This window comes from Blautia sp. AF34-10, assembly GCF_003477865.1.
Classification (GTDB): domain Bacteria; phylum Bacillota; class Clostridia; order Lachnospirales; family Lachnospiraceae; genus Fusicatenibacter; species Fusicatenibacter saccharivorans.
In genome coordinates this window covers 115,343-170,921 of sequence record NZ_QUED01000005.1, presented here as the reverse complement: position 1 = coordinate 170,921, position 55,579 = coordinate 115,343, and the positions used below count along the sequence as shown (strand labels likewise).

Below are 55,579 nucleotides of genomic sequence, written 5' to 3'. Positions count from 1 at the left end.
GCGGATTCGATGAAAGCTTTCGCGGCAGTCGTCAAGGTCTCGTACAAGCACGGACTTTGACTCGTTGCTCGCGAAAAAAAATACTGTGCGGACCCTGAGGAGGAAGTCCCCCAGGAATCCTGCACAGCATTTTCGTGCTTAAACTCAGGCTTTGTTTGCAGAACCGAACAGTTCGATTTTCTCTCTTACAGTAGCTTTGATAGCTTCTGCGCCAGGAGCAAGCAGTTTACGAGGATCGAATCCTTTACCCTGCTGATCTTTTCCCTCTTCGATGTATTTACGTGTAGCTGCTGCGAATGCAAGCTGGCACTCTGTATTTACATTGATTTTGGAAACGCCAAGGTCAATGGCTTTCTTGATCATGTCATCCGGGATACCTGTACCACCGTGAAGAACGAGCGGCATAGTTCCTGTCAGCTCCTGTACAGCTGCCAGAGTCTCAAAGCTCAGTCCCTGCCAGTTAGCCGGGTATACACCGTGGATATTGCCGATACCTGCTGCAAGCATATCTACACCGAGGTCTGCAATCATCTTGCACTCGTTTGGATCAGCGCATTCGCCCATACCTACAACACCATCTTCTTCTCCACCGATAGAACCAACTTCTGCTTCCAGAGACATTCCTTTCTCTTTGCAAACAGCTACCAGTTCTTTTGTTTTTGCAACGTTCTCTTCGATCGGATAATGAGATCCGTCAAACATGATGGATGAGAAACCTGCTTCGATGCATTTGTAGCATCCTTCGTAGGTTCCGTGGTCCAGATGCAGAGCAACCGGAACAGTGATGTTCAGTTCTTCGATCATAGCTTTTACCATAGCAGCTACAGTTTTGAAACCTGTCATGTATTTTCCTGCACCCTCAGATACACCAAGGATAACTGGAGAATTCATCTCCTGTGCGGTAAGAAGGATGGATTTTGTCCACTCCAGGTTGTTGATGTTAAACTGACCAACTGCATAGTGGCCAGCTTTTGCTTTGTCCAACATTTCTTTTGCTGATACTAACATAGCTCAAATGACCTCCTGTGTCTGTAATTGTGCCGTGTACCGTTTTCAGGCTTACGGCATGCTTGTTACTTTCATAACTGGTTTTATTATACAATATCTTTCTGCAAATGCCAAATGGTTTTCGTAGCGAAATCCATTTTTTTGCACTTTTTTGTGAAAAACTTATCAAAAAGCCGTGCCTACTTATTGTTCAGAACCAGTTCCATGGCATGTTTGCGCGCTTCGATGCAGACATAGCCGTGATCTCCGCCGTATTCGCCGTCCAGAGTCCAGGAAATCTCCTGGTTGGACTCGATGATGATGCGGTCGGTCTTGAACGAATCGATGAGGTCTGTGTGATCCTCCTGCATCAGCAGGGACGCAATGATCTCATTCAGTTCCAGCGGGTTTTTCGGGCGTTTGATCAGGGTTACCTCGAAGAGTCCGTCATCCAGGCGTACATCCTGTCCCGGCAGGTTTTTGAAGCCGCCGACGGACTTGGCATTCGTCACCATACCGTAGATATACTCTCCCTCAAAGGTTTCCCCGTTTGCCTCGACTTTAATCCAGTACGTCGGCACATTCCAGATCCGTTTGGATCCCTCCAGCAGGTATGCCAGATGGCCGAGAATGTTTTTCATGTGCTGGTCTGTCTCATAGGAAACATCCGTGAAAAGGCCGAATGCAGCGATGTAGACAAAGCTGTCGTTGTTGAACGCTCCCACATCACAGGAATACAGGTTTCCCTCGATGATATCCTTTGCCGCCTGTACCATATCTTTCGAAATAGAAAGACTGTTTGCAAAGTCATTGGTGCTTCCGGCCGGAATATAACCGATCGGAACGCGCTGATCCACTTCCATCAGACCGCTGACAACTTCATCCAGTGTTCCGTCGCCCCCGCTGCAGACAACGAGATCCACCTGCGGCGCAAGCTCCTTTGTCTTTTCGAAACCATCTCCGACTGCCTGCGTCGGGTGGACAATGACCTCATACCCGCCTTTTACAAAAACATCGATAATTTCAAACAGTTTACTTTTAATCTGTGCTTTTCCGGAAAACGGATTAAAAATAAACAACATTTTTTTCTTGCCTTCCATGCAAATGCTCTCCTTTGTATCCCATTTTAGCTGTTCTGTATTCTGTATTGTACCTTATTCGCAAAGCAGATGCAACCCCGTACATTGCCACAATTTCGCAATTGTGTCATATAAAATATGATATACAACAAAACAGGAGCCACCTATTAAGAGGCAGCCCCTGCGGATTTCAAAACTATTTACAGATTAAACCAGCTCGATTACAACTTCCATAGCTGCATCACCTTTACGCGGTCCGATCTTGATGATACGGGTATATCCGCCGTTACGGTCTGCATATTTCGGAGCGATCTCATCGAACATTTTCTGTGGCATATCGATGGACTTGGTGTTTTTCTTGCGTCCTGCTGCTTCGGTCGGAACCTCTGTTACAGGATAGAAGAAGCTTGCCATCTGACGTCTAGCGTGAAGTCTGGACGGAAGATCTTTTTTGATCTCTTTCTGAACTTCATCGTATACGGTAACTTTTTTGCCGTCTTTTACTTCTTTCACACGTTTGCCATCAGCATCTTTACGAGCTACTTTAGCAGTAACGGTAACGGTCTCAAAGTTATCTTTCTCTTTTACAGCCAGTGCGATCATGCTTTCAGCGATCTTGCGGATCTCTTTCGCTTTGGTCTCAGTGGTAACGATTTTTCCGTGATACAGAAGGTTGGTTACCTGGTTTCTTAATAATGCTTTTCTCTGGTCAGATGTTCTGCCAAGTTTTCTATATTTTGCCATTTTAAATTTTCCTCCATTTGTGGAACCCACAAGTCATGCTGCCTCGGACTTACTGACAGGGGGTTTTCGTCTACAAATCAAACGGAAAGATAAATCGCTGTGATTTATTCTCCGTCCCCAGGACTCAGTGACAGTCCCAGTTCTTTCAGCTTTGCAAGTACCTCTTCCAGAGACTTGCGGCCCAGGTTACGAACCTTCATCATGTCTTCGGAAGTTTTGTTGCACAGCTCTTCTACGGTATTGATACCGGCACGTTTCAAGCAGTTATAGGAACGCACGGAAAGCTCAAGCTCGTCGATGTTCATCTCCAGAACTTTCTCTTTCTCATTGTCCTCTTTCTCGATCATAACTTCTGCTGTCTTCGCATTCTCAGACAGATCGATGAAGAGTTTCAGATGCTCGCTTAAAACCTTAGCTGCCAGGCTGACTGCCTCGTCCGGATCCAGTGTTCCTCTGGTGTAAACATCCAGTGTCAGTTTATCGTAATCGGTAATCTGACCTACACGGGTGTTCTCCACTTTGAGGTTTACACGCTCAACCGGTGTATAGATAGCATCCACAGCGAGAACGCCGATCGGCATGTCATCGCTCTTGCCTTTGTCAGCACTGATATAACCGCGGCCTTTTGTGATCGTCAGCTCCATGTACAGCTTGCTGTCCGGGCCGCCGTTCAGGGTTGCGATTACCTGATCCGGATTCATGATCTCAATATCCTGATCTACCTGAATATCGGATGCTCTTACAACTCCCTCGCCCTCGAACTCAATATAAGCAACTTTTGCTTCGTTGGTTACGCTGTTATTGCGGATTGCAAGGCTCTTCAGGTTCATGATGATTTCTGTAACGTCTTCTTTTACTCCAGGGATGGAGCTGAATTCATGAAGAACGCCCTCGATTTTAACCTGGCTTACTGCTGCTCCAGGGAGGGAAGAAAGCATAATTCTGCGAAGAGAATTACCTAATGTGATACCGTAGCCTCTTTCCAGAGGTTCAACCACAAATCTGCCGTACTTCTTGTCATCAGAAATCTCAGTAATTTCAATTTTCGGTTTGTTAAAATCAAACACTCGAAAGCCCCTCCTTTTAAATTGGTTGGCTCATTACTCATGGGAATAAAGCCTTCCGCGTATGGCGATTCTTTATTTAGAATACAGCTCGACGATCTGCACTTCGTCAACCGGAACATCGATCATTTCGCGGGTAGGACGCTCTTTTACAACACCTTTGAGTGCCTCAAGATCAGCCTCGATCCATTCTGGAGTCAGACGGCCGCCTGTAACCTCTACGATGTCTTTATATCTCTGAGAGGATTTTTTACCCTCTTTGATTTCGATGGTATCACCAGCGCTTACAAGGTAAGACGGGATATTTACCTGTTTGCCGTTAACCAGAACGTGTTTGTGGTCAACGATCTGACGTGCTTCTTTTCTGGTTCTAGCCATTCCCATACGGAACAGAACGTTGTCCAGACGGAGCTCAAGAAGGATCATCAGGTTCTCACCAGTCTGTCCTTCCATTCTGTCAGCCTTTTTGTAATAGTTAACAAAAGGTTTCTCCAGAACGCCGTAGATGAATTTTGCTTTCTGTTTTTCTCTTAACTGAAGACCATACTCAGACATTTTTCTGTTTGCTCTTTTCAGCTGTCTTGTGGACTTCTTATCAATTCCAAGATATACAGGATCCATTCCGAGGGATCTGCATCTTTTCAGGACTGGTACTCTATTTACTGCCATGTTCTTAACCTCCTAATCAGACTCTTCTACGTTTTGGTGGGCGGCATCCGTTGTGCGGAACCGGTGTTACGTCGCGGATGCTTGTAACTTCAAGACCGCATGCCTGAAGGGCACGGATTGCAGCTTCACGACCTGATCCTGGTCCTTTTACCATAACGTCAACAGTCTTTAAGCCATGAACCAGCGCTGCTTTGGTAGCAGTTTCTGCAGCCATCTGAGCTGCGTATGGAGTAGATTTTCTTGAACCTCTAAATCCCAGACCGCCGGCACTTGCCCATGAAAGAGCGTTTCCTTCTGCATCAGTCAGTGTTACGATTGTATTATTGAAGGAAGACTGGATATGTGCCTGTCCGTGTTCAACGTTTTTTCTGACACGACGTTTTGTCGTTTTCTTTGTCACTTTTGCCATTTTAAAACTAACCTACACTTTCTTAATCTTATATTGGACTACTGGTTAAATTATTTCTTCTTATTTGCAACAGTTCTCTTAGGACCTTTGCGGGTTCTTGCGTTGGTCTTTGTTTTCTGACCACGAACCGGAAGGCCTTTACGATGACGGATACCTCTGTAGCATCCGATCTCCTGCAGACGTTTGATGTTCATAGCGATTTCTCTACGAAGATCTCCCTCTACAACCTGAGTCTCATCGATAACTGCGCTGAGTCTCTTTACTTCATCGTCTGTCAAATCTCTGCAGCGTGTATCTGGATTTACTCCAGCCTCTTTTAAGATACGATCTGCACTTGTTCTACCGATTCCGTAGATATAGGTCAGACCAATCTCAACACGTTTGTCTCTTGGTAAGTCTACACCAGCTATACGAGCCATGTACTTTGTCCTCCATTTTTCTAAAACATTAATATTTTCCTAATTGGGATACAGGTATGCGTGTATCCAGCCGTGTTCGCACGACCTTTCTCCTTCTGCCACCTGACAGATCGGAGTATTAAGCAATATTATAAGGGATGTCTGCGCTCCGCGCGTCCACCCGCCGGAGGTGTCCTGGCTGCAACTTGCCAGGTGTCTCACTTTATAATATTAACAGCAGAACAACGCATTCACGCGCGTCCTCGCTGCAGCCGCACTTAAAATCTGCACAATTACGATCAAGCCTAATGACGGATTAGCCCTGGCGCTGTTTGTGCTTTGGATTCTCACAAATGATTCTGATGCTACCTTTTCTTTTGATAACTTTGCATTTCTCGCAGATCGGTTTTACAGAAGATCTAACCTTCATGATGAATCCTCCTTTCTTTGCTCCTTAGCGCCCCGTGTAGGGGAATTTTCTGTTGTAAACTTTTGGAATGCGTTTTCTTTTTGTGGGTTAGAAAAAAGTCCACGCGCAAAAGTTCGTTTTATAGTATAGCATTTTGTTCCCGGAAATGCAAGAAATTTTTTACATATTTTTTCATTTTTTTTTGCTCTTTTTCTGTGCATTTTTTCATCTCTCCCACTGGTAAGAAAAAAACAGGCGGGACAGATTTCTCTTCTCTGTCCCGCCTGTTTTTTACAGGTAACATCTTTTTTTGCATCATGATCCTGAGTTCAGCGGTTTGTATTTGCTTGCGCATACGGATTCTGATTTTACTACATTTCCGCTTGCATCTTTATAATCACGATACGTTACATTACTCATCTCATCGATCTGCTCTACCCTTGGCTCAATGGTATAGTCGTTTTCTTTTGTTCCGAGAATTTTTACGGTCAGTGTATCACTGCTGTCCATATTCATCACAATTTTCACCGGATACTTATGATTATTTTCAAATTTGAAATCCGGTGAATCCCAGAATACGGTTGCATCCATTCCTGACGGCACATAATGTACCGGCATCGAATGGTTGGCTCTTTCCAACACATCAAGGTCTGTATACAAAATAGCGGAAAACAGTGTGGAAGACACCTGGCATTCGCCTCCTCCAAGTACCTGGACGACTTTGCCATCCTGATAGCCTGCTGCCTCCTGGTATCCTTTTTCCGCCGTTGTATCACCTACGACACCATTAAAAGAGAAGGTTTCTCCCGGCAGAACGATCTGTCCGTTGCAGATAGATGCCGTAAGTCCGACGTTGTGAATTCTTCCGCTCGTTCCACCTGCTGCGCTGGAGCTGTAACTTCCAAGCGTGTCTTTAAACAGATTTGCGTTCATCTTCTCGGTTGTAATCTCCGGCTCGGTAAAGGTAAACGGAATCGTGATATCCGTATTTTCTTCTGCACTCTCATACTCGGCTTTCGCACTGTCCGCATCCATTGAGGTTCCGTTTTTCGATGCCACAACGGAATATCCGTTGTCCGGATCCAGCGTCGCATTGACCGGCTCGGTATAAATCTGGCTTGCAATTCCGGCAAAATCCGGCTCCGTCAGCTGATTTTCTGCCGTCGGGCAGGAAATTACATCCTGGAAATTCATTGCTGTCACATTCGTCTGGATCTGCTGTTTTAAAGCATCCACATCCGGTCTGGTTCCTGAAATGCCTTTATGCACGATCAGGCCGGTATCTGTTACTTCATATGTAGTATCCTGCATGGAGTTGTAATCCTGAATGCCGGATGCCTGTACAATTCCTTCCACCTCATCTGGATGGGCCACAGTCGGCTGCACATCATAGGAAAGTTTCTCTGCCTTTCCCCGTTTCATCTCGACCCACTCCAGACCGCGAACCAGAAGATTTCCATGGCCTTTTTCATATGCTTTTTCAATTTCTGCGGAAGCATCCATCCCCAGCATTGGAAATACGTTCATCGTATACTGCTGACCATCCAGCTCAACGGTAACAGCTGTATCTTTATAATCTTCTTCAAACTTCTGTTCCACTGTCTGTGCAGCTTCTTTTTTGCTCATTCCCTGAATGTTTACTCCGTTAATAGAAGCATCTGCCAGATTTTGTCATCCTCGATGATCAGACAGAAGATTCCATATGCAGCGGCAAGTAAAACAATCACTGCAACTACGCTCAATGCTGCAACAAGGCCTTTTTTCTTTCTCTTTCCCATTTTTGTCATTGCACATTTTCCTTTCCTGTTATCTGTAAAGAGCAGCGATGCCATTGCTGCAGATCCGAATTATTTTTCAGACTGCAGCCTGCTGTTTCATAAAATGTTTCCTTGATTTCTGCCGGTGCATGGATTTTACCACACCGCCCAGGAGACCCTTCCCGGTAAAATTTCCCCGTAAAGTTTCTCTATTGCATTGTATCACATTATTTTGAGAATTCAACCAAATATTTCAACTTCACACAGAATTCACGAACATATATTCTTCTGTCGCTTTCGAGCCCTCATCTGTCATTTTCACGGTTTTCCGGCCGCTCTTTTCTCCTGTCTTTTCACTTTTTCTTTTTTCTTCTGACGGTTTAAAAATTTTGTTTCAAAAGTGCACAAATTCTCCTGGTTTTTACAAAAAGTTTTCATAAAATTTTATACTTTTTTCATTGCTTTTTCTATTAAAATATTGCATAATACATCTGGAAGGTTTCAAAAGGGACTGAAAAGAAATTCAGATGCCCGCCGCCGCGGATGCTGCAGGGTTTGCAGACTGGTGCTTGCTTTGTGGCTGTCAGAAATCTGAAGGCCGGTGATCGAAATCTTTGTTCTGTAGAACGGTTACTGTTATTGGGGATGAATACAGAGAAACACATACAGAGAAAAAGCCATCCGGCATGCCGGATGGCTTTTTTTATCGTATTTCTTATTTATCTCTCCAGATAATACGTCCCTTGTCCAGATCGTATGGGGACAGCTCGATGGTTACTTTGTCTCCCGGGAGAATACGGATAAAGTTCATACGCAGCTTTCCACTGATATGAGCTAATACTACGTGTTTGTTCTCCAGTTCTACTTTAAACATTGCGTTTGGTAATTTCTCGAGGACAGTTCCCTCTACCTCAATTACATCTGCCTTAGACATTGATTAATCCTCCTTCAACTCTTTGCAACTTTTTTCTTTTAATGCCTTACGGATATCTTCATCACGAACCGCATCCGTCATTTCGTAATCCGGCTGTACGTGAATCAGCTTCTTCTTTTTCGGCCGGTTGGCGGTACGGATTTTTCCGTCCACTAGGAATACGTATGGCTCCTGTACATCCGAAATCACATACAGCTTTCCTTTATCGTGGCCGGCCAGGCTTCTGGCAAACATTCCTTTCACAATCGGTTTCATAAATCCTCCTCCGTATGCGAAAGTGTCAGAATTTCCGGTTCTCCCTCCGTAATCAGAATCGTGTTCTCATAATGTGCGGCAAGAGAGCCGTCTTCTGTCACAACGGTCCAGTCATCATCCAGCCATCTGACTGCATAGCCTCCGGCTGTGATCATCGGCTCGATGGCGAGCGTCATGCCAGGCTGCAGACGGACGCCGCGGCTTGGCTGTGCGAAGTTCGGCACTGCCGGATCTTCGTGCAGGTGCGTTCCGATGCCGTGGCCTACCAGGTCGCGGACAACGCCGTAGCCGAAGCTCTCTGCGTATGCACCGATCGCCGCCGAAATCTCATGAAGATGATGGCCTGCTTTTGCGTATTTGATTCCTTCAAAAAAGGCCTGGCGTGTTACTTCCACCAGTTTTCTTGCCTCCGGCGAGATCTCACCGACCGCGTGTGTGCGGGCTGCGTCGGAATGGTATCCTTCATAGATAAGTCCCGCATCCAGGCTGACAATGTCGCCCTCTTTCAGAATCCGTTTTTTACTTGGGATTCCGTGAACCACTTCTTCGTTCACAGAAACGCAGATCGAAGCCGGATACCCATTATAGTTTAAAAAGTTGGGAGTGCATCCGAAGCTGCGGATCATCTCTTCTCCGAGCTTGTTGATTTCCCAGGTTGACATTCCCGGATGGATGGCGCGGCCTAATTCATCGTGTACCTTCTCCAGCAGTTCACCGGCACGGCGCATTTTTTCAATTTCCCGGGCAGTTTTAATTGATATGGACATCCTTTACGCTCCTAAAATCTTTACTATATCCTGAAATACCACGTTGATATCCTGGGTTCCGTCAACTTCCACCAGAACATTGGCTTTCTTATAGTAGTCAATCAGAGGCTGTGTCTGAGCATGGTATACAGACAGTCTCTTCTGTACGGTCTCAGGTTTATCGTCATCACGAAGAACCAGCTCGCCGCCGCAGGTATCGCATACATCTTCTACCTTTGGTGCGTTAAATTCTACATGATACGTTGCTCCGCATCCGATGCAGGCACGGCGTCCGCCCATACGGTGAACGATATTTTCATCCGGTACTTCTACATTGATTGCGTAGTCAATTTTCTCTCCGCGTGCTTCCAGGGCTTTGGTCAGTGCCTCTGCCTGCGGAATCGTTCTTGGGAAGCCATCCAGCACGTAGCCCTTTGCTGCGTCCGGTTTGGAAATACGGTCTACAACAAGATCGCAGGTCAGCTCGTCCGGAACGAGTTCTCCCTTGTCCATGAATGCTTTCGCTTTCTTTCCAAGCTCGGTTCCCTCTTTGATATTTGCGCGGAAGATATCGCCGGTTGAAATATGAGGAATCTCATATTTTGCAGCGATCTGTTTTGCCTGCGTACCTTTTCCGGCACCAGGTGCCCCCAACATAATAATTTTCATGCGCTTTTCCTCCCATGTTTGAATTTGCAGCAATCCGCTGCGTGTAATTTACCCTATTATACCATAAAGTAAACCACAATAGCAAAAATTTTCTCTGTTAAAGCCTCTTTAAAAGCGCTTTAAACAAAAGAAAGGGCCTGTCTTATCCAGACAGTCCCTCTTATGCCTTAATCGTTTAAGAATCCTTTGTAATTGCGTACCAGCATCATGGATTCAATCTGTTTTAAGGTTTCCAGAATTACGCTGGCAATAATGATCAGAGAAGTACCTCCAAAGGATACATTCGCTTTGAAAAATCCATTAAAGAAAAATGGAATCACTGCAACAATGGTAAGACCTGCTGCACCGATAAAAATAATATAGCTGAGCAGATTGTTCAGATAATCTACCGTGGATTTACCCGGGCGGATGCCTGGGATAAAGCCGCCCTGTTTTTTCATGTTATCTGCAACTTCCATCGGGTTGAAGGTGATGGAGGTATAGAAATAAGCGAAGAAAATAACAAGGACAATGTAGAGAATCAGGCCCAGCGAAGCAACTGGATTGGTTTTGTCAAACCAGTTGTTGGAATTCAGCATCTTGATCAGCGTTCCGCCGATGCCTTTGATATCCGACTTTCCGACAAACGACAGGATAATCGATGGGAAAGACATGATGGATGATGCAAAGATGATCGGGATAACGCCCGCTGTATTTACCTTCAGCGGAATATTGGATGACTGTCCGCCAACCATTTTTCTTCCGGCCATTTTCTTGGAATACTGTACCGGAATTCTTCTCTCAGCGCCATTCAGGATCAGTACCAGCACAACAACAGCGATGATCACAACAGCGATGATAATCCACATCAGCAGACCACGCGCGATGGTTTTGCCTTTTACGAAGGTTTCGTAAAGGGTTACCATATCCTGCGGGATTCTGGAAAGGATGTTGATTAACAGGACCATAGAAATACCATTTCCAACGCCCTTGTCGTTGATCTGTTCTCCCACCCACATAAGGAAGGCAGAACCGGCTGTCAGAGCTGCCACTACAACAATCACATTAACTGCGTTAAAAGTGGTGAGGAGTCCCTGGCGTCCAAAGCCTACTGCCATGGCAACAGACTCAAACAATGCAAGACCTACTGTCACATAACGAGTAATCGCAGTCATTTTCTTTCTTCCCTCTTCGCCGTCACGCTGCATTTCCTCAAGTCGTGGAATTGCAATGGTGAGCAGCTGAATAATGATGGAAGAAGTAATGTACGGTGTAATACTCAGAGCAAAGATGGAGAAACGGTCGAAACCGCCGCCCGTGAATGCATTCAGGAAACTGAATGCCTCATTCGTATTATTTGCAAAATAATTCGCAAAAAAGCTTGTATTGACACCCGGTACAGGCATCTGAGAGCCTAACCGGATGACAACAAGCATCATAAGCACATAAAATATTTTGCGACGAACATCTTTGACCTTAAATGCATTGATAAAGGTCTTAAACATTAGATCACCTCGACTGTTCCACCTGCCGCTTCAATTTTTGCCTTTGCGCTCTCGCTGAAAGCATTTGCTTTTACAGTGAGTTTTTTGGTGACTTCACCGTTTCCAAGGATTTTTACGCCATCTCTCGGATTGGAAACAAGACCAGTCTCAATCATAGTTTCTACGGTTACAACAGCTCCGTCCTCATAACGATTCAGAGCATCTACATTGATTCCAACGATTTCCTTGGAGTTTCTGTTTTTGAAACCTCTCTTCGGAAGACGTCTGTATAAAGGCATCTGACCACCTTCAAAGCCCGGTCTCGGTGCTCCGGAACGTGCTTTCTGTCCTTTGTGGCCTTTACCTGCTGTTTTACCATTTCCTGAACCATGTCCACGGCCTCTGCGGAAGTTATCGTTCTGTCTGGAACCTTCAGCCGGCTGTAAATTAGATAAGTCCATTACGGTACCTCCTTATGCTTCTTCTACTTTAACCAGGTAAGAAACCTGATTAACCATGCCGCGAACTGCTGCGTTATCCGGCAGTTCTACCGTCTTGTTAACTTTTTTCAGACCCAGTGCTTCCACGGTTCTTCTGTGTTTCGGAACACATCCGATCGGGGATTTCACCAGTGTTACTTTTAATTTATCTGCCATTTTTCACATCCTCCTTAAGCAAAGATCTCGTTTGTAGATTTGCCGCGAAGTCTTGCTACTTCTTCTGGAGTCTTCAGCTCAGACAGACCAGCGATGGTAGCCAGAACTACGTTCTGCTTATTTCTGGATCCAAGGGATTTTGTACGGATGTTCTTAATACCAGCTAACTCGATTACGGCACGGGCTGGGCCACCAGCGATGACACCAGTACCTTCAGGAGCTTTCTTCAACAGAACCTCTGCGCTTCCGAATTTACCTACGTAGTCATGAGTGATACTTCCGTTCTCATTGATTGCTACGCTTACCAGTTTCTTCATAGCGTCTTCTTTACCTTTGCGGATAGCTTCCGGAATCTCGCTGCTTTTCCAAGGCCTGCGCCTACGTGTCCATTGCCGTCGCCGACAACTACTAAAGCTGTGAAACGGAAGTTACGACCACCTTTAACAACTTTTGTAACACGCTTAATTGATACGACTTTTTCTTCCAGTTCGAACTGGCTTGCATCAATAATTGTATGCTTCATGTGTTCTTTTCCTTCCTTTCTTAGAATACCAGCCCAGCTTCTCTAGCTGCGTCTGCGAATGCCTGGATTTTTCCCTGGTAGATGAATCCGCCACGGTCAAATACAACTTCAGTAATACCTGCTTCTACAGCTTTCTTTCCAAGAACGGTTCCAAGATATGCTGCTGCATCTACATTGTTGGTTTTCTCAAGCTCTGCTTTAACATCTTTCTGAAGAGTAGAAGCAGAAACTAAAGTATTTCCAATCGTATCGTCGATAATCTGAGCATACATATGGTTATTGCTGCGGAATACACACAGACGCGGACGCTGTGCAGTACCTACGATATGATTACGTAATCTTCTATGCTTTTTCTGGCGCATCTGCGCTCTTGATACTTTACTAATCATGTTCACACTCTCCTTAATTATTTCTTACCAGTCTTACCAACTTTACGTCTGATCACTTCATCAGCATACTTGATTCCCTTGCCCTTGTATGGCTCAGGTCTTCTCTTGTCTCTGATTTCAGCGGCATACTGGCCAACTTTCTCTTTGCTGATACCGGAAACAATGATCTTGTTGCCGTCTACAGCGGAGGAGAGTCCTTCCGGATCGATCATCTCTACCGGATGAGAATATCCAAGAGACAGAACTAATTTGTTGCCCTGTTTTGCAGCTCTGTAACCTACACCGTTTACTTCCAGTGTTTTGGTATAGCCTTCGCTAACACCAATTACCATGTTGTGGATCAGAGTTCTGGTCAGACCATGAAGAGCTTTCATTTTCTTCAGATCGTTCGGTCTTGTAACTACTACGTGTCCGTCTTCCAGTTTGATGGTCATTTCAGACGGGAGAGTTCTCTCTAATGTTCCTTTTGGTCCTTTTACTACAACGTGGTTGTTTTCCTGGATGTCTACTGTTACACCTGCAGGAATTGCCACTGGCAGTCTTCCAATACGTGACATACCAATTTCCTCCTATTAACTTAGATTTTCGGAGAGAGCCTTACGCTCTCTCTGTTTTCAGTTGCTTTGTTTCGTTTCAGATTACCAAACGAATGCCAGAACCTCGCCGCCAACCTGCAGCTTGCGAGCTTCTTTATCGGTGATAACACCCTGGTTTGTGGAAAGAATAGCGATTCCAAGTCCGCCAAGTACTCTCGGCAGCTCATCTTTGCCAACATAGATTCTCAGACCCGGTTTGGAGATTCTCTTCAGACCGGTGATGATCTTCTCGTTTTTGTCAGCGCCGTATTTCAGGGTGATGTGCATATTCTGGAATGCACCCTCATCGCTGAGTTCATATTTTGCAATGTATCCCTCGTTTACCAGGATATCAGCGATTGCGATTTTCATTTTGGATGCCGGAACATCTACTGTATCATGTTTTGCAGTGTTAGCGTTACGGATTCTTGTAAGCATATCTGCAATCGGATCACTCATACTCATTTGAATTTGCCTCCTTCTAAAATTTTACCAACTAGCTTTCTTAACGCCAGGAATCTGGCCTTTGTATGCTAATTCACGGAAGCAGATTCTGCAGATTCCGTATTTTCTTAAATATGCGTGTGGACGGCCACAAATTCTGCAACGATTGTATTCTCTTGTAGAGAATTTAGCTTTGCGCTGCTGTTTGATTTTCATTGCTGTTTTAGCCATGAATCAATTCCTCCTATTACTTTGCGAATGGCATGTTGAATAATGTCAGTAATTCACGAGCTTCTTCATCTGTGTTAGCAGTGGTAACGAAGATAATGTCCATACCTCTGACTTTATCAACTTTATCATACTCGATCTCTGGGAAAATCAGCTGCTCTTTGATACCAAGAGCATAGTTTCCTCTGCCATCGAAAGCGTTCGGATTTACGCCGCGGAAGTCACGTACACGAGGCAGTGCCAGGTTGATCAGGCGGTCTGCGAACTCGTACATTTTCTCGCCACGAAGGGTAACTTTGCATCCGATCGGCATACCCTCACGGATTTTAAAGTTTGCTACGGAATTTTTCGCTTTGGTGGTAACTGCTTTCTGTCCGGTGATAGCTTCCATATCACTGATTGCAGCGTCCAGAAGTTTAGCGTTCTCCTTAGCTTCACCAACACCCATGTTGATTACGATTTTGGAGAGCTTCGGCACTTCCATCACGTTTTTGTATCCAAATTTTTTGGTCATTGCATCAACGATCTGCTCGTTGTAAAGATCTTTCAGTCTACTCACGGTTTTGCCTCCTCTCTTCCTTAATCAATTACTGCGCCGTTCAGCTCTTTTGCTTTTGCAACGCGGGTTCTAACAGCTTTTGTTTTGCCGTTTTTCTCAACCATCTCAACTTTGATTCCAACGCGGGTCGGAACTCCTTTTACAACCAGCATTACGTTGGATGCATCGATAGGAGCTTCTTTGTTAACGATTCCGCCCTGCTGATTGCTCATAGACGGTTTCTCATGCTTTGTAATCATGTTTACGCCTTCAACAACAACACGGTTGTTCTTTACGTCAACGCTGACTACTTTGCCGGTTTTGTCTTTATCTTTGCCGGCGATTACCTTTACGGTATCGCCTTTTTTAATCTTCATTGACATAGCTGTCCTCCTATAATACTTCCGGAGCTAAGGAAACAATCTTCATGAACTGTTTCTCACGAAGCTCTCTGGCTACTGGTCCAAAAATACGGGTTCCTTTTGGAGTTTTGTCATCTTTGATAATAACTGCTGCGTTCTCATCAAATTTGATGTAAGAACCGTCTTTACGACGAGCGCCTTTTACGCTTCTTACAACAACAGCTTTTACTACGTCACCTTTTTTAACAACGCCGCCTGGTGTTGCATCTTTGACCGAAGCAACGATTACATCACCAATGTTGGCATATCTTCTTGTAGAACCGCCCATAACACGAATGCATAAGATTTCTTTTGCACCGGTGTTGTCAGCGACTTTCAGTCTAGTTTCCTGCTGAATCATGCTGGTATTCCTCCTTTAGCATTCTGATCTCTTATTTATTTCGCTTTCTCAACGATCTCCACAAGTCTCCATCTCTTATCTTTGGATAAAGGTCTTGTTTCCATAACTCGTACGGTATCACCTACATGGCACTCGTTGTTTGCATCGTGTGCTTTCAGCTTATATGTGCTTTTTACAATTTTCTTGTACAGAGGATGTTTTACATGGTCTTCGATGGCAACCACGATAGTCTTATCCATCTTATCGCTGACAACTTTGCCCACGCGAGTTTTTCTAAGATTTCTTTCTTCCACGATATTTTCCTCCTAATTACTCAGCTGCGTTTGCCTTCTGGGCAATAACAGTCTGGATTCTTGCAATATTTTTGCGAACCTCTTTGATTCGGCTTGTATTGTCAAGCTGGTTGGTTGCATTCTGGAATCTTAAATTGAAGAGTTCCTTTTTAGCAGCTACTAATTCGTCATTCAGCTCAGCTGCGCTCTTTGTATTTAAATCTTTTACAAATTCGTTAGTTTTCACTGTTATCACCGCCTTCTAAGTCTGCACGAGAAACAACTTTGCATTTACATGGTAACTTATGCATGGCAAGACGTAATGCCTCGCGGGCTGTTTCTTCCGGAACACCTGCGATTTCGAACATTACACGGCCTGGTTTTACTACTGCTACCCAGTACTCCAGAGAACCTTTTCCGGAACCCATTCGGGTTTCAGCCGGCTGTGCGGTTACTGGTTTGTCCGGGAAAATTTTGATCCAAACTTTACCACCACGTTTGATGTAACGTGTCATGGCGATACGGGCTGCCTCGATCTGGTTGGATTTGATCCAGCATGGCTCAAGGGCTACGAGACCAAATTCACCGTAGTTAATTTTGTTTCCTCTGAGGGCTTTACCCTTCATGGAACCACGGAACTGTTTACGACGTTTTACTCTCTTCGGCATTAACATAATTAATTCTCGCTCCCTTCCTTTTTAGTTCTGGTTGGAAGTACTTCGCCATTGTAGATCCATGCTTTTACGCCAACTTTACCGTAAGTGGTATCTGCTTCAGCGAATCCATAATCGATATCGGCACGCAGGGTCTGCAGCGGAATAGTTCCCTCGCTGTAGAACTCGGTACGAGCCATATCAGCTCCACCAAGACGTCCGGATACAGATGTTTTGATTCCCTTAGCGCCAGCTCTCATCGTACGCTGCATGGTAGACTTCATAGCACGACGGAAGGAAATACGGTTTTCCAGCTGTAATGCAATGTTCTCAGCAACGAGCTGTGCATCGCGGTCCGGTCTTTTTACTTCTTTGATATCTACGATAAGCTTTTTGTCAGTCAGTTTCTGAACTTCAGCTTTTACTTTCTCGATCTCTGCTCCGCCTTTACCGATAACAACGCCCGGTTTTGCGGTGTAGATGATAACTTTTACTCTGTCAGATGCTCTTTCGATTTCGATCTTGGAAACACCTGCGCTGTACAGTTTCTTCTTCAGGTATGTGCGGATGTTGTAGTCCTCTACGAGGTTATCTGCGAAATCACCCTCGGCATACCATTTGGAATCCCAGTCTTTAATAACACCGACTCTCAGGCCGTGTGGATTAACTTTCTGTCCCATGACATGTCCTCCTTATTTCTCGTCTAACACAATCGTGATGTGGCTGTTTCTCTTCAGGATTCTGTAAGCTCTGCCCTGTGCTCTCGGATGAATTCTCTTCATGGTCGGAGCCTTGTTAGCGAAGCACTCAGCTACATACAGGTTTTCTCTGGAAAGACCGTTGTTGTTCTCAGCGTTTGCGATTGCGGACTCCAGCAGTTTTTTCACTACGCTGGAGGCATATCTCGGGTTATAAGTTACAATACCAAGTGCGGTTGTTACGTCTTTACCGCGGATTGCATCTAAAACAAATCCAGCTTTCTGCGCAGACATTCTAGCGTAGGATAACTTTGCAGACGGTCTGGTATCTTTGTTAGCATTTCTTGCTCTTTTAATCTGACTTCTATGTCCTTTAGCCATTGCTAAAAAACCTCCTCTCTCAAATCATTCTACTTAGCGGACGCCGGATTTCTTCTCGTCCTTGCCGTGACCTCTGTAGGTTCTGGTTGCTACGAACTCACCGAGTTTGTGTCCAACCATATCCTCTGTAACGTATACCGGCACATGTTTTCTTCCGTCATGAACAGCGATTGTGTGTCCAACGAATGACGGGAAGATTGTAGAACGACGTGACCAGGTTTTAATGACTGTTTTATCTCCTGAAGCGTTTGCAGCGTCAACTTTCTTTAACAGGCTTTCATCTGCAAATGGTCCTTTTTTTAATGAACGAGACATCGTTTACCTCCTTATTTCGATAAAGCTTTTCCATCGCGTCTTCTTACGATGTACTTGTTAGACTGCTTGTTCTTTGCTCTGGTCTTCAGGCCAAGAGCCGGTTTTCCCCAAGGAGTAGACGGGCCCGGACGTCCGATACCGGTCTTTCCTTCTCCACCACCATGTGGATGGTCATTCGGGTTCATGACAGAACCACGTACAGTCGGGCGGATACCCATGTTACGTTTCCGTCCTGCTTTACCAATGTTGATCAGGCTGTGCTCGCCATTTCCAACAACACCGATGGATGCACGGCAGTTGATCGGAACCATTCTCATCTCTCCAGACGGAAGACGAAGGGTTGCGTATTTACCTTCTTTAGCCATCAGCTGAGCGCCATTACCAGCTGCACGAACAAGCTGTCCGCCTTTGCCTGCATGAAGCTCTACGTTGTGAACCATGGTACCAACCGGAATCTCGGACAGCGGCAGGCAGTTTCCAGGTCTTACCTCTGCAGCAGCGCCGCTCATAACCTTCATGCCAACTTTCAGTCCTTCCGGAGCCAGGATGTATGCTTTCTCGCCGTCTGCATAGCAGATCAGAGCGATGTTTGCTGTTCTGTTCGGATCGTACTCGATCGATTTAACGATTGCCGGAACATCATCTTTTCTTCTCTTGAAGTCGATGATTCTGTATTTTCTTCTGCTTCCGCCTCCGCGGTGTCTTACAGTGATTTTACCCTGGTTGTTACGACCAGCGTTTTTCTTCAGGGACACTACCAGAGATTTCTCCGGTGTGCTCTTCGTGATTTCGTTGAAATCAGAGGAGGTCATGTGTCTTCTGGAAGGTGTATATGGGTTAAAGCTTTTGATTCCCATTACTTTGTTCTCCTTTCATTTCGTATCGCACTTATGTGTGCATATTTCGAACAGCTGCTAATTAAAGTCCTTCGAAGATTTCGATGTCTTTGCTGTCCTCGGTCAGAGCAACGATTGCCTTCTTGCTCTTTGCAGTTTTTCCAACTACCATTCCACGACGTTTGTTCTTTCCGTCCATGTTCATGGTGTTTACGCTTTTTACTTTTGTTCCTTCGAACATTTTCTCAACTGCTTCTTTAATCTGAGATTTGTTTGCTTCCGGGTGAACCATAAATGTGTATTTCTTCTCGCCCATAGCGTTCATGCTCTTCTCAGTTACGATTGGTTTCAGGATTACGTCGTAATATCTGATATCTGCCATTATGCGTACACCTCCTCGATAGATGCAACACTGCTCTTGGTTGCGATGATGGTGTTGTATTTCAGCATGTCGAATACATTGATGGTATTAACAGATGCAGTCTGAACGCCAGCAATATTTCTTGCGGAAAGTGCTACGTTTTCGCTGTCATCTCCGATGATTACCAGTGCGTTGTTTACTTTGAGGTTATCAAGCACTTTCTTCATCTCTTTTGTTTTAACCTCTGCAAGTTTCAGCTCATCAAGAACGATGAATTTGTTCTCCTGAACTTTGCTTGTCAGAACGGATTTTAATGCAGCTCTTTTCTCTTTCTTGTTCATTTTGAAAGAGTAATCTCTTGGTACTGGAGCGAATACAACTCCGCCGCCTGTCCACTGAGGAGCTCTTGTTGAACCCTGTCTTGCGTGACCTGTTCCTTTCTGTCTCCACGGTTTTCTTCCGCCACCGCTTACTTCGGAACGGGTTTTAGCTTTCTGAGTTCCCTGACGATTATTTGCAAGCTGAAGCACTACAGCCTGATGTACCAGATGCTCGTTGATTTCTACACCGAACACTGCATCATTAAGCTCCATGCTGCCAACTTCTTTGCCTTCCATATTTAATACAGATACGTTAGCCATTACGTGTGTTCCTCCTTTCAACGAACTTATTTACCGCATTTTACTGTCTCTTTGATGGTAACCATGGATTTCTTCGGTCCTGGTACAGCACCTTTGACTAACAGTAAATTGTTCTCTACGTCAACTTTTACGATTTCCAGGTTCTGTACGGTGATTTTCTTTCCGCCCATCTGTCCTGGCATTCTTTTTCCTTTGAATACCTTACTCGGATCGGAGCAAGCACCATTGGAACCTGCGTGACGATGATATTTGGAACCATGAGCCATAGGTCCTCTGGACTGACCATGTCTCTTGATGGCACCCTGGAATCCTTTACCTTTGCTTGTTGCAGTAGCGTCGATTTTGTCGCCTGCACCAAAGATATCGGCCTTGATTTCCTGTCCTAATGTATAGGTTTCAGCATCTTCAAATCTGAACTCTTTCAGATATCTCTTGCAGGAAACACCTGCTTTTGCGAACTGGCCTTTCATTGGTTTGTTCACACGGTTTTCTTTCTTCTCGCCGAAGCCTACCTGAATTGCACTGTACCCGTCGTTGTCTGCGGTTTTCACCTGTGTTACAACACACGGACCTGCCTGCAATACAGTTACCGGTACTAAAACACCGTTTTCGTCGAAGATCTGAGTCATTCCGACTTTTGTAGCTAAAATTGCTTTCTTCATTCCTTTTACCTCCTGTTTTATCTACAGCGGAACTTCCTATTATAAAGAAGTTCATTCTAGCGAACAGTTGATATAAGTGGAACACTATGACCCTTAGGGATGTTGATTCCTTCGAATGAGTGTTGCTTCTATATCATCTATTGCTTACTTAATTGATGGCCGGGGGCTGATCCCGGACTTTTTACAGCTGATCTTATTTGTTTTTCATCTTGATGTCGATGTAAACGCCAGCCGGCATTTCCAGTCTTGATAATGCATCCACTGTTTTCTGGGTAGGTGCGATGATATCAATCAGTCTCTTGTGGGTTCTCTGCTCGAACTGCTCACGGGAATCTTTGTACTTATGAACGGCACGAAGGATAGTTACTACCTCTTTCTTCGTTGGAAGCGGTACTGGTCCGCTCACCGTTGCTCCGTTCTTCTTTACAGTTTCGATAATTTTCTGTGCAGATGCATCTACTACTGATGATCATACGCTTTCAGTGTAATTCTCATTACTTGACTTGCCATAAAAAAAGTCGCCTCCTTTTCGCACTTTTACGAGTACGACAAGCGGTGACTGTACACTTACCCGTGTGTGTCCTGATGTTTGCACACGGTCGTTTCCACTCTTACAGGTGGACTTAATTGTGGGTACAGTGACTTGTCGCCAGTTTCTTTAACTTGACATTCGCTCCACGGAAAACCCGCTGTTTCTCAGCGGCAACCTCGCGCTTCAACGCTATCAATGTCACAACAGTTGTTAGTATACAAGAAAGCACGCGAAAAATCAAGGTTTTTTTTTATTTTTTTCGATTTATCCGTTTTTATGTAAAAAGAGAAATACAGGGGGGCCGTGTTGTGCACTTTTCCTATATTTCTCTCTTTTTTGACGTTTTCCAACTATTCAGAGCCCCATCTCGATTCCGCTGCGATGCATCTCGATGTGGCTTCTTGCCATATGAACAAAAAGAAAAGAACGTTCATTCATGCAAGCATGATTCGCGTTCTTTTCTTTTCGTTCGCATGGCTCTGAATAGTTACAGAATGTCGGAATAATCTAAGATTGTGATGCCGGTTGCAGGATCTTCAATGACTTTCGGGTCATCTCCGGCTGCGTGGGCCTTCTGGAGGAGTTCTTCCGCCGTGTAAACCGGCATGGCAAGTTCGATCGGCTCGGACGGTTCCGGTTCCGGCTCTTCGATGGTTTCTTCAAACTCTTCGATTTCTTCCACAGTTTCCGGCTCTGTAGATTCCGTTTCTTCGGTTTCTTCTGTCACTTCTTCCGCTGTTTCTTCTGCGGCAGCTTCTTCGACGATTTCCGTTTCTTCCACGGCTTCCGGAATTTCTTCGGTTTCTTCTCCTCTTACAAGGTTCTGCAGATCGACGGTATGAAAGGACACCTGCTCCGTTCCTTCTTCTTCCAGATCCGGAATTTCAAATTCGTCCTGTTTCTCTTCTTCTGCCGTTTTCTGGTCGGCTGCTCTCAACTGTTCGGTCATTTCCTGTTCTTCCCGTTTCTTTTTTTCTACCAGGGCAGCTTTCTTTCTGCTGCGAAGCTCTTCGGACGCTTTCTCATCGTCCTCGTCCTCGTCTTCTTCCTCTTCTTCCTCATCCTCTTCTTCATCACGTTTCCATACCTCGGAAAGGATGAACAGAATGACCAGAAACAGAATGGCAAGTCCGATGATCATGATTCCCTCTCTGCTCTGCGCCGCCATCGACAGAAAGCCGATCACCGGAATCGTGACGATCACTTTGCTCACGGTTGCTCTCACGGTAATTTCCGTTGTGTCTCCACTGATCACATTTTTTACGGATGCGGTTCCGACAGCGATGTCGAGGGACTGTATCGTATAGATATACTTTCCGGAATTGTCATCAACCAGGATTTTGTCTCCCGTCGCAACCGATGACGTATCTGTCTTCTTTGCGTACGTAACAGCGCCGCGGGAAATGTTGGTATTTCCCATCCCATCTGAGACAAGTGTCGTGATGCCGGCAAACGGCGGAATCACCAGTGCGCCTGCTGACAGGATTGCAAGCAGAAGCAGCGTATTCACAATTACCTTCAGTAATTTTGACATATTCAATTCTCCTTGTATTCTCAGTCTTTGCCCCCTATTATAACCCCTTTTCTTCGATTATGCAAGAAAACGTTACGCATCGTGTCCCGGCCGCCCGGTTCCGCGTGTCGAATTTTTCGATTTTTTCTTGAAGATCTGTCCTGTTTCTTCTATACTATATGCATAACCAAAGGGGGAATACTTTCATATGAATACACTGATCAAAACCATCGAAGATCTTTCCCTGAACGCATGGCCGTCTCACCAGATCGAGCTGTACGACGGATGGATTCTTCGTTTTTCTTATTTTTATACACACCGGACCAACAGCGTCGAGCAGATCGGGCCGTCCACGATTCCGGTGGAGGAAAAAGTGCAGTACTGTGAGGAGATCTACCGTCGCTGGGGTACACCGGCAATTTTCAAGATCAGTCCGCTTGTCAATCCGGGCTTTGATGCAATGCTCGCCGACCGCGGCTATGTAGTCCAGCACACGACGCACGTCATGACAATGGATCTGGCGAACTTTGCCAAAAAGGATCCTGCCGTTGCCGTGACCGTCAGCAGCTTTATCCCGCCGAAATGGATTGACAGCCTCTTTGCTTTAAAGAGCACGACGAACGTGATGCACCGCATGGTCGTTCCTTCGATGTACCGCGCCATTCCAAAAGAAACCATCTGTACCTCCATCCAGGATGAAACCGGAACGATCGTTGCCACCGGCCTTGGCATCCGCGACCGCGATTACGTCGGTGTCTATGCCATCCATGTGCATCCTGCGTACCGCCACCGCCACTACGCTTCCTCGATCTGCCGCACAATCCTCTCCGAGGGAATCCGGCTCGGTGCAACGAAAGCATATCTTCAGGTTGTCGAGGGAAACACGCCTGCGATCACACTGTATGAATCGCTCGGTTTTTCCTATTTCTATACCTACTGGTTCCGCGCGAAGAACGTGGTCTGATTTTCGTCTGATTTCACATAAAAAAGCATAGCAAAACGGCATGTCAAAATTTTCTGACATGCGTTTTGCTCTATGTTCATGCTATAAGTGCAGTAAGATTATTCAGCAGAAGGACTGCTTAAATATTTTTCAACGCCGTCCATGGCTTCGCTCTCGTCTTTTCCGTTTGCGGTCACGGTAACTTCCTCGCCATTGTCCAGACCAAGTGTCATCATACCCATAATGCTCTTCGCATTTACTTTTTTTCTGCCGCTCTCGACGTAGATTTCACTTTCGTACTGGCTCGCTACCTGTACCAGCATGGCAACTGGTCTCGCCTCCAGGCCGCTTGAAAGACGAATTGTGATTGGTTTCTTAATCATAATACTTCTCCTCCTTGTTTCCTTCGCAAATCTTCTGCAATCTCTTTTAGTTTCCTTAATCTATGATTAACTCCGGATTTACCAACAACCGGCGTTAACATCTTGCCCAGTTCCAGAAGCGATGCTTCCGGGTATTGTAAGCGGAGCCTTGCCATCTGCTCCAGCGGTTCCGGCAGAGAAGAAAAGCCTGTGATTTCTTCGATATACCGGATATCTTCGATCTGGCGGATCGCCGCGCTGACCGTTTTGTTGATGTTGGCAGTTTCACAGTTCACCTTTCGGTTGACACTGCCGCGCATTTCTTTTAAGATCCGCACGTTTTCCAGATTCATAAGTGCGATGTTGGCTTCCATGATGCCAAGCATCTCCACAATCTGTGCGCCTTCTTTCATATAAACCACATGGTGGTTTTTCCGGAGAACGATCCGTGCATCAATTCCAAAGCTTTTCAGAAGTTCCTGCACCTGTTCTGCTCTCGGCGCATCGGGGCAGACAATTTCGAGATGGTAAAACCGGTTGGGATCGCTGATGGAACCGGACGCTAAAAATGCGCCCCGTAGAAATGCCCGTTTGCAGCACTGGCGCTGTACCACAACAGCCGGAATCGGCATTGTTAACTGCCGGTCTGTCTCGTGTAACTTCACTGCCTGCAGAATCTGACGGGTTTCTTCCCTGTCATTTACGCGGATCAGATACGTATTTTCCTTCTGATTCAGCTTAACTGCAAGCTCTGCCTCTATATTAAATGTTTTTTTCAATAAAGTAAAGTACTTTCTTGCCACATACGCATTCTCTGTCTGAATCCGTATCGTCCCGTCCTTCTCGGAAATCTGTCCGCAGAGTGACAGGATCGCCGCTGTTTCCGCAATCTGGCAGTGGCGTGCCGTCGGAAGATGTCTCGATAATTCCTCTTTTACCTCGCTTGAGAATGACATCCTTCCACCTCTAAATTCCTTTTCGGATGGCGTCTTTTTCCAGATCCCGGTGCTCAATCCGGATTCCATAGTCCTTCGCGTTGGAAAGACGCCGGTACAGCTCGTTGGCAAGGGTTACGGAACGGTGTTTTCCGCCGGTGCAGCCGATACTGATAATGAGCTGATGCTTGCCCTCGGAAATATAATTCGGAATCAGAAAACGGATCATATCCTCTAATTTTTCCGCAAACACCTGCGCTGTCTCAAATCCCATCACATAATCCCGCACCGGAGCATCGTTGCCGGAGAGCGGGCGCATGCCTTCTACGTAGTAGGGATTCGGCAGGAACCGCACATCGAAAACAAGGTCCGAATCCGCCGGGATTCCGTATTTGAATCCAAATGAGAGCACGGTAATCATCAGATTTTTGAATTTCTGATCCTGCACGAAAATCTTATCGAGCTCCGCTTTCAGCTCTCTTGTGAGAAGCTGGCTCGTATCGAGAATGTAGTCCGCATCTTTTTTCAGGAACTCAAGTGCTTTGCGCTCTTTTCTAATTCCCTCATCCACCCGTCCAAGACCTGCCAGTGGGTGCGTTCTTCTCGTCTCTTTGTATCGTTTGACCAGCACGTCATCGGACGCGTCCAGAAACAGGATCTCATAGCAGATTCCGTTGATGCTCATCCACTCCAGAACATTCTGCAGGTCCGGGAGCGCCTGGCCGCTTCGGATATCGATTCCGACTGCCACTTTCTGGATTTCTCCGGAAGTACCGTCGGCGGTAAGCTGTGCAAATTTTTCAACCAGCGGGATCGGAAGGTTATCGACGCAGAAATATTCCGCGTCCTCCAGCATTTTCAACGCTGTACTTTTTCCCGCACCGGACATGCCGGTCACAATTACAAAACGCATGTTTTTTCTCCTTTGGTGGATAACGAAAATCAGAATTCCCCGAGGAACTGGATTTCCGGCTCAAGCTGTACGCCAAACTGTTCTTTTACTTTTGCCTGGATCTGACGGATCAGTTCCATCACATCCGATGCGGTTGCACCGCCTGCATTGATCAGAAAGCCGCAGTGTTTTTCCGATACTTTTGCACCGCCGACTGCGTAGCCGGAAAATCCGGCATCCATCACAAGCTTGCCTGCAAAATAGCCTTCCGGCCGCTTGAATGCGCTGCCGGCGCTCGGATACTCGAGCGGCTGTTTCTCTACCCGCTTGTTTTTCAATTCCTGCATGCGGGCAAGAATTTCTTCTTTATCTCCCGGAACAAGCATAAGTTCTGCTCCAAGTACGACGTAGCCTCTGTCTTTGATGACGCTGGCACGGTAGCCGAAGCCGAGCTCTTCTTTTTCCAGTTCCCGGATCTCACCTTCTCTTGTGAGTACAGTGACATTCTGTACAATATCCTTCATCTCTCCGCCGTAGCTCCCGCGTTCATACGGACGCCGCCGCCTAAAGTTCCAGGGATTCCGGAGGCAAACTCCATACCGGAAAGACCGGCTTCTCTTGCCGCCTGGCTGATGGATACAAGCATGCTTCCGGCTTTCGCCCGGATTCTGTTTCTTTCCACTTCGATTCCCTGAAAGTTTTTGTAAACCGAAAGAATCACACCGTGGTAGCCCTCGTCACTTACAACGAGATTGCTGCCGTTTCCGGTGACGAACCACGGGATCTCTTTTTCTTCGCAGAGAGCCACGATTTTTCTAATTTCTTCTTCTGTATGAGGAGCGACGAAATAATCTGCCGGACCGCCCACACGGAAGGTCGTATGATTTTTCATCGGTTCTGCGGTCTGTACCGCATCTTCCCCTGCAATTGCATAAAGTTCTCTGACAATCTCTTCTTTGATCACGATTTTTACCCTTTGCCGCATCTGCGGCCGAACATTTCATTACGAATTACTACGAATTACAGATTATACTTTTTAGACGCGAAAGCAGCCGACATCCCTCACTTCTTCGTTCGTTCTGCCAGCCGCTGTTTTTCTTCTTCGTCTGCCCGCCTTTTTGCAGGCTCACGGGGTATTCTACCACGAACCCTCAAAAAGTGCAACGAACTTTTTCGTTCCGGCTCTTTTTTCTATCAGATCTTCCGGATTGGTATCATTTCCTACATCAGACAGTCTTTTCCATGGATTCTCGCCGGGGTGACAAGCACCATCTGATTCATGAGATTTTCTTCTGAAAGAACGGCAACGCGCAGATATTCTCTCGTGTGTCCCGTCCAGTAATGGACGCCGTCGATCTCGACTTCTTCTTCCATGAGCACTTCCAGCTCTTTTCCGAGGAAGCCTTCCATATATTCCTGTCTCCGTCTCTCGTCCAGTTCCAGCAGAACATGGCTGCGCTTCGTCTTCTCCTGCTCCGGAATCTGGCCTGCCATCGCTGCGGCGCGGGTGCCTTCTCTTCTCGAATACTTGAAGATGTGAGTCTCGAAGAAATGAATGTCCTCGACAAAGGCGCGCGACTCTTCAAACTCCTCCTCACTCTCCTGCGGGAAACCGACAATCACATCGGTCGTCAGCGCCGGATTTCCATATACCTTACGCAGAAGATCGCATTTGTGTTTGTATTCTTCTGCGGTATATTTCCGGTTCATCCGCTTCAGTGTTCCATTGCTTCCGCTCTGCAGCGAAAGATGGAAATGCGGGCACACCTTCGGCATTGCGGCGATCGCCTCTGCAAACTCTTCGGTGATGATGCCCGGCTCCAGGGATCCGAGACGGATTCTTCTGATGCCGTCCACTGCATCAACAGCACGGATGAGGTCGAGCAGCGTCTCTTTTTCGCCCTCCGGGAAATCGAGTCCGTAGGAGGAAAGGTGGATACCCGTCAGCACTACTTCCTGATAACCGGCCTCTGCCAGACGTTTTACTTCTTCTACCACATCACTCTGGCGGCGGCTTCTGACTCTGCCGCGCGCGTACGGGATAATACAATAAGTACAGAACTGATTGCATCCATCCTGTACTTTCAGGAATGCGCGGGTGTGCTCCGCCGTTTTGCTGATCGAGAGTGTCTCGTACTCACGGTTGTGTGTCATATCCACGAGGAAGCTCTTACCCTCCGCGTTGGATGGTTTTCCACCGTCCTCACGTTCTGCCAGAAAGTTTTCCAGAATATCCACAAGATCTTTCTTCTTATTATTTCCGATGATCAGATCAATCGCCGTATCCTCTTCGAGTTTTTCCCCAGCCGCCTGCACATAACAGCCGCAGGCCACGACAACCGCATCGGGATTCATCTTTTTCGCTTTGTGCAGCATCTGCCGCGATTTCCGGTCCGCAATGTTCGTCACGGTACACGTATTGATAATGTAAACATCCGCTCCCGGTGCAAAAGGCACGATCTCGTACCCTCTGTTTTCGAGGAGCTGCTGGATGGCTTCCAGCTCATATGCGTTCACTTTACACCCAAGATTATGCAAAGCTACCGTTTTTTTCATGCCATACTCCTTTCTTCTTCATCTTTATTATTAAAAATCACGAAGATTCCACTTTATCTTTGTATGTTTTCGCATTGACTTTTTCCCCTCCAGACGGTAAGATAAAGCTGTTAAATGAGGGTAATAAATAATGTTAACCAAATAACAGGGAGGATTACAAACATGAAAACAGTACAGATTTCTCTTAATTCTATCGACAAAGTAAAATCTTTCGTCAACGACATTTCCAAATTCGATTTTGATTTCGATCTGGTATCCGGAAGATACGTAATCGACGCAAAATCCATCATGGGAATCTTCAGCCTCGACCTTTCCAAACCGATCGACCTGAACGTCCATGCTGATGGAGATGCTCTTCAGACCGTACTTGATGTTCTTGCTCCGTACATTGTATAATTACGATAGAACATAAGGGCCGCGCACTCGCCGCGGCTCTTTTTTTGTCTTTGTTTATCATCAGGACCGGATCTTGTTTTTCAGAACCCCCAAAACAAGATCCGGCCTTTTTGTTCTTTAAAGCAAGTTTTCCTTAGCAGACCTCGATCGTCTCTGCGGTAGAAACTGCGCGTTCCATCATCTCGTCGATCACGTCGTCCAGATGGCGCTCGGAGCATTTGATGACATTCAGGTTCGGTTTTGTCACCGGATGCTTTGCAACGAAGATCGTGCAGCAGTCCTCATACGGCAGAACAGATGTCTCGTACGTACCGATTTTTTCGGAAATATCGACGATCTCCTGTTTGTCGAAACCGATCAGCGGACGGAAGACCGGCATGGTGCAGACTTCGTTGGTAACGGCGAGGGAATGCATCGTCTGGCTTGCCACCTGTCCGATACTCTCTCCGGTGATCAGGCCAAGGCATTTGTCCTGACGTGCAAACGCTTCTGCGATCTTCATCATATAACGGCGCATGATGATGGTCAGCTCGTCGTGCGGGCATTTTTCGTAGATTGCAAGCTGGATCTCGGTGAAGTTGACCACATGCAGACGGATCGGGCCGCTGTAGCGTGCAACGAGTTTTGCAAGATCCACAACCTTCTGTTTGGCTCTCTCGCTGGTGTACGGCGGAGCGTGGAAGTAAACGGCATCAATCTTAACACCGCGTTTTGCGATCATGTATCCGGCAACCGGACTGTCGATACCGCCGGAAAGCAGCAGCATGGCCTGTCCGTTTGTGCCGACCGGCATACCGCCAGGGCCTGCGATGCTCTCGCAGTACAGATAAATCTTCTGACGCAGCTCGACGTTCAGATAGATATCCGGCTCGTGAACGTCTACTTTGAGGTTCGGGCAGACATCGAGGATGCGGCCGCCCAGCTCGCAGTTGACTTCCATTGTGTGCATCGGATAGTTTTTGTTCGCACGGCGTGCGCATACCTTAAAGGTTTTCTCCTCGGTCGGGTACAGCTCTTTCACGTAGGAAACCACTGCCTCTGCCAGATCTTCAAAGCCGGTGTCCTCTAAAATGACAACCGGGCAGATCTCGGCGATACCGAAAACTCTTGTCAGCGCATCGACAGCGCCCTCGTAATCAAAGTCTCCTTCGGTGTTGACATAGATTCGTCCCATCTCACGGGTGACCTGGAAATTTCCGTCTACCGGGGCAAGCGCGTGCTCCATCTGTACGCAGAGCGCTTTCTCGAACAGATGACGGTTCTTTCCTTTAATGCCGATCTCGGCATATTTTACCAGAAATGCTTTGTACATCATCGTTTTTTATTCTCCTTTTTTCTCAGCCAGATCGCGGAAGAACAGAGGATATTCCTCAGAAAATTTCTTCAGGATCAGGTCAGATACCTGACGCATCTGCGGATGTGCGGCGTTGGCGCTTCGAAGCCGGATAAAGTGGCGCCACTCTCTTAAGTTCATGGTCATGACGATCTCGGTTTTCAGGGAGTTCGGAAGAATGCTTCTTGCCTCCTCCGGCTTTGCTCCGAGTTCGAGCATCTGGAAGTAATACTGCTCTGCAGCTTCCATTGCTTTCTGCCATACCTCGTATTTTTTACGGTCGTTCTCGTCGTCCAGATCATAGGAAAATCCGGTTGCCAGATCGATACAGGTGATCTGGTTTCCAAATTTATCTTTCGAATAGTTGCAGTAGCGGGTGCTCTCCTGGCTGTAGCTTGCGATACGGTGGCGGACGATCTCATGGGTCACGCCGCGGTCGCACGTTACTTTTACGGTGATGGAGCCGTGCTCAATGACGGATTCATGGCCGCGTTTGATGATGCCTGCAATGAATTTCTCTGCAGTGCCTTCTCCAATGCGCTCCTCGCTCTTGTAGCAGACTCTTCCGATTTTCTCGATCCGGCGCAGCATATCCTCGTAGGATTCGGTGCTCAGGATTTCAATTTCCGGCTGTATTGTAATCATAATTTTCCTCTTTCTATTATTTCCTGGTAAATCTGCGCAGCATCGGCAGTACCTCGCGCAGCGTATCCAGGGTGTAATCAATCTGTTCCAGTGTCGTAAATTCGCTGAAGCTGAACCGCACGGCAGACTCCATCTCGGCTTTCGATGCGCCGATGGCAGTCAGCGTCGGGCTTCCGGCTCTCTTGTGTGATGAGCAGGCGCTTCCGGCGGAAACGTAGATCTGGCGGTCCTCCAGCGTGTGCAGCAGCACTTCACTACGCACATTTAAGAACGATGCATTGACAATCTGCGGCGCACCCTCTTCTTCCGGCATGCATGGATGACCACATCGTCCAGCTCCCGCAAGCCTTCGATCAGACGGTGTTTACAGGCACGCATCTGCGCAGTCTGCTCGTCAAATGCCTGTAAACGATCTCAGCGGATTTCGCAAGGCCTGCGATGCCCGGCACATTGTCGGTTCCGGAACGCATGCCGTTCTGCTGGCCGCCGCCTAAGATCAGCGGACGGATTTTTACTTTCTCATCAATATATAAAAAGCCGCTTCCCTTCGGTCCGTGGATCTTGTGGCCGCTCACGGAGAGCATGTCGATGCCCATCCGTTTCGGATAAATCCGGTATTTGCCGAACGCCTGGATCGCATCGACATGAAAATACGTTTTCGGATTTTTCGCCTTGATTCTGCGTCCGATCTCCCCGATTGGCTCAACAGAACCGATCTCATTGTTGACATACATAATCGAAACGAGAATCGTCTCCGGCGTGATCGCTTCTTCGAGTTCGTTCACATCCACAAGGCCTTCTTTATTTACCGGCAGGCGCGTAATACGGAATCCCTGCTCCTCCAGAAATGCCAGCGGTGCCGACACGGCCGGGTGCTCGATCGCGCTTGTGATGATGTGGTTTCCCGTTCTCTTATTTGCCATTGCTGTTCCGACGAGCGCCCAGTTGTCGGACTCTGTGCCACCGGAGGTAAAGAAAATTTCTTTTTCTTTGACTTTCAGAATCTTTGCCAGCGTTTCCTGGGCGGTTCTGATATATTGTTCTGCTTCTACCCCTTTTTGATGCATCGCAGACGGATTTCCATAATGATTTACCATCAGATCACAGACGAGATCTGCGGTTTCCTGATAAACACAGGTGGTTGCGGAATTGTCCAGATATGCTTCCATTATCTTGTTCGTTCCCTTCCTTCTAAAAGATACACCAGAATGGAAAGCACGGTCATTCCGGCCGTTTCCGTGCGCAGAATGCGCTTTCCGAGCGTAATCGGCTCTACCTTTTCCTTCATGGCCATTTCCACTTCCGCTTCGTCGATGCCGCCCTCCGGTCCGATCAGGATCGCAATAGATTCACCCGGTTCAATGGATTCCAGAATTCTTCTCGTTCCTTCCATCCCCTCTGCGTTCTCATACGGCATCAGGCGAACGTCTGATTCTGCCATCATTGCAAGCGCCTGCTGAAATGTAACAGGCATGTGTACCGTCGGAATCTGCATCCGTTTTGACTGCTTTGCCGCACCAAGCGCGATCGTCTGCCAACGCTCTGCTTTCTTTTCCGCCTTTTTCCGGTCCAGCTTCACAACGCAGCGTTTCATCTCCACCGGAACAATTTCCGTCGCACCAAGTTCCACTGCTTTTTGGATGATCAGTTCCATTTTGTCACCTTTTGGCAGACCCTGAAACAGTACAATTCCGGACGGGAGTTCTCTGTCTGCTGCTGTGACTTCTTCTACTGCGGCAAGAACCTCCCTTCCGGGAAATCCGAAACGGCACAATGATATTCCTTTTCGCCTCCGGTACTGACCAGTATTTTTTCGCCCGGCCGCATGCGGAGCACATTTTTGATGTGATTAACGTCACTGCCCGTGATGTGGACAGTGCCGTCATAAATCTGACTTTCTTCTACAAAAAAACGGTACATGAATCTGTTCTCTTTCTCTTCTGGTGTTTCGCTTTTCTTAATTTACATCGGTTTTCTTGCTGTAACAGAAACCCATTCGCCCTGATGTGTAACTTCAACCACTTCAAGTCCCGCTGCAACGACTGCCTCTTTGACAACTTCCTCTTTCACATCGAGAATGCCGGATGTGATATAAACAGCGCCCGGCTTCATCTGGTGTACGATTACCGGCGTCAGCGGAACGAGAACATCTGCAAGAATATTGGCGGTAACGATATCGTATTTCTCGTATCCGACTCTGTCCTGTACTTCTTTGTCATCAATGATATTTCCGATCATCATATCAAAAGCTTCTACCGGAATTCCATTGACTTCTTTGTTTTCCTCAACCGCAGGAACCGCACACGGATCGAGGTCTGTTCCGACCGCATGACGCGCACCAAGCTTCAGTGCAATAATCGAAAGAATACCGCTTCCGGTTCCGACATCAAGCAGCTCGGTATCCTTTGTCACATATTTCTTTAACTGACGGATGCAAAGCTGTGTTGTCTCATGCATACCCGTTCCAAAGGCTGTGCCCGGATCGATATGGATGATCATTTTATCCCGGTCTTCCGGCTTTACTTCCTCCCAGGACGGGATGATCAGAATGTCGTCCACATAGAACTGTTTGAAATACTGTTTCCAGTTGTTGATCCAGTCCTTGTCCTCTGTCTCAGACTCTGTGATGGTGCACTCTCCAAGGTCCAGGAACTCCTGCATTTCTGCAAGTGCCGCGCGGACATCTGCAAGAACCTTCTCCTTGTCCTCATCCACATCGAGGTAAAAATTCAGGTAGGCAATGCCGTCGTCATCCGGAATATCCGGCATGATATCTACGAACATCTGCTGTTTGTCGCTCTCGGTCAAAGGCTGTTTGTCCTGAATTTCCACGCCTTCGATTCCCACATCGGCCAGAGTAGAGATCACAATGTCTTCCACTTCCGATCTTGTTTTTAATGTAAATTTATTCCATTTCATTGTTTAAACTCCTTTTTGCGCTTCTCTTTTCCATACGTGCAAAGAAAACCACATTTATCATACACGATATCGTTCCTGTTGTAAATGTTATTTTCGGCTTTTACGGCCCGTCTCAATCCGAAATCTTTGTCAGAAAGCCATCTTTTTTCGCCTTCTGATAACGCCATACCAGCCGAGTGTGGATAAAATGCGAACCCCAAGATCTATCAGATTGAACCGGTACAGTGCCGTAAGATCTGCCCCAAGTGCCGTATACAGACGGACACCAAGCAGCGGCAGAACACTGTTGGTCAGCGTTGTAATCATCGTAAAGAGGCTGATCAAAAGCGAACGGTTCTTTTCCGGCGCGGCATTTAAGAGAATCTGTATCGTACAAAGTGCAACGGCACACTGCGGAGCATTCAGAACCGTCATCAGAACAATAAAAGCAACCCCGCGGTACGCCAGGGGCAGATGAGGAGCCAGAATCATGATAACCGGGCAGAAGCAAAGACCGATCCCGGCGAAAATCAGTGCAAAATCCGGCGATTTTTTCCGGACAACCTTCGCGATCATTCCAACTGCCGCAAGCTGACCGATATTGAAAACACCGTTGCAGATGGAAAGTGTCATCTCCGACATTTTACAGTATTTGACCTGTCCTAAATACCACATGCTCCAGTCAAGCTGCCAGGTGATATAGAAAAAGACCACCGGCACGAAAAACCAGCGCAATGCTTTATTTTTTCCCACACTTGTGATCGCCTCCAGCAGATCAGAAACAGAAAAACGTGAGGATGCCTTCCCCGCTTCTGCCGGAGCTTTGCCCTCCTCCTGCTGTTCCACCGGAATTTTTTTGATTGCAGCGGCCTGCAGCAGAACGCAGACAGCACACAGATAAAAGAAGCTTCGGAGTACCAGAAGTTTTCCATCGGCCGTGTGGCATCTTCCCATCAGAATCCCGCAGATCACCGGTGCAAGAATGCCAATCACAAACATGAACTGATTCCGAAAGGCATAGACATCGTTTCGCTGCCGCAGTGAAACCGCAGCACCGAACATTGCCTGCCACTGCGCATTGTAAATAGCAAGTGCCCCCGCAGTAAATGCCAGTGATACAAAAAACAGCTCCATACGTCTCTCGCCGAGTGCCGGTACACTTCCAAGAAATGCATAGCCGGCACACATCACAAGAAGCGTAAGCATCGGTATCGTCTTTGTCGACTTCAGACGATCCGCCAGAATTCCAAGTGGCAGCAGTGCTGCACACGCTACAATGTTCGGCACCATCTGGATAATACCGATCTGACTGTCGGTTGCACCCATGTTTGTTGCATACAGATTCAGACCGAAACTGTTAATCGATGTGATATATTGCAGAAATACACCCTCGACGGCAAACAGCAGCATGATCTGCGCAGATGGCGGCATCTTCTTTGCCCGGTAAAACAGACTCTTTTTCATTGCTTCATCCCCCATGCCTTCTTTTGTCATCTTCACGTTCCTGCCCCCTGCCGGATACGTAAAGATTCTGCTCTCATAATGGCAATTTCATGTTCAAATGTCAACAGAAATACCCGGATCCGATGTGAGAATTTTAACGGCATTTTCTGTCAATATTCACAAAAGAAAAAAGGGCATTCTTCCTGTTGAATGCATGGGTTTGGCATAAGAAAAAGGAGCCCCCGTTTTACCTGGGGCTCCGCCTATTGGAAATGTTTATAGCAATCTCAGAAACCAAATTCATCTCCCACCGCAGAACGTGTCTTCTTGCCGGAAGAGGATAAAAAAATTCAGAACTGCTTTTTGCGTTATTTTCGGGGTTTGCTATCAGAATTCGATCTCGCGCAGATATCTGTGCAAGGCATCCTGCCAGGTCGCAGTTTCTCGAATCCGTTCTCGGTCAGTTTCTCTTTGCTCATGCGGCTGTTGGACGGACGTTTTGCTTTTGCCGGGTACTGGTCAGAGCTTACCGGTGATACACTTACTTTTCCGTAAGCCGGATCGATCTCAGCGGCCTGTTTGAAAATCTCGCAGGCGAACTCATACCAGGAGCAGAGTCCCTCGTTTGTTGCATGGTAGCGGCCGTAGTTCTCTTTCTCTGCCATGTCGACAAGCAGGCGGGACAGGTCGTAGGTGTAGGTCGGGCTTCCTACCTGATCATCTACAACAGTCAGATGATCGTGTGTCTTTCCAAGGTTCAGCATGGTCTTGATGAAGTTCTTTCCGTTCACGCCGAATACCCATGCGATGCGGACGATGTAGAATTTTTTCACCCATTTCTCTACCGCGAGCTCTCCCTCGTATTTCGTCTGGCCGTATACGTTCAGCGGATGACGCTCATCATCCGGCTCCCACGGGCGGGTACCCTGGCCGTCGAATACGTAGTCGGTGGAGATGTAGATCATTTTGCAGTCAAGGTCATGGCAGACTTTTGCGATGTTCTCGGTTCCGACTGCATTGACCTGATGTACTTTTTCTTTTTTGTCATCATCCTCAGCAAGGTCTACAGCGTCCATGCTGCACAGTGGATTACGACATCCGGGTTTGCTTCGGTAATGACTTTTCTTACGCTTTCTGCATCGGTGATATCCATTTCTTCAATATCAACGCCGATTCCTTCATGACCGCGTTTTGCAAGTTCATTCATGACGTCATGGCCGAGCTGGCCTTTTACACCTGTTACAAATACTCTCATAATGGTTCTCCTTTTTTCTGATTTTGTTATCGTTATGTTTTGTCTGTCTCTTGTTTTTCAGTCTGATTTTCTGTTTGTACCATGAGTATAAAGGATGACGTTATGTCATGGTCAAGCACTTTTTTTCAAAAACTGCCCCGGATTTTTCTTCCGGGGCAGTTTTCTTCAACGCTGTTCGCTTTTATTTGTCGATATATTTTCCGTTCATCACGTCCATCAGGTACTGGCCGTACTGGTTTTTCTTCAGCGGCTCGATGTCGGTCAGAAGCTGGTCTTTGCCGATCCAGCCGTTCAGGTAACCGATCTCCTCGAGGCACGCAATCTTGCGGTGCTGATGGGTCTCGATGGTTTTTACGAAGTTGGTTGCCTCTACCAGACTCTCATGTGTACCGGTATCCAGCCAGGTGAAGCCCTGTCCGAGAAGCTCAACGTTCAGGCTGCCGTCTTCCAGATAGATCCGGTTCAGGTCGGTGATCTCAAGTTCTCCGCGCGGTGACGGTTTCAGGTTCTTTGCATACTCTACGACTTTGTTGTCATAGAAGTACAGACCTGTAACACAATAGTTTGATTTCGGTTTCTCCGGTTTCTCTTCGATGGAGATGGCTTTTCCCTCGGAGTCAAATTCTACGATCCCGAAACGCTCCGGATCATCTACATAATAGCCGAATACGGTTGCGCCTTTTCCGGTCTCAGCGTTTTCTACTGCTGCTTTCAGGCGTTTGTTCAGACCGTGTCCGAAGAAGATGTTGTCGCCGAGCACCATGGCAACGGAATCATCCCCGATGAACTCCTCGCCGATGATGAAGGCCTGTGCCAGTCCGTCCGGGCTTGGCTGTACCTTGTAGGAAAGCTGTACACCGAACTGATGGCCGTCACCGAGCAGTGCCTCGAAACGCGGGGTGTCCTGCGGGGTGGAGATGATCAGGATGTCGCGGATGCCTGCATTCATAAGAACAGACAGCGGATAATAGATCATCGGCTTGTCATAGATCGGGAGAAGCTGTTTCGATGTTACCATAGTTAACGGATAAAGACGTGTGCCGGAACCTCCGGCAAGTACGATACCTTTCATAATTCGTTACTCCTTTTTCGTATATGATACCTCTAGTATAACCTCATTCCCGGAAACGCGTCAACCCGTATCGTAACGTAACCGTTACTGTTCACTCAGCAGTGAAACACTTGCTGTTTCGCTGCGTAAGAACATGTTTCAGGTGTGAGCAACCCTCCTTTTGCGAAGCAAAACTTTAAATGAGGGTTGCGAATGTTACAGTTCGCTGGGCACCAGTGAACTGTAACACGTAACGGTGTGTGATAACTTTGTGACGTTTCTGTTATCAGCAGCTGTATTTCGTCAGTTTCTGGCGGGAATAGATCGAGCTGTTGCGGTTGAATACGTAGGCCGCGGTGCAGACAATAAAGAAATATGGCAGATAATCGTAGCCAAAAATCTCGCCGCCGATGAAAATAGCCGCCAGTAAGGTATTGGTTCCGCCACCGAAAACCGCCGCATAGCCAAGCGCCGCGGAAAGCTCCACCGGAATACCGAACAGATTGCCAAGGACTGCTCCCAGGGTTGCTCCGATGGTAAACAGCGGTGTTACCTCGCCGCCCTGAAACCCGGCGGACAGCGTCAGAATTGTCAGGATAAATTTCAGCGCCCAGTCATATGCATATACCTTTTCCCCATGAAATACCGCTTCCACCAGATTCGTTCCAAAGCCGCAATACCGTCCGCGGTACAGAAGCAGGAACAGAATGCTAAGGATAACACCGATGGAGAAAACACGTACCAGCGGATTTTTGATTTTTTCGCCGAGATATTTTTTCGTGTGCTTTAAGCACCAGGCGAAGAGGCCGCCTGTGATTCCAAAAATAATACCAAGTGTAATCAGACGCACCAGCAGGAACGGTGTCAGGCTTTCGCTGATGTGGACAGCCAGATTTTCTTTGCGGATTCCAAGCAGGGAGCTACAGCGCTCGCAGAGAAAGATGCGGTAAACGCCGGAAGCAGTGCCTCGTACCGCATTTCACCCGCAGCGAGCACCTCTACCGCAAAGATCACAGCTGCAATCGGCGTTCCGAACATGCCCGCAAAGCCGGCGGCCATACCGGTTACCAGAAAGATACCGGGCGCGTTTTTAAACGGTAATTTTTTGCCGGCAAAATAGGAAAACACAGCACCGATCTGAACGGCAACGCCCTCGCGGCCGGCACTTCCACCGAACAGATGCGTCAACGCCGTTGAGAGCATTGCCAGCGGAATCATGCGAAGCGGAAGCTCTGTCTCCTCCTCATACGCTACATCAAAAATCAGACTCATGCCTCCTTTTCCCCTGCCACCGAATTTCTGATTGACTGCCACGATCACAAGACCTGCCATAGCGAGAAACGGCAGACACCAGAAAAGATGTGCCACGCGAACAGCCGTGACTTTCAAAAGCAGACGGCAGAACAGCGCCTCAATCAGACCGACTGCCGCACCGAGCGGAACGCCGGTCACACCGAGCAGCAGCAGGGCGCCGTAGGTGCGAAGGGATTTCTTCAGTTCTTCTTTCATTCTCTTTCTCTCCTTTTCGAATTCTGCTGTTATCATATCACGAAGCGGACAGATTGTGAACTATGGATACCTTTTCCTCCATACTCTTTGCCAGTGCGTCGGCAAATTTTTCCTGCATCCGGATTACTTCTGTCATCTCCTGCTCCGTAAACTGCGCCGCAGCTTCCTCCTCGGACTGAAACAGCGGAAGAACCAGCTCTCTCGCATACTGTTTTCCCGTTTCAGTCAGACTGATGATTTTTTCCCGCCGGTTTGCCGGATTGACTTCCATTTCGATATATCCTGTTTTCGTTTTTAGTCCGTTTTCGTACTTTTTGTTTTAGTGTTTTTTTCTTCCTTTGTCAAGATTTCCAAAAGCCTCTTTTTTCCGTATATTTTCCGGCATTTTTCAAATACTAGCAACTGTCCAGACACTGTTAGGGAAAGGAGATTTTGAAGATGAGAAAAATCAGAAGAGTGTATATGACGCTGGCATTGGCGGTATTACTGGCCGGGATGACGGCCTGTGGAAACAACACCACGAATGACACCGGAAATGGCAATACCAACACGGAGAGCGACATGGGACAGACGGATAACAGAAACGATGTCAATACGACAGAGATGCCGTCAAACGACAATGTAAATGATGTGACGGAGGGCACCGATGGGAATGCCAACGGTACGAACGGTACAAATACCGGGGATAGAAATACCCTTGGAGATGATGTCGGCGACGCCGCTGAAGATGTGACCCGTGGTGTCGGTAAGGGCGTTGAGGATGTCGGCCGCGCGGTGGACGATGTGGTAAGCGGCGGCGACAATGAGACGCAGAATCCGCAGGAAAACGGAGCAACTACACAGAATGGAGCGGGGATGGCACAGTAAATATGCACTTCTGCTGCTCCCGGATCTAAAAAACTTCCCTTGCGAACGATATATGCAGGTTCGCCGGGAAGTTTTTTTACTGCCAGGCACATCAGCACCTGGTTTGATCCGTCACTTTTGATTTTTTCTTTTACAGACCGCATCTGAATTTTCTGCCCTTCGCGCCAAGAATGCTGGCCATCTGATCGCCCCACGCTGCACGCTCTGCATAAATATCAACCCGTTCCAGATCTCCGCTCCGGTCCACAAAGGCAGGGAACAGGAATCCACAGATAGGATTTCCCGGCTCGTATTCTCCAACCAGCGGGCAGACAGCGCAGATCAGATAGGGGAACATCTCCTCGGATTCCCCCAGGCGCTCTTTATCGGAAGCCTTTGCAGGAATATCATACCGGTCATAAAACATGTAAATGGCATAAGCCCCGTGAATCTGCAATCCTTCGATCAGGATATCATAGAACGTTTCCAACAGCGCATCGTTCTTCAGTCCGCATTCCCGCAGCGCCATCAGCATCTGCCAGATACTGCCCGGCCCCTGGGATGTTTCCGGAAACGGTATTCCCGCAGCTTCTCATTCGATTCCGCAAACGGAATTTTCTTGGCAATCGCCAGATTCCTGGCCTTTTCCGAACCGGACAGTTTCAGAAAATGAATGTTGAAACTGCCGTCATACTCCCCATCCGAATCCGTATAGCAACCCGCCATCCGCACAAACGAAGTCCGCGCCGGCGTCATCCTCCTCGTCAGCTCCAGCATGTCTTCCCGATTAATCATACATTCCCTCCGACAGTAAAGATATTCGAAACTCTCTGCCTTTGATCTTATCATAACATGCTTTTTCTGTCAGCAGGTTTTTAAATTGCGTTCTTTCTCTCCATCTGATAAAATCGAAACAGTATCTCGCATTTTATAATTTTGATATAGAGAGATGTTGGGACAAAACACCTTTTGACTCAATATCACAGAAAGGACGACACATGAAATTAGCAGTAATCAGTGATCTTCACGGGAATTATTATGCGCTCGCAAAGGTGCTGGCATTTCTTCGCAGTCAGGAGATCGACGGTATCATCGGGCTGGGAGATTTTGTAACAGACGGGCCTTTTCCGCAGCGGATGATGAGAGTGCTTCGCGAAATGCAGGAGGAGTTTCCCTGCTATCTGGTGCGGGGAAACAGGGAAGAATATCTGCTGGAAAATATCCGGCATCCGCAGAACTGGAAGGCAGGTTCCTCGACAAGCGGACTTTTGGATTATACGTTTCGGAATCTTACCGGACAGGATCTGGAATTTTTCGAACATCTGCCGACAGACGGTGTTCTGGTCGGAAAAATAAATGAATCAGGCCGGCTGATTCCTGTTTTTGTTCCGCAGGAAGAAATCACACCGGATACCTGCCGCGAATCTCTCTTCCCGGCACTTCGTCTCTGTCACGGCGCGCCCGGAGAACTCCGTGGGAATTTCGGTCTGCATCCGGAGCTTTTGCTGTCCCATCTGGAAAATCTCGATGCCGCAATCCTGCTCGGCGGGCACAGCCACAAGCAGGAGCAAAGAGAATATGCCGAAAAAACATACCTGAATCCCGGTTCCCTTGGGCTTGCGCTTGATGGAGTCGGCGGCCATGCCCATTTCGCGATTCTGACGCTGGAAAACAGCACATGGCAGATCGAATGTTTTCAGATTCCCTACGATCTCGAAGGCTACCTCGCCGAATTCGACCGCGCCGGGCTGGAAACGCATGGCAGTGTCCTTGCCCGTTCCTTAAAACGGACATTGACCTGCGGCGTGAATTATTTTTATCTCACCGTAAAACGAGTGCGTGAACTCGCCGATGCACTGGCACTGACCGATCTGGACGAAGAGGTCTGGAAAAAGGCGGAACAGGAACTGAAATAACCGTCCATTCAACAGACGGCAGGCTGTGTACTCACACACAGCCTGCCGTCTGTTTCTATTCCCTAACTTCTATTTTTCTTTTCGAAACACAACCGTCTCAAATCTTCTGACCACTCCATCATACTCTCCCGTCATCGGCTGGTATGTTTCCGTATCCATCGGAAATGCAGCCGGTTCAGCTCCGTAGTTCTGTACAAACAGATACTTGTATTTCTCATCCTCCCTTGTTGCAGCATCGAGCCCTTCCGGGATTTCGGCTGCCGCGCGTTCCAGGCCTTTTTCTTCTGCCAATTTCCGGCAGAAGTCATCGTAAAATGCCTGTTCAAAATCTGCGCAGACATAATACGCCTCGCCCTCTCCAAATACATTTTTCGTCAGTGCCGGATATCCCGCATAGAAATCGTCACGGTATGCCAGCAGCGTTTCGGCACCGTTCGTTTTTACCAGGTCGCAGAAATTTCGGATTTCATATGTCTTTCCTTCTCCCACACCCGCATTCACATCCTGATCATACAATGCGTCCAGCTCGGTGCTCCGCAGGCCGAATACATCCATCAGTCCGTGCGGGGTTCCGCCGAGGAAACAGAGGTCGTTTTCATCCACAACTCCCGACCAGTATGTCATCACAAAGGTGCCGCCGTCTGCCACGAAATTCCGGATTTTTTCCTCAATTCCGGCCCGAAACAGATACAGCATCGGTGCAAAGACAATCCGGTAGCCGGAAAGACTCTCCTCCATGTCAAGGAAATCCACATTCACACCCAGTTTCCGAAGACCGCCATATACTTTCTTCACGGTATTCATGTAATGCAGTCCCATATTCCGTGGTCCCTGCGCATCCTCCATGGCCCAGCGGCTTTCGCAGTCATGCAAAATTGCAGCCTGTGCCTTCGTCGTGCTTCCCGCAATCTGCGCCAGATCCAAAAGCGCCTCGCCCGTCTCTGTCACCTCACGGAACACGCGCGTATCCTTTCCGCCGTAGTGGTCAATGACCGCCCCGTGGAACTTCTCGCTCGCACCGCGGCTCTGGCGGATCTGGAAATACTGGACACTGTCGGAACCATGCGCCACTGCCTGCAGCGATGCCGCCTTTAAAAGCCCAGGCCGTTTCAGCTTGCTGACACTCTGCCAGTTCGTGCTTGTCGGGCAGGACTCCATCAGAAGGAACGGTTTTTTCATCAAACTCCGCATAAAATCGTGCTGCAGTGCCGCATCAAGCGCAGTCACCTCTTCTGCTTCCTTGTGCCAGGTCGGATAATTATCCCATGACACCACATCAATCAGATCCTTGAACTTATGATAATTCAGTCCCTGGAAATCATACATCATGTTGATTGTCACCGGAAGTTCGGAACCGCCCGCGCGGATCGCTGCTTTTTCCCAGGCAACAAAGTCTGCTGTCTGATCTGTCACAAACCGTTTCCAGTCAAGATTCAGTCCGTGAAGCCCCATCTCACCCTTTGGGGACGGACTCTCAATCTGCTCAAAATTCTGATACGAATGGCTCCAGAACGTTGTATTCCACGACATATTCAATGCATCAATCGTCTCATATTTTTTCTTCAGCCACCCCTGAAATGCCTTCTGGCAGAGCGGGCAATGGCATTCTCCACTCAGTTCATTCGAAATGTGCCACATTTTTACCGCCGGGTGCTTTCCAAACTTCTCGCTCAGCAGGCGATCAATTTTCCCCACCTTTTCCCGGTAAACCGGCGAAGTATAACAGTGATTATGGCGTCCGCCGAACAGATTTTTCGTGCGGTCCGCGTTTACGCGCAGTACCTCCGGGTATTTGTCTGCAAGCCACTTCGGGCGTGCTGCAGACGGTGTCGAGAGAATTACTGAAATCTCATTCTTATACAGCTGATCCATGATCTTTTCCAGCCATTCCAGGTGGTATACACCCTCCTCCGGCTCGAGCACAGACCAGGAAAAGACACCAAGCGTCACCTCGTTGATATGCGCCTCCTTCATATATTCGATATCCTGCTCCAGAATTTCCGGCATCGCAAGCCACTGCTCCGGGTTATAATCCCCTCCATAGATAAATCCACTCTGGTTCATGTTCGTTTTCCTTTCTCTGTTCATCGAAATATCGTCTCCACGTGCAGCTTCTCAATTTTGCAGGCACATCCATCCGCTGCATCCGGCTGCTTTTCCAGAAAAATCGGATCACCCGGATGCAGAGGATAGACAACGAGTTTCAGTTTCTCCGGAAACTCAAAATAGCCAAGGCTTAACAGGGCCTCCTGACCGGTATAGAAATAATCGTTGATTTTCTCTTCCCCATCAAACACTTCCATACGGTTTCCGTACCAGGTCAGAAAAGCAAACGCATCGTGATAATTTTTTTCGCCCGGATAAGCAAGCTTCAGTTCGTATACTGCTTTCTCTTTATCCTGCTCTTTGCAGACAAGCTCTGCCTCCGGCTCCTGTGCTTTGTAAATACGCTCATACAGCGTAAAGTTTCCTCTTTTTCCACACTCTTTGAAATCCACAATGCCTTTTTCCACTGCCGGATACACAGCGATCATGGTTTTTCCACTGCCTGTCACAACAAGCTCACCGTTTTCTTCCCAGACATAATTTTCGGAAAGAACGAGATAATCCTGATCCAGATGCACCTTCCATGCATTCAGCGCCTCCTGCCGGGAAATCAGGCAGAGTTCTGCGCGCGCATCGCCCTCCCACTGAATCTGCGGGTCGAGATCACCGTAAAATACGAACGCATCTCCCTTTTTCGTATGTAAAACGCAGAGCGGTGTGGCAAGTGCCGTGTGAAGAACCGCATCGTTTAGTTTCATATTGTACGGAAAAAATCCATACATTCCCTCTTTCAGGTCAAATGCCGGAAATCCCACGCTCGCCTTTCCATCCAGGAGTCCCTCCAGTTTCACCTGTGGATGATCATCCATCTTCCATCTTCTCTGGTAATTGTTAAAAAAGACGTATCCATGGTCCGCATCGTGACGGCACGCTGTCCGAACAGTGTGCATATCTCCCGGCAGAATCCTTATCGTTGGAATTTCAGACCGAAGTGAGGCCATATCCTCGCCAAAATCATTCAAAAACAGCGCCAGCAGCTTGATCTCCCGATAGCTGTCCGAGATTGTTCCGTACTGCCGGATCGGCGCGTTGAAATCGTAATTGATCTCCGGCAGGTCGTTCAGATATCCTGTCGCGCGGCTCTCCTGCAGGGTGGACAGTTTTCCCTTCGGATTGCTGCCGCCGTGGTACATATAGTAGCCGAGCAGCCCTGCTCCACTTCCCATTTTTACGGTAGACATCGCTCCGACATCGCATCCCTTCGCCACCGGTCTTCTGTGCATGGTAACCTGAAGCCCGCCTCCAAGTTCTGCCGTCAAAAACGGAAAATCCTCCTCGTTGTAACTGTTTGCATTTTCCACATGATGATCACACGCAATCAGTGCATCGTTCCTTGTGTGGCTGAACACAAAGTTTGCGTTCGGCTCAATCTCGCACGTTCTCTGATCCCATGGTGCTTCACAGTAGCCGCCCATGACCGGAAGCAGATCGCCGATGCAGGCTCCGCCCCAACCGGTCGCCGTGTACAGCGGCACATCAAAGCCAATTTCCTTTGCCATTGCTGTCAATGTGCGGATATGCGCCTCGCCCTCCGGTCCCTGCAGACCGCCGACGTGGCCGTACTCATTCTCGATCTGAATACCGATCACCGGACCGCCGTCCTTTTCCATGCATCCATCGACCTGCGCATAAACCTTTTTCCAGAACCGTCTGACATAGCCAAGATATTCCTCGTTGTTACAGCGGATCGCCATGCCCTCTTTCTCTCTCTCGATGATCCAGTCCGGGAATCCGCCGTTCCGCACTTCCCCGTGCACAAACGGTCCGATACGCAAGAATACCGACAGTCCGACTTTCCGGCACAGTCTTACAAACGTTCCGATATCCCGGCATCCTTCAAAATCAAACACATTTTCCTCTTCCTCGTGGTGAATCCAGATCACATAGGCCGAGACGACAGAAACTCCGCCCGCCTTTATTTTGCGCAGTGATTCCTCCCACCACTCTTTGCGGTACCGACTGTAATGCATTTCGCCCATCACCGGAAACCACGGTTTTCCATTTTTAATCAGATAATCCCTGCAATAGCTGTACTCTGCTCTCATCGTCTTATTGTCCCTCTCTTTTTACTGTCTGCAGACAGAAATTCCGCATCATGCCGTACATCGGCGGCGATGAATTCGGATTCCGGCAGTGACTTCCTGCGGTTTTCTGATTTCGCATGTCACTTTGTAGCCGGTCCATGCATGTTCTGTCGGATGAATCACAGTCTCTTCTTTTCCCTCTTCCGTATTGAGGAACAGCCGCACATCCACATTTGTTGTATCGGTTCCCTGAAAGGCAACAGATAATGTATACGTTCCTGCCTCCTGTACCTTTACCGTCTGGCAGATCGAAAACGTAAAGTTTTTCGGTGCTTCTACGCGTACCGCATTCACCGGCGGAGCTGGGAACGGATCGACAAACTCCGGAAACAGCTGTACTGCAACGGCATCCTCGGATTTTTCTACGTTCCAGCGCGCCAGGCCGTCTTCCCAGCCGACATCGAGCAACAGATTCTCCGCCTCCGGCAGCTCTTCCACCACGCAGATCTTCGCATGTGCAGCAAACGGAACACCTTCCACATTTCCTGTCACATCATATTCGCCTGTCACGCGTGTGTCCGGCACTTCGTTCCAGTTTACCCGCCGCTGCTCCACCATTCCGTCATACAGCAAAACCGGGAGCATCTCCGGCAGACCGCATGCTTCGTCTTTTACTACGGTCATTGGCTCCGGCTCGTAAATCTTGGCCGGTTTTTCCGGACAGGCATCATTCCGTGTAAACAGGAAAGAACGAATGCCCTCCATGATGGTTCCCTTCTCCTCCAGCAGACCCATATTTTCCGACCAGCCGCCCTCACCGTCTTTCGGAACACAGATCGGTTCCCAGTAATAGATACCCTGCCCCATTTCATCCGGCAGCGAAGCAACGATATTGGCAACCAGATCCAGCACCTGCTTCTGTCCGGCAGGCGTCGCCGGAAATCCTGCGATTTTTTCCTGCTGTTCATCGATAAACCCATGCGCACTCTTTCTCCATGCATGCGCCGTCTCAACGACCATAATCGGCTTTTTGTAATCCTGGATCAGCTTCGTCATTGTCTCTTTCAGATCCGTGAAAGTGCCGTGCCAGAATGGATAATAGGAAAGTCCGATCAGGTCAAAATCCTCGAGTCCTGCCTCAAAGGAACAGTCAAACCACTCTTTCAGATAGAAATACCGTCCGCCCTGGTCGAGATGGATCATAACCTGCATCTCATCTTTTCCGGCTGCAGCCCGCGCACCGCGGATTCCGGCATTTACAAGCTGTACCATTTTTGTATAATCCGGCAGCTCTCCGTCCGGAAACAGAAGGCCGCTTCGGATCTCATTTCCGATCTGAACAATATCCGGCAGAACGTCCTCCTCTTTTAATGCCGTCAGCGTATCTCTTGTATAAGAAAAAACAGCCTCTTTTAATTCTTTAAAGCTTAAGTTTTCCCAATCTTTCGGCTTTCTCTGCTGACCGGGATCCGCCCAGAAATCAGAATAATGGAAATCCAGCATAAAGCTCATGCCATGTGCCCGGATCCGTTTTGCCATCGCCAGTGTATGCGCATAGCTGCAGTATCCGCCGGACTCCCTGACATGCTCCGGCGCATTCCAAATACGGAGCCGTACGGAATTTACCCCGTATTTCTGAACGAGATCCAGCGGATCCATAACAGTTCCGTCAAAGTCCTTCACCTGTACTCCGGCATCTTCCAGCTCCGGTATAAAAGATAGATCCATTCCCTTCTGAAATTCCATTGTTCTGTCCTCCCTGCTACGTTAGTTTGTCGATTTTCGGAATAAAATGTCGTAATCCAGCATCGTCTTCTTCTCATAATTTTCCCCTCGGAGCCGCTGGATCAGCTGACGCACGGCTGTGCCTCCCATCTGGGATGCTGCCACACTGACTGCTGTAACTGCAGGGGAATAGCAGTCCAGATTGGTGCTGTTGTAGAGCGAAGCAATCGCGACGTCCTTGGGAATTCGATAGCCTTCCGCCTGGAGCCGGGACATCACCATCGTACAAATCTCGTCGTCGCCACAGATGATGCATTCCACTTTTTTGGATATAATATTTTCAATGATCGCATCCAGAAACTCCATACGGATCGAACCATTGTAGAAAAGCTGATCCTTCTCGGAAATTCCATTTTTAATCAGCGCCCGGCAGAAACCTTCGTGACGCTTGCGGTCTACGTTATAGCTCATATCCTTGACAAGAAACGCAAATCTGCGGAATCCCTTTCCGATCAGCAGCGTTGTCATTTTCTCTGCCGCACCCTCATTGTCGGTATCCACCTGGATAATGTTGTCATACCGGCATGTTCCCGTCAGTGCTGTCGGGAAATTTGCCTGACTTAAATACTGCAGCGCACGGTCATCCTCAAGCGCACGTGTCAGGAGCATACCATCCACCCGGTTCGACTCCACCAGCGACTGCAGCTCTGAAATATCATGCGCGTTGCTCGTCGTAATCAGCACATTGTACCCGAGCATCGATGCCGATTCGCAGACGCCGAGCAGACAGTTCTGGAAATAAACACCGCTTCCATAATAAACGTCTGAGGCAGTACCACGCCGATGTTGTGCGTCACCGTTCGGGTCCGCGCCATCTCCTCCCGCTCTTCTCCCCGTTTTGCCACCTCGAGAATCCGGTTTCTGGTCTTCTCTCCGATTCTGCCCTTACCGGACAGTGCACGGGAAACGGTACTTTTTGATACCCCTATCTCTTTTGCAATTTCCTCCAGTGTCATAAAAATACCCTGTCACTTTCTGTTAAATTTGAAAAATTCCTATATTTTTATATTTAATACGAATGCTGTTAGAAATCAAGTCATCCCTCAAAGCTTTTTGAACCATCACTTGATCTCTAAAAGAAGGAACGGCCGCGCCGGAGCTTCTGGCAGACCAGCGCGTCCATTCCCTGTTTTATTTTACTGTTTTATTTTTCTTCTTTCTCCGCTACATACTCTGCTGCCTGACGGTTCATCTCATCCAGAATATCCTGGATTCCGGCGCTGTCCATAGCTGCGTTCATGGCATCGATGGAAGCGTCCACATCGTCAACGAGACCGTTGATCAGCGGGTTATAATAATTGTCGATGGCTGCCTCTACTGCTGCAAACTGTGTACTTACATTGCTGGAATCAAAGTTAAATCCGTCGTAAACATGATCTTCTTTGATGTTGTTGTTGAAGGCATCTTTGATGCTTTCATACTTGTCGTCCAGAGCCGTTCTGTTCTCAAGATATTCCTCTCTCTGGATGGTGCAGTTGTTCCATCCCCAGTTGCAGTTACTTGCTACACCATAGCCGCTCTCATCAATAACTTTGTACTGATCATCACCGACTGCTTCCCAGTGCTTTCCTTCGATACCGAGCATAGCCAGATCGTAAACATCCGGGTTGGTGTAGAATTCATTTAATACCATCATGGCTCTCTCTTTGTTTTTACTGTTTGCGTTGATGGCAACACCGTTGTTGATGTAAGAGTTTACTTTTTTCGACAGGTTTTTGTTCGGGTCTACCATCGTTACATTCCAATCCGGATGTTCCTCATTTGCCTGTTTTCCGTAGGTAAGACAGGTTCCGAGATTCCAGCTCATGCTTGCTGTTCTTCCGGTCAGAAGTCCGGTCTGTCTCTCATCGCTGCTGTTTAATACGTCGCTGGACCATGCTCCGGCGTCTACCAGGTCTTTCATCTCCTGGCAGTACTCACGGAACGCATCCCATTCACCGATGTACTGGAATTCAAGATCTTTCGGATCCTGGGTATGATACAGAATCAGCTCGCCGCCCTTCGGTGCTCCGCCCGTTGTGGAATAGCCCTGGGACTGGAAGAATGGATACCACGGTCCGCCCTGACTTGCATAGATACCGTCTGCTGCACATGCTTTGTAGAACTTCATCAGGTCATCCCAGGATGTAATATCATCCATACCGTATTTTTCCATCAGGTCACCGCGCACTGCCAGAACTTCCTGACCAAACTCGTTGGCATAGCTCGGAACCATGTAGATTTGTCCGTCAATCTTTGCCTGCTCCCATGCCATTTCCGGAACAACCTCCCAGATATCCGGTGCATACGTTTTGATAAAGTCCTCAGAAAGCGGTGCAAATCCGCCGAGGGAAACGGTCTGCTCGTAATGGCACCAGCTCGATGCGGTAAAGATCAGGTCAAAATCTTCCTGTGAGGAGAACAGCAGGGAATATTTCGTGTCATGCTCGCCCCAGGAAAGGAATTCTACGTTCAGAGAGCAGTTCAGCTTCTCTTCCAGAATCTCATTGATTTTGGCGTAAACCTCATCAAAATCCGGGGTACGGTCGCCGATCAGATACATCGTCAGATCGACATGCTCCGAAGTGTCTGCACTCAGGTTGTCTCCCGATGTGCCGGAAGCTGCGGAGCTGCTTTTGCTGTCGCCCGTGCTTCCCTTTCCGTTGCCGGAACCGCATCCTGCCAGCATGCCGGCTGCCATTGCGGATGCAAGTAATACAGATACCAGTTTTTTTGTGCTCTTTTTCATAAAGAACCTCCTTCATAAATATAATGTGTAATTCAAGCGGATATTCGCAATCCGCTTTGCTACTTGCTCATAACCGAATAACTGCTCCGCAGTTTATCAGAAGGAGCTTGCACTCCTCCTGATACAAGCAAGTCCCCACCCGCCTGCTTATTGCTTTTCGCAATGGAAACAGGGACTTACTTGATTCAGTTAAATTAACATGATTTGTATCAGCCTTTGACTGCTCCGATTGTGATACCCTGTACAAAGTATTTCTGTACCAGCGGATATGCCAGAACGATCGGGCCGGTTACTACAATGGTAAGTGCCATTTTCAGGGACTGGGTCGGCAATGAGATTGCGCTGACGGCAGAGCCTGCGGCGTTGTTTGCAAGAAGCTTTTTATATGCCTCAATATCATTAACCTGCTGATACAGGAAATACTGCAGCGGATACTTGTTCGTGTCTTTGATATACAGCATCGCATTGTACCAGTCATTCCAATAAGCCAGTGCAATGAAGAGGCCCACGGTAGCAAGTGCCGGTTTGATCAGCGGCATTACAATCCGGAACAGAATACGGAACTCGCCGCAGCCATCAATCTTGGCCGCTTCAATCAGAGAATCCGGAAGTCCCACGATGTAACTCTTCATGATCAGAAGGTTGTATACGCTGAACAGCAGCGGAAGGAGCAGTGCAAGGTAGCTGTCCCGCAGATTCAGGGTCTGTGTCATCAGTACGTAGTACGGAACAAGACCGCCGGAAAACAAAGTGGTAAAGTAGAAGAAAAACGAAAACTGATTTCTCCACTCAAACTCCTTACGTGACAGTACATAAGCTGTCATAGTCTGCAGCAGCAGACCAAGTACCGTTCCGACGATGGTCAGACCGATGGTCGTGCCGTATGCGCGGAAGACAACCATAGGATCTTTAAATACGGTTTTGTATGCCTCCAGGCTGAAATCCTGCGGCAGAAGGCTGAAACCGTTCTGGATAATGGCCGATTCCGAAGAAAACGAGCCGGATACGATCATGATGAAAGGAACGAGGCAGACCAGCGCGATGATTCCGCAGAATCCGTACGCGATGATATCAAGTGCAACCGCATCTTTTCCTCTTTTGATTTTACTTGTATGACTGGAAGATCCCACTTTTCATCCCTCCTAGAATAAGGTGTAGTCTTTATCATAAAGACCAACCAGTTTGTTTACGATTACGACAGTGATAAAGCACAGTACCGACTGATACAGACCAACAGCTGCGGACATTCCGAAGTCGTTGCTGCTGATTAAGGCACGGAACGTCAGGGTATCAATTACATCGGTGTAGTTGTACAGAAGACCGTTACTTCCAACCAGGTTGTAGAACATATCAAAGTTTCCTTTGAAGATGCCTCCGACGGATAGCAGAAGCAGGATGATTGTGGTCGGCATGATCATCGGGATTGTTACTTTGAAAATTCGCTGGAACACGTTTGCTCCGTCGATGCGGGCTGCTTCATAAATCGAAGTGTCAATTCCCATAATCGCTGCCAGGTACATAACAGAACCGTATCCGATTCCCTTCCATACATTAAAGAAGACAAGGATAAACGGCCATGCCTTTGGTGTCGTGTAAAACTTGATTGGTGTTCCACCGAAGGTTTCAATCAGTCGGTTTAGAAAACCGTAGTCGGAACTGAAAATATTGAATGCCATAACTCCTACGATAACCCAGGAAATGAAATACGGCAGAAACATCAGCGACTGTGTGATCTTACGGTAATGTTTGTTGCGGATCTCGGTCAGAAGCACGGCAACGGCAATCTGCATCGTCGTGTTGATCGCAATAAATGCCAGATTATACAGCACGGTATTTCTGGTAACGAGTCCGGCCTGTCCTGATTTAAAGAAGAACTTGAAGTTATCAAATCCGTTCCACGGGCTTCCCCAGATACCTCCTGCGTAGGAGTATTTTTTGAATGCCATTACAATTCCTGTCATCGGGTAGTAGGAAAAAATCAGGGTATAAATTACTGCCGGTGCAAGCATCAGAAGAAATACCCGGTACTTGTAGAGCTTTTTGCAAAACCCTTTCCAACCATTCTTTTTCATCTTCTCATTCCCTTTCTTGTTTGCGCAACTTTTTTGTTGCTCAACTCTTTATTTTTCTTTGTGCCATTATCATATCATTTCGGCATATTGTTTACAATTCGCAGTTTTTATAAGATATTTCTTGTCGAAATATACTGTTTTACTATTTTTTGTGCAAAATGCGCAACTTTAGCGTTTTACCTTGTTGCGCATTGATTTTTCCATTACCGTTTGCGATTTTCACGTTCTCTTTTGATATTCCGTATTTTTTCTTGTGTATTCTGCCAAATATTCTGCAAAATAACTTCCTCAATTCCGAAAATCCCGTTGTAAGAAAAGAAAAAGTGCGCAACGTTTCGCATTTTCGTTGCGCACTTTCTGGTTTCTATTCATTTTTTCCCTGTTTCTGCCTTATTTCGCAGCAATGACATCCTGCATGTCATACATGCCAGCCGGTTTTCCAGCCAGGAATTTTGCAGCCTCTACAGCTCCTTTTCCGAAAACTCCTTTGGAATATGCTCTGTGGGACAGGGTAACAACCTCGTCCGGGCCTGCGAAGATGACGTCGTGGTCGCCGACGATGGTGCCGCCGCGTACAGCAGAGATTCCGATTTCTTTCGGGTCACGCTGCTCGTGGCGCTGGCTTCTGTCGTATACGTAGTGGTACTGGTTGTCCATTGCCGCGTTCAGGCTGTCTGCCAGGGCGATGGCGGTTCCGCTTGGAGCGTCGCATTTCAGTTTGTGGTGTTTCTCCACGATCTCCATATCAAAGCCTGCTTCGGCAAGCACTTTTGCAGCTGCCTGTACCAGTTTCATCAGCGTATTCACACCAAGGGACATATTTGCAGAGCGGAGAACCGGGATTTCTTTGCTGGTCTCCTGCACTTTTTTGAGCTGATCCTCGGTGAGGCCTGTGGTGCAGAGGACGAGTGGAAGTTTTTTCTCCTTGCAGGCATCGAGCAGTGCGTCGGCTGCCTTGTAGGAAGAAAAGTCAACGACTACGTCTGCCGGAACATCGCATTCTGCCAGGCTTTTGAATACCGGATAATCGTTCTGGCCGTTGTCGTTCATATCGATTCCGGCTATGATTTCTGCATTTGCATCTTCTTTTACCAGGCCGGTGATGACCTGTCCCATATGGCCGTTGCAGCCATGCATAATAATTTTAACCATTGTCTTTTTCCTTCTTTACTTCGTGTATTCTTAACTTAAGCCAGTTTGATTCCAAAATCTTTCATAGCCTTTGCCAGGCGCTCCTGGTTCTGCGGCTCCATCTCGGTCAGCGGCAGACGAAGCGGGCCAACCTCTTTGCCCATCAGGTTCAGCGCTGCTTTTACCGGAATCGGGTTTACTTCGCAGAACAGCGCATCGATGAGCGGCAGTGCTCTCAGCTGGATTTCTCTGGATCCGGCCACATCGCCGTCGAGGAATTTCTGTACCATGTCGTGGGTCTCACGCGGTGCTACGTTGGAAAGAACGGAGATTACACCGCTTCCGCCAAGGGAAAGGATCGGCACAACCTGATCGTCGTTTCCGGAGTACAGATCGATCTTTCCATCGGTCAGCTGCATAATTTTTGCGACCTGGGAAATGTTTCCGGAAGCCTCTTTGACTGCAACGATATTCTCAACGTTGTTGAACAGATAGACGATCGTTTCCGGTGCAATGTTTACGCCGGTTCTGCCCTGAATGTTGTAAAGGATGACCGGCACTTTGACGCTGTCTGCGATTGCGGTAAAGTGTGCAATCAGGCCCTTCTGTGTTGCTTTATTGTAATACGGAGAAACGAGAAGAAGTCCGTCCACGCCGTATTTTTCTGCTTCCTGAGACAGATAAATTGCTGTCTCCGTGCTGTTGGAGCCGGTTCCTGCAATTACCGGGATTCTGTGATTTACTTTTTCCACGGTATATTTGATGGCATCCAGATGCTCCTCATGGGACAGGGTCGAAGCCTCACCGGTGGTTCCGCAGATAACGATGGCGTCGGTTCCGCCGGCGATCTGCTCCTCAATCAGTTCTCCGAGTTTTTCGTAATTCACTTCCTGTGTTTCGGTCATCGGTGTGATAATTGCAACAGCTGCACCTTTAAAAATAGACATTCTCTTTTCCTCCTGTATGTTGTGTCAGATAAAACCATAAGAAATCAGTCGCCGGAGCTTATCTCCCACGGAAAATTTCACTTTCCGTTTAAAAAAGAGGCGCCTCATCCCAGATAAGATCGCCTCCAAATTCACACATACGCAGTATCTATGATCAGATAGCTCTCCATCTCTCGATGACAGTCGCAGATTTTTTCAACCTGCGCCCAGGAGCATACCGGTTCAGCGCCGGATGTCCTTCGGCATTCTTCCCTTTTCCTCTTCTTCTTTTGCTGCTGAGGCATCCGAAAAGGTACTCTTGAAGTAATGCGACCTCTATCCACTTCAGTTCTGCTTTTACTATAGCATCATTAAATTTTCTTGTCAACAGCGGATCGCGCTTTAACTCTCACTATATTCCAGCTTGCTCACCGAAACCTCATACGCGGTCCGCTTTTCCATTTCCGTCTCGCTCAGCCGCTTCATATATTCCCGGCTCTGGATCCGTCCCCAGATGAGAACGTGGCCGCCCACGGCAAACGCAGAGGCATACCGCGCATTCCGTCCCCAGCAGATGCACGGGATATAATCTGATTTTCCATACGGACGGTTGACCGCGATCAGAAGGTCGGCGATCTCTCTTCCCAGAGGTGTTTTCCGGTAGACCGGCGGTTTACATATGTATCCATCGAGGTAAATCTGGTTGGATTTGACGGAATCGTCCTCTTCCTCCACGAAGCTTAATTCCCGCGCAAATACGGAGAGTACCAGACGGTTCTTCTTCTCCTCGTGGCGGTTGTAGGACCGAAACTGACCGCTGATGCAGATCCACTCACCCTGGTAATCCTGTGATACGTCCACCAGCCGCTCGGAGACCATCACCGGAATGATGTCCTGCGATTCACTCAACCGCTTGACCATCACATCGACGAGGTAAAAGCCCTCTCCGAATACCTGATGGCTGAATGTAAACGGGGAGACAATCTCTCCCATGATAACCACCTGATTGTTTTCAATCATCTTGTCTGCCATAATGAAAATCCCCTTCCTTTGTCTTTTCTTTCTGAATATTGATTTCTGATCGGTACTTTGCTGATCTATAATCCTAATGTATGAACCACATTTCTTTTTCAGAACCACTTTTTTCCAGATTTTTTTATTTCTATTCAAATCAGCATTCTGCCCAATTTTTTGTATATGTTTCTGTAAAAACCGCACCACATGCTTCGTATTTTCTACCATTGCAATACAAAAAATGTCACATC

General features: G+C 47.6%; 63 protein-coding genes, 7 pseudogenes and 1 riboswitch. Of the genes and pseudogenes, 4 read left to right on the top strand and 66 right to left on the bottom strand.

The window, feature by feature from the left end; all coding sequences use genetic code 11:
• Positions 1-144: 144 nt before the first annotated feature.
• The 38 genes and pseudogenes from fba to DWZ60_RS04795 form a co-directional block, all read right to left on the bottom strand.
• Entirely contained in the window at positions 145-1,008 is an 864-nt protein-coding gene (fba, locus tag DWZ60_RS04980; RefSeq protein ID WP_022461579.1) for a class II fructose-1,6-bisphosphate aldolase, read from the bottom strand.
• Positions 1,009-1,187: 179 nt separating this feature from the next.
• Entirely contained in the window at positions 1,188-2,087 is a 900-nt protein-coding gene (locus DWZ60_RS04975; RefSeq protein ID WP_119221331.1) for a diacylglycerol/lipid kinase family protein, read from the bottom strand.
• A gap of 186 nt (positions 2,088-2,273) precedes the next feature.
• A complete protein-coding gene (locus DWZ60_RS04970) occupies positions 2,274-2,810 on the bottom strand; it encodes a bL17 family ribosomal protein (RefSeq protein ID WP_022461577.1) in 537 nt (178 codons plus the stop codon).
• 104 nt (positions 2,811-2,914) lie between these two features.
• Positions 2,915-3,877, bottom strand: a complete 963-nt coding sequence (locus tag DWZ60_RS04965) for a DNA-directed RNA polymerase subunit alpha (RefSeq protein WP_117510475.1) — start codon at positions 3,875-3,877, stop codon at positions 2,915-2,917.
• A gap of 72 nt (positions 3,878-3,949) precedes the next feature.
• On the bottom strand, positions 3,950-4,543 hold the full coding sequence (gene rpsD, locus DWZ60_RS04960; protein WP_022461575.1) for a 30S ribosomal protein S4: 594 nt from the start codon (positions 4,541-4,543) through the stop codon (positions 3,950-3,952).
• A gap of 16 nt (positions 4,544-4,559) precedes the next feature.
• On the bottom strand, positions 4,560-4,952 hold the full coding sequence (gene rpsK, locus DWZ60_RS04955) for a 30S ribosomal protein S11 (protein WP_022461574.1): 393 nt from the start codon (positions 4,950-4,952) through the stop codon (positions 4,560-4,562).
• Between the two features lie 50 nt (positions 4,953-5,002).
• Entirely contained in the window at positions 5,003-5,371 is a 369-nt protein-coding gene (rpsM, locus tag DWZ60_RS04950; protein WP_117510474.1) for a 30S ribosomal protein S13, read from the bottom strand.
• Positions 5,372-5,666: 295 nt separating this feature from the next.
• Complete coding sequence (gene rpmJ, locus DWZ60_RS04945; protein WP_003022746.1) at positions 5,667-5,780, bottom strand: 50S ribosomal protein L36; 114 nt, start codon at positions 5,778-5,780, stop codon at positions 5,667-5,669.
• Positions 5,777-5,980 (bottom strand): hypothetical protein, encoded by a 204-nt coding sequence (locus tag DWZ60_RS17105; protein WP_055220743.1) that lies wholly within the window; start codon positions 5,978-5,980, stop codon positions 5,777-5,779. The genes rpmJ and DWZ60_RS17105 overlap by 4 nt, the downstream gene beginning before the upstream one ends.
• A 94-nt stretch (positions 5,981-6,074) precedes the next feature.
• Positions 6,075-7,385 carry a VanW family protein gene (locus DWZ60_RS04935; RefSeq protein ID WP_119188683.1) on the bottom strand — a complete coding sequence of 437 codons (1,311 nt, stop codon included), beginning with the start codon at positions 7,383-7,385 and terminating at the stop codon, positions 6,075-6,077.
• A gap of 11 nt (positions 7,386-7,396) precedes the next feature.
• Complete coding sequence (locus DWZ60_RS17235) at positions 7,397-7,546, bottom strand: hypothetical protein (RefSeq protein WP_158576316.1); 150 nt, start codon at positions 7,544-7,546, stop codon at positions 7,397-7,399.
• Between the two features lie 685 nt (positions 7,547-8,231).
• Positions 8,232-8,450, bottom strand: coding sequence for a translation initiation factor IF-1 (gene infA, locus DWZ60_RS04925; RefSeq protein ID WP_022461642.1), 219 nt, complete (start codon positions 8,448-8,450; stop codon positions 8,232-8,234).
• Positions 8,451-8,453: 3 nt separating this feature from the next.
• A complete protein-coding gene (locus DWZ60_RS04920; protein WP_022461643.1) occupies positions 8,454-8,705 on the bottom strand; it encodes a KOW domain-containing RNA-binding protein in 252 nt (83 codons plus the stop codon).
• Positions 8,702-9,472 carry a type I methionyl aminopeptidase gene (gene map / locus DWZ60_RS04915; protein WP_022461644.1) on the bottom strand — a complete coding sequence of 257 codons (771 nt, stop codon included), beginning with the start codon at positions 9,470-9,472 and terminating at the stop codon, positions 8,702-8,704. The genes DWZ60_RS04920 and map overlap by 4 nt, the downstream gene beginning before the upstream one ends.
• Positions 9,473-9,475: 3 nt before the next feature.
• Positions 9,476-10,120 carry an adenylate kinase gene (locus DWZ60_RS04910; protein ID WP_022461645.1) on the bottom strand — a complete coding sequence of 215 codons (645 nt, stop codon included), beginning with the start codon at positions 10,118-10,120 and terminating at the stop codon, positions 9,476-9,478.
• Positions 10,121-10,287: 167 nt separating this feature from the next.
• Positions 10,288-11,604: a preprotein translocase subunit SecY gene (secY, locus tag DWZ60_RS04905; protein ID WP_022461646.1), complete on the bottom strand. Its 1,317-nt coding sequence runs from the start codon at positions 11,602-11,604 to the stop codon at positions 10,288-10,290.
• Complete coding sequence (gene rplO / locus DWZ60_RS04900; RefSeq protein ID WP_022461647.1) at positions 11,604-12,044, bottom strand: 50S ribosomal protein L15; 441 nt, start codon at positions 12,042-12,044, stop codon at positions 11,604-11,606. Before rplO ends, secY begins: the two co-directional genes overlap by 1 nt.
• Before the next feature lie 12 nt (positions 12,045-12,056).
• Positions 12,057-12,239: a 50S ribosomal protein L30 gene (gene rpmD / locus DWZ60_RS04895; protein ID WP_022461648.1), complete on the bottom strand. Its 183-nt coding sequence runs from the start codon at positions 12,237-12,239 to the stop codon at positions 12,057-12,059.
• Positions 12,240-12,253: 14 nt separating this feature from the next.
• Positions 12,254-12,762 (bottom strand): annotated as a pseudogene (gene rpsE, locus DWZ60_RS04890) (30S ribosomal protein S5).
• Between the two features lie 20 nt (positions 12,763-12,782).
• Positions 12,783-13,151 carry a 50S ribosomal protein L18 gene (gene rplR / locus DWZ60_RS04885; protein ID WP_022461650.1) on the bottom strand — a complete coding sequence of 123 codons (369 nt, stop codon included), beginning with the start codon at positions 13,149-13,151 and terminating at the stop codon, positions 12,783-12,785.
• Between the two features lie 17 nt (positions 13,152-13,168).
• Positions 13,169-13,708 (bottom strand): 50S ribosomal protein L6, encoded by a 540-nt coding sequence (gene rplF / locus DWZ60_RS04880; protein ID WP_022461651.1) that lies wholly within the window; start codon positions 13,706-13,708, stop codon positions 13,169-13,171.
• A gap of 81 nt (positions 13,709-13,789) precedes the next feature.
• Positions 13,790-14,191 carry a 30S ribosomal protein S8 gene (gene rpsH / locus DWZ60_RS04875; RefSeq protein ID WP_022461652.1) on the bottom strand — a complete coding sequence of 134 codons (402 nt, stop codon included), beginning with the start codon at positions 14,189-14,191 and terminating at the stop codon, positions 13,790-13,792.
• 24 nt (positions 14,192-14,215) lie between these two features.
• Entirely contained in the window at positions 14,216-14,401 is a 186-nt protein-coding gene (locus DWZ60_RS04870) for a type Z 30S ribosomal protein S14 (protein WP_022461653.1), read from the bottom strand.
• Positions 14,402-14,417: 16 nt separating this feature from the next.
• Positions 14,418-14,957 carry a 50S ribosomal protein L5 gene (gene rplE, locus DWZ60_RS04865; protein WP_022461654.1) on the bottom strand — a complete coding sequence of 180 codons (540 nt, stop codon included), beginning with the start codon at positions 14,955-14,957 and terminating at the stop codon, positions 14,418-14,420.
• 20 nt (positions 14,958-14,977) lie between these two features.
• The gene (rplX, locus tag DWZ60_RS04860; RefSeq protein WP_022461655.1) at positions 14,978-15,319 is read right to left on the bottom strand and encodes a 50S ribosomal protein L24; all 342 of its coding nucleotides are present in this window, start codon (positions 15,317-15,319) and stop codon (positions 14,978-14,980) included.
• 10 nt (positions 15,320-15,329) lie between these two features.
• Complete coding sequence (rplN, locus tag DWZ60_RS04855) at positions 15,330-15,698, bottom strand: 50S ribosomal protein L14 (protein WP_022461656.1); 369 nt, start codon at positions 15,696-15,698, stop codon at positions 15,330-15,332.
• A gap of 35 nt (positions 15,699-15,733) precedes the next feature.
• Complete coding sequence (rpsQ, locus tag DWZ60_RS04850) at positions 15,734-15,991, bottom strand: 30S ribosomal protein S17 (RefSeq protein ID WP_022461657.1); 258 nt, start codon at positions 15,989-15,991, stop codon at positions 15,734-15,736.
• Positions 15,992-16,007: 16 nt separating this feature from the next.
• Positions 16,008-16,217 (bottom strand): 50S ribosomal protein L29, encoded by a 210-nt coding sequence (rpmC, locus tag DWZ60_RS04845; RefSeq protein WP_022461658.1) that lies wholly within the window; start codon positions 16,215-16,217, stop codon positions 16,008-16,010.
• The gene (rplP, locus tag DWZ60_RS04840; protein WP_022461659.1) at positions 16,207-16,644 is read right to left on the bottom strand and encodes a 50S ribosomal protein L16; all 438 of its coding nucleotides are present in this window, start codon (positions 16,642-16,644) and stop codon (positions 16,207-16,209) included. Before rplP ends, rpmC begins: the two co-directional genes overlap by 11 nt.
• A 2-nt stretch (positions 16,645-16,646) precedes the next feature.
• Complete coding sequence (rpsC, locus tag DWZ60_RS04835) at positions 16,647-17,303, bottom strand: 30S ribosomal protein S3 (RefSeq protein ID WP_022461660.1); 657 nt, start codon at positions 17,301-17,303, stop codon at positions 16,647-16,649.
• 12 nt (positions 17,304-17,315) lie between these two features.
• Positions 17,316-17,702 (bottom strand): 50S ribosomal protein L22, encoded by a 387-nt coding sequence (gene rplV, locus DWZ60_RS04830; protein ID WP_022461661.1) that lies wholly within the window; start codon positions 17,700-17,702, stop codon positions 17,316-17,318.
• Positions 17,703-17,735: 33 nt separating this feature from the next.
• Positions 17,736-18,017 (bottom strand): 30S ribosomal protein S19, encoded by a 282-nt coding sequence (rpsS, locus tag DWZ60_RS04825; RefSeq protein ID WP_022461662.1) that lies wholly within the window; start codon positions 18,015-18,017, stop codon positions 17,736-17,738.
• Between the two features lie 11 nt (positions 18,018-18,028).
• Positions 18,029-18,874, bottom strand: coding sequence for a 50S ribosomal protein L2 (gene rplB / locus DWZ60_RS04820; RefSeq protein ID WP_055266980.1), 846 nt, complete (start codon positions 18,872-18,874; stop codon positions 18,029-18,031).
• Between the two features lie 61 nt (positions 18,875-18,935).
• Positions 18,936-19,235, bottom strand: a complete 300-nt coding sequence (rplW, locus tag DWZ60_RS04815; RefSeq protein ID WP_022461664.1) for a 50S ribosomal protein L23 — start codon at positions 19,233-19,235, stop codon at positions 18,936-18,938.
• Positions 19,235-19,855, bottom strand: coding sequence for a 50S ribosomal protein L4 (gene rplD, locus DWZ60_RS04810; RefSeq protein WP_022461665.1), 621 nt, complete (start codon positions 19,853-19,855; stop codon positions 19,235-19,237). The genes rplW and rplD overlap by 1 nt, the downstream gene beginning before the upstream one ends.
• Before the next feature lie 26 nt (positions 19,856-19,881).
• Positions 19,882-20,517, bottom strand: a complete 636-nt coding sequence (gene rplC, locus DWZ60_RS04805) for a 50S ribosomal protein L3 (protein ID WP_022461666.1) — start codon at positions 20,515-20,517, stop codon at positions 19,882-19,884.
• Between the two features lie 193 nt (positions 20,518-20,710).
• Positions 20,711-21,027: pseudogene (gene rpsJ / locus DWZ60_RS04800) on the bottom strand (30S ribosomal protein S10).
• A gap of 509 nt (positions 21,028-21,536) precedes the next feature.
• Positions 21,537-22,583, bottom strand: coding sequence for a hypothetical protein (locus DWZ60_RS04795; RefSeq protein ID WP_119221329.1), 1,047 nt, complete (start codon positions 22,581-22,583; stop codon positions 21,537-21,539).
• Between the two features lie 187 nt (positions 22,584-22,770).
• Between DWZ60_RS04795 and DWZ60_RS04790 the strand changes: the two genes are divergently transcribed.
• Positions 22,771-23,526, top strand: coding sequence for a GNAT family N-acetyltransferase (locus DWZ60_RS04790; protein WP_117510467.1), 756 nt, complete (start codon positions 22,771-22,773; stop codon positions 23,524-23,526).
• Positions 23,527-23,624: 98 nt separating this feature from the next.
• On the opposite strand, the gene DWZ60_RS04785 is transcribed toward DWZ60_RS04790, so the two are convergent.
• The 5 genes and pseudogenes from DWZ60_RS04785 to mtaB all read right to left on the bottom strand — a co-directional run bounded on the left by DWZ60_RS04785 (position 23,625) and on the right by mtaB (position 28,250).
• Positions 23,625-23,888, bottom strand: coding sequence for an HPr family phosphocarrier protein (locus DWZ60_RS04785; protein WP_055227733.1), 264 nt, complete (start codon positions 23,886-23,888; stop codon positions 23,625-23,627).
• Positions 23,885-24,823 carry a DNA-binding protein WhiA gene (gene whiA, locus DWZ60_RS04780; RefSeq protein ID WP_119221328.1) on the bottom strand — a complete coding sequence of 313 codons (939 nt, stop codon included), beginning with the start codon at positions 24,821-24,823 and terminating at the stop codon, positions 23,885-23,887. The genes DWZ60_RS04785 and whiA overlap by 4 nt, the downstream gene beginning before the upstream one ends.
• 10 nt (positions 24,824-24,833) lie before the next feature.
• The gene (gene rapZ, locus DWZ60_RS04775) at positions 24,834-25,715 is read right to left on the bottom strand and encodes an RNase adapter RapZ (RefSeq protein ID WP_022461841.1); all 882 of its coding nucleotides are present in this window, start codon (positions 25,713-25,715) and stop codon (positions 24,834-24,836) included.
• A 29-nt stretch (positions 25,716-25,744) separates the two neighbouring features.
• Positions 25,745-26,679: pseudogene (gene murB, locus DWZ60_RS21090) on the bottom strand (UDP-N-acetylmuramate dehydrogenase).
• 236 nt (positions 26,680-26,915) lie between these two features.
• The gene (gene mtaB / locus DWZ60_RS04765; RefSeq protein ID WP_119221327.1) at positions 26,916-28,250 is read right to left on the bottom strand and encodes a tRNA (N(6)-L-threonylcarbamoyladenosine(37)-C(2))-methylthiotransferase MtaB; all 1,335 of its coding nucleotides are present in this window, start codon (positions 28,248-28,250) and stop codon (positions 26,916-26,918) included.
• Positions 28,251-28,412: 162 nt separating this feature from the next.
• Between mtaB and DWZ60_RS04760 the strand changes: the two genes are divergently transcribed.
• A complete protein-coding gene (locus DWZ60_RS04760) occupies positions 28,413-28,646 on the top strand; it encodes an HPr family phosphocarrier protein (protein WP_022461844.1) in 234 nt (77 codons plus the stop codon).
• A 133-nt stretch (positions 28,647-28,779) separates the two neighbouring features.
• Here the strand turns inward: DWZ60_RS04760 and thiI are convergent, their stop codons facing one another.
• The 11 genes and pseudogenes from thiI to DWZ60_RS04710 all read right to left on the bottom strand — a co-directional run bounded on the left by thiI (position 28,780) and on the right by DWZ60_RS04710 (position 39,051).
• Entirely contained in the window at positions 28,780-29,958 is a 1,179-nt protein-coding gene (gene thiI, locus DWZ60_RS04755; RefSeq protein ID WP_082424694.1) for a tRNA uracil 4-sulfurtransferase ThiI, read from the bottom strand.
• Between the two features lie 9 nt (positions 29,959-29,967).
• Positions 29,968-30,624 (bottom strand): FAD-dependent thymidylate synthase, encoded by a 657-nt coding sequence (thyX, locus tag DWZ60_RS04750; protein WP_022461846.1) that lies wholly within the window; start codon positions 30,622-30,624, stop codon positions 29,968-29,970.
• Positions 30,625-30,640: 16 nt separating this feature from the next.
• Positions 30,641-31,793: pseudogene (locus DWZ60_RS04745) on the bottom strand (cysteine desulfurase family protein).
• Positions 31,793-32,544, bottom strand: a pseudogene (locus DWZ60_RS04740) (16S rRNA (uracil(1498)-N(3))-methyltransferase). The pseudogenes DWZ60_RS04745 and DWZ60_RS04740 overlap by 1 nt, the downstream one beginning before the upstream one ends.
• A 42-nt stretch (positions 32,545-32,586) precedes the next feature.
• Positions 32,587-33,543 (bottom strand): 50S ribosomal protein L11 methyltransferase, encoded by a 957-nt coding sequence (prmA, locus tag DWZ60_RS04735; RefSeq protein ID WP_022461849.1) that lies wholly within the window; start codon positions 33,541-33,543, stop codon positions 32,587-32,589.
• Between the two features lie 129 nt (positions 33,544-33,672).
• Positions 33,673-35,016 carry an MFS transporter gene (locus DWZ60_RS04730; RefSeq protein ID WP_243038214.1) on the bottom strand — a complete coding sequence of 448 codons (1,344 nt, stop codon included), beginning with the start codon at positions 35,014-35,016 and terminating at the stop codon, positions 33,673-33,675.
• Between the two features lie 336 nt (positions 35,017-35,352).
• Positions 35,353-36,220, bottom strand: a pseudogene (gene rfbD, locus DWZ60_RS04725) (dTDP-4-dehydrorhamnose reductase).
• A 181-nt stretch (positions 36,221-36,401) separates the two neighbouring features.
• Positions 36,402-37,292 carry a glucose-1-phosphate thymidylyltransferase RfbA gene (rfbA, locus tag DWZ60_RS04720; RefSeq protein WP_022461852.1) on the bottom strand — a complete coding sequence of 297 codons (891 nt, stop codon included), beginning with the start codon at positions 37,290-37,292 and terminating at the stop codon, positions 36,402-36,404.
• A gap of 265 nt (positions 37,293-37,557) precedes the next feature.
• A complete protein-coding gene (locus DWZ60_RS18615) occupies positions 37,558-38,121 on the bottom strand; it encodes a chloride channel protein (protein WP_256372473.1) in 564 nt (187 codons plus the stop codon).
• Between the two features lie 14 nt (positions 38,122-38,135).
• A complete protein-coding gene (locus DWZ60_RS18610) occupies positions 38,136-38,780 on the bottom strand; it encodes a chloride channel protein (protein ID WP_256372651.1) in 645 nt (214 codons plus the stop codon).
• A gap of 37 nt (positions 38,781-38,817) precedes the next feature.
• The gene (locus DWZ60_RS04710) at positions 38,818-39,051 is read right to left on the bottom strand and encodes a hypothetical protein (protein ID WP_055220781.1); all 234 of its coding nucleotides are present in this window, start codon (positions 39,049-39,051) and stop codon (positions 38,818-38,820) included.
• A gap of 167 nt (positions 39,052-39,218) precedes the next feature.
• On the opposite strand from DWZ60_RS04710, the gene DWZ60_RS04705 reads away from it, so the two are divergent.
• Positions 39,219-39,647: a hypothetical protein gene (locus DWZ60_RS04705; protein ID WP_118601080.1), complete on the top strand. Its 429-nt coding sequence runs from the start codon at positions 39,219-39,221 to the stop codon at positions 39,645-39,647.
• 130 nt (positions 39,648-39,777) lie between these two features.
• Here the strand turns inward: DWZ60_RS04705 and DWZ60_RS04700 are convergent.
• Positions 39,778-40,421, bottom strand: a pseudogene (locus tag DWZ60_RS04700) (DUF4317 family protein).
• 203 nt (positions 40,422-40,624) lie between these two features.
• Between DWZ60_RS04700 and DWZ60_RS04695 the strand changes: the two are divergent.
• On the top strand, positions 40,625-41,542 hold the full coding sequence (locus DWZ60_RS04695) for a metallophosphoesterase family protein (protein ID WP_118699811.1): 918 nt from the start codon (positions 40,625-40,627) through the stop codon (positions 41,540-41,542).
• Positions 41,543-41,611: 69 nt separating this feature from the next.
• Here DWZ60_RS04695 and DWZ60_RS04690 read toward each other — a convergent pair whose 3' ends face one another.
• The 11 genes from DWZ60_RS04690 to DWZ60_RS04640 all read right to left on the bottom strand — a co-directional run bounded on the left by DWZ60_RS04690 (position 41,612) and on the right by DWZ60_RS04640 (position 55,346).
• Positions 41,612-43,630, bottom strand: a complete 2,019-nt coding sequence (locus DWZ60_RS04690; RefSeq protein ID WP_243038212.1) for a beta-galactosidase — start codon at positions 43,628-43,630, stop codon at positions 41,612-41,614.
• A complete protein-coding gene (locus tag DWZ60_RS04685; protein ID WP_022461859.1) occupies positions 43,627-45,693 on the bottom strand; it encodes a beta-galactosidase in 2,067 nt (688 codons plus the stop codon). Before DWZ60_RS04685 ends, DWZ60_RS04690 begins: the two co-directional genes overlap by 4 nt.
• 48 nt (positions 45,694-45,741) lie before the next feature.
• Entirely contained in the window at positions 45,742-47,418 is a 1,677-nt protein-coding gene (locus DWZ60_RS04680; RefSeq protein ID WP_119221325.1) for a glycosyl hydrolase 53 family protein, read from the bottom strand.
• 21 nt (positions 47,419-47,439) lie between these two features.
• A complete protein-coding gene (locus tag DWZ60_RS04675) occupies positions 47,440-48,156 on the bottom strand; it encodes a substrate-binding domain-containing protein (RefSeq protein WP_119221324.1) in 717 nt (238 codons plus the stop codon).
• Entirely contained in the window at positions 48,135-48,413 is a 279-nt protein-coding gene (locus tag DWZ60_RS04670) for a LacI family DNA-binding transcriptional regulator (RefSeq protein ID WP_119221323.1), read from the bottom strand. The genes DWZ60_RS04675 and DWZ60_RS04670 overlap by 22 nt, the downstream gene beginning before the upstream one ends.
• A gap of 188 nt (positions 48,414-48,601) precedes the next feature.
• On the bottom strand, positions 48,602-50,185 hold the full coding sequence (locus tag DWZ60_RS04665) for an ABC transporter substrate-binding protein (RefSeq protein ID WP_022461862.1): 1,584 nt from the start codon (positions 50,183-50,185) through the stop codon (positions 48,602-48,604).
• 209 nt (positions 50,186-50,394) lie between these two features.
• Positions 50,395-51,315, bottom strand: coding sequence for a carbohydrate ABC transporter permease (locus DWZ60_RS04660; protein WP_022461863.1), 921 nt, complete (start codon positions 51,313-51,315; stop codon positions 50,395-50,397).
• 12 nt (positions 51,316-51,327) lie between these two features.
• Positions 51,328-52,257, bottom strand: coding sequence for an ABC transporter permease (locus tag DWZ60_RS04655; RefSeq protein WP_022461864.1), 930 nt, complete (start codon positions 52,255-52,257; stop codon positions 51,328-51,330).
• Positions 52,258-52,647: 390 nt separating this feature from the next.
• On the bottom strand, positions 52,648-53,409 hold the full coding sequence (dapB, locus tag DWZ60_RS04650) for a 4-hydroxy-tetrahydrodipicolinate reductase (RefSeq protein ID WP_117510456.1): 762 nt from the start codon (positions 53,407-53,409) through the stop codon (positions 52,648-52,650).
• Positions 53,410-53,444: 35 nt separating this feature from the next.
• Entirely contained in the window at positions 53,445-54,335 is an 891-nt protein-coding gene (gene dapA, locus DWZ60_RS04645; protein ID WP_022461866.1) for a 4-hydroxy-tetrahydrodipicolinate synthase, read from the bottom strand.
• A gap of 151 nt (positions 54,336-54,486) precedes the next feature.
• Positions 54,487-54,661, bottom strand: a riboswitch (Lysine riboswitch).
• Positions 54,662-54,716: 55 nt separating this feature from the next.
• Complete coding sequence (locus DWZ60_RS04640; RefSeq protein ID WP_055220802.1) at positions 54,717-55,346, bottom strand: single-stranded DNA-binding protein; 630 nt, start codon at positions 55,344-55,346, stop codon at positions 54,717-54,719.
• Positions 55,347-55,579: the final 233 nt, after the last annotated feature.

Excerpts from the sequence above, each read along its gene's own strand:
- rpsH (WP_022461652.1), bottom strand. The coding sequence starts at position 14,191 with ATGAGTATGAGTGATCCGATTGCAGATATGCTTACAAGAATCCGTAAC.
- DWZ60_RS04680 (WP_119221325.1), bottom strand. The coding sequence starts at position 47,418 with ATGGAATTTCAGAAGGGAATGGATCTATCTTTTATACCGGAGCTGGAA.
- dapB (WP_117510456.1), bottom strand. The coding sequence starts at position 53,409 with ATGGTTAAAATTATTATGCATGGCTGCAACGGCCATATGGGACAGGTC.
- rplN (WP_022461656.1), bottom strand. The coding sequence starts at position 15,698 with ATGATTCAGCAGGAAACTAGACTGAAAGTCGCTGACAACACCGGTGCA.
- prmA (WP_022461849.1), bottom strand. The coding sequence starts at position 33,543 with ATGAAATGGAATAAATTTACATTAAAAACAAGATCGGAAGTGGAAGAC.
- DWZ60_RS04920 (WP_022461643.1), bottom strand. The coding sequence starts at position 8,705 with ATGAAACCGATTGTGAAAGGAATGTTTGCCAGAAGCCTGGCCGGCCAC.
- rplR (WP_022461650.1), bottom strand. The coding sequence starts at position 13,151 with ATGATTAGTAAAGTATCAAGAGCGCAGATGCGCCAGAAAAAGCATAGA.
- DWZ60_RS17235 (WP_158576316.1), bottom strand. The coding sequence starts at position 7,546 with ATGACAAAAATGGGAAAGAGAAAGAAAAAAGGCCTTGTTGCAGCATTG.
- rpsK (WP_022461574.1), bottom strand. The coding sequence starts at position 4,952 with ATGGCAAAAGTGACAAAGAAAACGACAAAACGTCGTGTCAGAAAAAAC.
- DWZ60_RS17105 (WP_055220743.1), bottom strand. The coding sequence starts at position 5,980 with ATGCACAGAAAAAGAGCAAAAAAAAATGAAAAAATATGTAAAAAATTT.
- DWZ60_RS04730 (WP_243038214.1), bottom strand. The coding sequence starts at position 35,016 with ATGACAAAAGAAGGCATGGGGGATGAAGCAATGAAAAAGAGTCTGTTT.
- rfbA (WP_022461852.1), bottom strand. The coding sequence starts at position 37,292 with ATGAAAGGTATCGTACTTGCCGGAGGTTCCGGCACACGTCTTTATCCG.
- DWZ60_RS04640 (WP_055220802.1), bottom strand. The coding sequence starts at position 55,346 with ATGGCAGACAAGATGATTGAAAACAATCAGGTGGTTATCATGGGAGAG.
- DWZ60_RS04685 (WP_022461859.1), bottom strand. The coding sequence starts at position 45,693 with ATGAGAGCAGAGTACAGCTATTGCAGGGATTATCTGATTAAAAATGGA.
- DWZ60_RS04710 (WP_055220781.1), bottom strand. The coding sequence starts at position 39,051 with ATGGAAGTCAATCCGGCAAACCGGCGGGAAAAAATCATCAGTCTGACT.
- rapZ (WP_022461841.1), bottom strand. The coding sequence starts at position 25,715 with ATGCGTTTTGTAATTGTGACCGGCATGTCCGGTGCGGGAAAAAGTACA.
- rpsC (WP_022461660.1), bottom strand. The coding sequence starts at position 17,303 with ATGGGACAGAAAGTTAATCCACACGGCCTGAGAGTCGGTGTTATTAAA.
- rplP (WP_022461659.1), bottom strand. The coding sequence starts at position 16,644 with ATGTTAATGCCGAAGAGAGTAAAACGTCGTAAACAGTTCCGTGGTTCC.
- thiI (WP_082424694.1), bottom strand. The coding sequence starts at position 29,958 with ATGTACAAAGCATTTCTGGTAAAATATGCCGAGATCGGCATTAAAGGA.
- rpmJ (WP_003022746.1), bottom strand. The coding sequence starts at position 5,780 with ATGAAGGTTAGATCTTCTGTAAAACCGATCTGCGAGAAATGCAAAGTT.
- rpsM (WP_117510474.1), bottom strand. The coding sequence starts at position 5,371 with ATGGCTCGTATAGCTGGTGTAGACTTACCAAGAGACAAACGTGTTGAG.
- DWZ60_RS04795 (WP_119221329.1), bottom strand. The coding sequence starts at position 22,583 with ATGTCAAAATTACTGAAGGTAATTGTGAATACGCTGCTTCTGCTTGCA.
- rpsD (WP_022461575.1), bottom strand. The coding sequence starts at position 4,543 with ATGGCAGTAAATAGAGTACCAGTCCTGAAAAGATGCAGATCCCTCGGA.
- DWZ60_RS04665 (WP_022461862.1), bottom strand. The coding sequence starts at position 50,185 with ATGAAAAAGAGCACAAAAAAACTGGTATCTGTATTACTTGCATCCGCA.
- DWZ60_RS04910 (WP_022461645.1), bottom strand. The coding sequence starts at position 10,120 with ATGAAAATTATTATGTTGGGGGCACCTGGTGCCGGAAAAGGTACGCAG.
- rplF (WP_022461651.1), bottom strand. The coding sequence starts at position 13,708 with ATGTCACGTATTGGAAGACTGCCAGTGGCAATTCCTGCAGGTGTAACA.
- DWZ60_RS04790 (WP_117510467.1), top strand. The coding sequence starts at position 22,771 with ATGAATACACTGATCAAAACCATCGAAGATCTTTCCCTGAACGCATGG.
- rplC (WP_022461666.1), bottom strand. The coding sequence starts at position 20,517 with ATGAAGAAAGCAATTTTAGCTACAAAAGTCGGAATGACTCAGATCTTC.
- DWZ60_RS18610 (WP_256372651.1), bottom strand. The coding sequence starts at position 38,780 with ATGAAAGAAGAACTGAAGAAATCCCTTCGCACCTACGGCGCCCTGCTG.
- DWZ60_RS04695 (WP_118699811.1), top strand. The coding sequence starts at position 40,625 with ATGAAATTAGCAGTAATCAGTGATCTTCACGGGAATTATTATGCGCTC.
- DWZ60_RS04870 (WP_022461653.1), bottom strand. The coding sequence starts at position 14,401 with ATGGCTAAAACAGCAATGAAAATCAAACAGCAGCGCAAAGCTAAATTC.
- dapA (WP_022461866.1), bottom strand. The coding sequence starts at position 54,335 with ATGTCTATTTTTAAAGGTGCAGCTGTTGCAATTATCACACCGATGACC.
- DWZ60_RS04670 (WP_119221323.1), bottom strand. The coding sequence starts at position 48,413 with ATGACACTGGAGGAAATTGCAAAAGAGATAGGGGTATCAAAAAGTACC.
- DWZ60_RS04975 (WP_119221331.1), bottom strand. The coding sequence starts at position 2,087 with ATGGAAGGCAAGAAAAAAATGTTGTTTATTTTTAATCCGTTTTCCGGA.
- secY (WP_022461646.1), bottom strand. The coding sequence starts at position 11,604 with ATGTTTAAGACCTTTATCAATGCATTTAAGGTCAAAGATGTTCGTCGC.
- DWZ60_RS04970 (WP_022461577.1), bottom strand. The coding sequence starts at position 2,810 with ATGGCAAAATATAGAAAACTTGGCAGAACATCTGACCAGAGAAAAGCA.
- DWZ60_RS04705 (WP_118601080.1), top strand. The coding sequence starts at position 39,219 with ATGAGAAAAATCAGAAGAGTGTATATGACGCTGGCATTGGCGGTATTA.
- map (WP_022461644.1), bottom strand. The coding sequence starts at position 9,472 with ATGTCCATATCAATTAAAACTGCCCGGGAAATTGAAAAAATGCGCCGT.
- DWZ60_RS04760 (WP_022461844.1), top strand. The coding sequence starts at position 28,413 with ATGAAAACAGTACAGATTTCTCTTAATTCTATCGACAAAGTAAAATCT.
- DWZ60_RS04935 (WP_119188683.1), bottom strand. The coding sequence starts at position 7,385 with ATGAGCAAAAAAGAAGCTGCACAGACAGTGGAACAGAAGTTTGAAGAA.
- infA (WP_022461642.1), bottom strand. The coding sequence starts at position 8,450 with ATGTCTAAGGCAGATGTAATTGAGGTAGAGGGAACTGTCCTCGAGAAA.
- DWZ60_RS04675 (WP_119221324.1), bottom strand. The coding sequence starts at position 48,156 with ATGCTCGGGTACAATGTGCTGATTACGACGAGCAACGCGCATGATATT.
- fba (WP_022461579.1), bottom strand. The coding sequence starts at position 1,008 with ATGTTAGTATCAGCAAAAGAAATGTTGGACAAAGCAAAAGCTGGCCAC.
- mtaB (WP_119221327.1), bottom strand. The coding sequence starts at position 28,250 with ATGAAAAAAACGGTAGCTTTGCATAATCTTGGGTGTAAAGTGAACGCA.
- rplB (WP_055266980.1), bottom strand. The coding sequence starts at position 18,874 with ATGGGAATCAAAAGCTTTAACCCATATACACCTTCCAGAAGACACATG.
- DWZ60_RS04690 (WP_243038212.1), bottom strand. The coding sequence starts at position 43,630 with ATGAACAGAGAAAGGAAAACGAACATGAACCAGAGTGGATTTATCTAT.
- rplO (WP_022461647.1), bottom strand. The coding sequence starts at position 12,044 with ATGGACTTATCTAATTTACAGCCGGCTGAAGGTTCCAGACAGAACGAT.
- DWZ60_RS04655 (WP_022461864.1), bottom strand. The coding sequence starts at position 52,257 with ATGAAAAAGAATGGTTGGAAAGGGTTTTGCAAAAAGCTCTACAAGTAC.
- rplD (WP_022461665.1), bottom strand. The coding sequence starts at position 19,855 with ATGGCTAACGTATCTGTATTAAATATGGAAGGCAAAGAAGTTGGCAGC.
- rpmD (WP_022461648.1), bottom strand. The coding sequence starts at position 12,239 with ATGGCAGATAAATTAAAAGTAACACTGGTGAAATCCCCGATCGGATGT.
- thyX (WP_022461846.1), bottom strand. The coding sequence starts at position 30,624 with ATGATTACAATACAGCCGGAAATTGAAATCCTGAGCACCGAATCCTAC.
- rplX (WP_022461655.1), bottom strand. The coding sequence starts at position 15,319 with ATGTCAATGAAGATTAAAAAAGGCGATACCGTAAAGGTAATCGCCGGC.
- whiA (WP_119221328.1), bottom strand. The coding sequence starts at position 24,823 with ATGTCATTCTCAAGCGAGGTAAAAGAGGAATTATCGAGACATCTTCCG.
- rplW (WP_022461664.1), bottom strand. The coding sequence starts at position 19,235 with ATGGCAGATATCAGATATTACGACGTAATCCTGAAACCAATCGTAACT.
- DWZ60_RS04785 (WP_055227733.1), bottom strand. The coding sequence starts at position 23,888 with ATGATTAAGAAACCAATCACAATTCGTCTTTCAAGCGGCCTGGAGGCG.
- rpsS (WP_022461662.1), bottom strand. The coding sequence starts at position 18,017 with ATGTCTCGTTCATTAAAAAAAGGACCATTTGCAGATGAAAGCCTGTTA.
- rplV (WP_022461661.1), bottom strand. The coding sequence starts at position 17,702 with ATGGCTAAAGGACATAGAAGTCAGATTAAAAGAGCAAGAAATGCTAAC.